Genomic DNA, 53,921 nt, shown 5'->3' on the forward strand with positions numbered 1-53,921 from the left:
TGGTACTGCAGGGGGGACCCTGTGGGAGAGTAGGACACCGCCGAACAAATATTGCAGAAAGCCCCCGCACTTCGGTGCGGGGGCTTTCTTGCGTTCAAGGGTTTTAGGACGGCTCCACCAATCTTGTGTCGTACGCCAGGATCACCGCTTGGATGCGGTCTCGGGAGCCCGTCTTCGCGAGGATGCGGCTCACGTGGGTCTTCACCGTTGATTCGGCGAGGTGGAGGCGGGTGGATATCTCTGTGTTCGTCCAGCCCTGGCCGACGACCGTCAGGATTTCGCGCTCGCGGTCCGTGAGGGAGACGAGGCGTGGGTCCTGGCCGGGGGTCGTTGCCGGGCCCGGAGTGGGGAGGTGTTCGGCGTAGGCGTCGAGGAGGCGGCGGGTGAGGCTCGGGGCGACGACCGCGTCGCCCGTGGCCACCGCGCGGATGCCGGCGAGGAGTTCCTCGGGCTGGGCGTCCTTGATGAGGAAGCCGGAGGCGCCCGCCCGCAGGCCGGCGTACGCGTACTCGTCCAGGTCGAACGTGGTGAGGATGAGGACGCGGGTGCGGTCCCCGGAGGAGACGATGCGGCGGGTCGCCTCGATGCCGTCTAGGCCGGGCATGCGGATGTCCATTAGGGCGACGTCCGGGTGGAGTTCGGCCGTCATGCGGATCGCCTCGCTGCCGTTGGAGGCCTCGCCCACGACCGTCATGTCGTCCTGGCTCTCCAGGAGCATGCGGAAGCCGAAGCGCTGCAGCGGCTGGTCGTCGACGATGAGCACGGTGGTCACTGCGGGGTTTCCTCCGGTAGGTGAAGGTGGACGCGCCAGCCGTGGTCCGGGAGCGGGCCGGACTCAAGTGTGCCGCCGTACAAGGCAGTTCGTTCGCGCATTCCGGTGAGGCCGCGGCCCCCGGCGCCGTTGCTCTGGCCTGTGCCTCCGCGGCCGGTGTCGGTCACCGTCGCGGTCACGGCGCCCCCGTTCCCGTACGACACCGAGACCGTCGAGGTCGCGTCGGGGCCGCCGTGCTTGAGGGTGTTCGTCAGGGCTTCCTGGATGACTCGGTAGACGGCGAGCTGGCGGCCCGGCGGGAGGGCGGTGGCCTGGCCGTGGATGGTGGTGCGGACGGGGAGGCCGGCGGAACGTACGCCTTCTATGAGGTGGTTCAGGTCGGTGAGGGAGGGCTGGGGGGCCATCTCCACTCCCGGGGGTCCAAGGGGTCCAAGGTGGTCAAGTCCCAGGGGTTCGGCTCCTGGCGGCCTTGTTCCTGAGGGATCCGTGCGTAGTACGTCCAGGAGGCGGCGGAGTTCGCCCAGGGCCTGGCGGCTGGTTGTGCCGATGGCGGTGAGGGCCTGGGCGGCTCGTTCGGGGTTCTTGGCGGCCGCGTACGAACCGCCGTCCGCGAGGCTCGTGATGACCGAGAGGTTGTGACCGATGATGTCGTGCATCTCGCGGGCTATGCGGGTGCGTTCGGCGGCGGTGGCGAGGCGGGCCTGCTGGTCGCGTTCGATCTCCAGTTGGGCGGCGCGTTCGACGAGGGAGGCGAGGTACTCCTGCCGGGTGCGGAAGGAGATGCCGACGATGGCCACCATGGCGAGCCGGGTCATCTGCGGGACGATGCTCTGGTCGGCACCCTGCTCGGCGGGATAGCGGAGGCCGTCGACGACGATCGGCACCAGGATCAGGGCGTAGGAGCAGAGCAGGGTGCGCAGGCGGGTGTGCACCGCGATGTTGAAGGTGACGACGAGTAGGGTCAGGCTCGCCTGGAGGTCGGCGCCGGTCCAGGCGTTGGCCAGGGCGAGCGGCAACATCACCAGGAGGACCGTGACGGGACGGGTGCGGCGCCACAGCAGGGGGACGGAGAAGCCCAGCGTCAGTGTGGTGAGCAGCCAGGTCGGTGGTACGTCCGGGTTCGCGTTGATGTTCCGCCAGCCGCCGCCCAGGAAGTCGTTGAGGGCGGCGGTCACGAAGAAGCCCGTGAGCAGGAGGTCCCACAGCAGCGGGTGGCGTCGGTCGAAGGCGCGCACCCGGTGGCTGAGGCGGTGGATCTGGCGGGTGGCGGGCTGTTGGCGGGCGCCGTCCGGTGACCAGCCCCGCCAGGACTGGTCGCGCCAGGCCTGGTCCCGGCGGGCGCGGTCGCGGTGGCTCTGGTCGCGGGCTCTGCGCAGCCAGTTCCCGTGCCAGTTCCGGTGCCAGTTCTGGGGCCGGTCCCGTGTCTCGGTCACGGTTCCATCCTCGTACGAGAGCCGGTGGTACGGGAGTTGGTCATACGTCCCGTCGTTTGAGGAGCAGGGCCGCGGCGCCCAGGATCGCCGCCGTCCACAGGGTGAGGGCGAGGAGGGCGGGGCCCGTGGCCGCGTAGTCGGAGGAGTGGTGGAGGGTCATCAGGCCCTCGGCGGCCCTGCCGGGGAAGTACTTGGAGGCGCTGTCCATGACGTCGTACGGGAACATCCTGAGGACCTCCGGGAGGACGGTGACGCCTCCGATGAAGGCGGTGATGCCGCCGGGGACCGAGCGGAGCAGGGCGCCCAGGCCCAGGCCGATGAGGGCCAGGGCGGTCAGGCCCGCCGCGCTGCCGAGGAGGGTGCCGAGGACGCCCGGGTCGGTGAGGGAGAGTTCTTGGTCCGTGCCGTCGAGGAAGAGCTGGCCCGCGGAAAAGGTGACTAGGAACGTGGCCAGGGTGGTGGTGAAGACGACCGCGGTGACCACGCCCGCCTTGGACCAGAGGACCGGGAGGCGGCGCGGTACGGCCACCATCGTGGAGCGGATCATCCCCGTGCCGTACTCGCCCGCGATGAACAGGACCGCGATGACGGCCAGGAAGATCTGCGAGAACTGCGTGCCGAAGAGCAGGAACTGGACGGGGTCGAAGCGCGCTGTGTCGTCGCCGCCTCCCTCGTACGACGCGCTCATCCCGATGCCGATGGCGAGGGTCACGGCGGTCGCGGCGGTCAGCATGATCCAGGTGGAGCGGACCGTCCACAGCTTGTGCCATTCGGAGTGCAGGATGCGGGACGGGGTGAGGGCGAGGGTGGTCATGCCGGCTCCAAGTGGGCTGCGTATTCGAGGGAGTCGCGGGTCAGGTCCATGAAGGCCTTCTCCAACGAGGCGGCGTGCGGGGTGAGTTCGAAGAGGGGGATGCCGTGGGCGGCGGCGGTGCGGCCGATGTGTTCGGCGTCCGTTCCGCTGATTTCGAGGGTTCCGGGGGTGGAGCTCGACACGTCCACGTCCGGGGCGGCGAGGAGTTGGGTGAGCAGGCCTGCTTCCGGGGTGACCACCTTGATCGTGCCCGCGCCCGATTCGCGTACGAACGTGTCGACCATCGTGTCGGCGAGCAGGCGGCCCCTGCCGATGATGATCAGGTGCTCGGCTGTCAGGGCCATCTCGCTCATCAGGTGGGAGGAGACGAAGACCGTACGGCCTTCTGCCGCAAGGGACTTGAGGAGGTTGCGGATCCACAGGACACCCTCGGGGTCGAGGCCGTTGACCGGTTCGTCGAGGATCACGGTGGCCGGGTCGCCGAGCAACGCGGCCGCGATGCCGAGGCGTTGGCCCATGCCGAGGGAGAAGCCCTTGACCCGCCGTCCGGCCACGTCGGTCAGGCCGGTGAGGCCCAGGACGTGGTCGACGCGGCTCCTGGGGATGCCGTGGGTGAGGGCGAGGGCGACCAGGTGGTGGTGGGCCGTGCGGCCCGGGTGGACCGAGCGGGCCTCCAGGAGCGCGCCGACCTCGTGGAGGGGTGCGGGGTGGCCGGCGTACGCGTGGCCGCCGACCGTCGCGGTGCCGCGGGTCGGGGCGTCCAGGCCGAGGATCATCCGCATGGTCGTGGACTTGCCGGCGCCGTTGGGGCCGAGGAAGCCGGTGACCGTGCCCGGCCGGACCGTGAAGGTGAGGTCGGAGACGACGGTCTTGTCGCCGTAGCGTTTGGTCAGTTCGGAGGCCGTAATCATGTCTTCGATGGTCGGCCGGGCGGGTGGCCGGGGGCGTCGGACGACGGCGGGATATGAGGTGAAGGGTGTAGTACCCCGGTATTACGGTGACCCTCATGAGCCCCGATGTTCGTTCTGATGACCGTGTCGATGCCTCGGCGGCGGACCATGTGGTGCGTTCGATACGTGCCGACGAGTGGCCCGCGGCGAAGGAGCTGCGGCTGGCCGCGCTCCGGGATCCGGTGGCGCACCTCGCCTTTCTGGAGACGTACGAGGCTGCCGTGGGCCGGCCTGACAGCTTCTGGCGGGAGCGGACGGCCGGGGCCGCCGAGGGTGTGCGTGAGCGGCAGCAGGTGGTGGCCGTGGCGCCCGACGGGCGGTGGGTCGGGTCGGTGGTCGTGCTCGTCGAGGAGGCGGGTGCCCAGGGTGCGCTCGGGGATGTGAGCGACGTACGCCAGGGGCATCTCGTGGCCGTCTATGTGCGGCCGGAGGTGCGGGGGCGGGGGCTCACCGAGCGGCTCTTCGCGTACGCCCTGGAGTGGGCGTGGGAGGTCGCCGGGGTGGAGCGGGTGCGGTTGTTCGTGGACGAGCGGAACGGGCGGGCCGAGGCCTTCTACCGGAGGTTCGGGTTCGTGCCCACGGGGGAGAGTGTTCCGGTGCCCGGGGATCCGGGCGCGCGGGAGCTGGAGTTCGTGTTCAAGCGGCCCTAGGGGGCGGTGAGTTACCCGGACCTACACGGGGACCTACACCGGGAGTTCGTGGTGGGGCCAGCGGGAGCGGGCCTGTTCGCGGGAGCGGAGGAGGGCCAGGACGGGGAGGCCTCGGTCCGGGCCGCCCGCGCCGGTTCCCGTGCTCGCGGACAGGAGTTCCGGGAGCTGGGGGAGCGGGGCCACCGCCGCCACGTCGTCCAGGACGAGGGTGAGTGGTGGGTCGAGGCGACCGGAGGATGACCGTTCGGCCATGCGCCGGCCGCGCTCGACCACGCTTGAGGCGAGGGCCGTCAGCAGGGGCATCGCGCCGGGATTCGCCCTGGGGTCCTCGATGGGTTCACCGACCACATAAAGCGTGCCCCCTTCGTCGACGAAGGAATCCAGGGTGAGGCTGTCGGTTCGGTTTGGTGTGCAGGCGTCTCGGACGTTGACCGTGAAGAGGGCGGAGAGTGCCCGGGCCGTCAACTCCTGGGCGATGTCCCGGCGTTCGGGGTGTGAGGTGAGGGTGGCCTCGAGTTCGCCCGCGGAGCCGGCGGCGGCCTTGGGGTTCGTACGGAGGATGCGTACGGCTTCCTGGACCTGGGTGCCCTGCGCCCAGCGGTGGACGTGGCGGATGGTGCGGCCGTCCACGGCGGCGGCGTGGAGGTAGCTGCGCAGGAGGGTCTCGGCGGTGTCGGCGACGGTCTGGTCGATCTTCGCGGTGGGGCGGACCGGGGCGAGGAGCGCTGCCGCGCGGGCCCCTGCGGTGTCCTTGTTCTCGCAGCCGGTGGAGGGGGACCAGTGGAGGCGGGCCGGGGTGTCGCAGAGGTGGGAGGGGTCGTAGAGGAGGACGGGGCCCAGTTTCGCGCGGGCGTCCTTCGTGTCCGACCAGAGGGTGGGGTTGGAGGTGATGACGAGGGCCGGGCCGTCGGCGTCCCGGATCGCCTGGACGGCGAGGGGGTGGCGGGTCTCGGGTGGGCCGAGGATGACGGGGCCGCGCGGTGCCGGTACGGGGCTTTCCCACCCACCCGCCCGTTCACCGTCAGTTGCCACAGGAACCGATTCCAGCGGCGGCTCCGCCGCCCGGACCGGGTCCGCCGAGGGATAGTCCGCCGCCGGCTGCGGCGCAGTCGCGTGCTCGACCGGCGGGTGTGCCGGGTGGTGGTGTGCGGCTGCGGGTCGTTCCACCGCCGGATGCTCTACTCCCGGTCGCTCCGCTGCCGGATGTTCCACTCCCGGCCGCTCCGCCGCCCGGCTCCGAGGAACCTCGCGAGGCTCGTCCTTGGACAGAAGGTCCGGCTCTGCCGTAGCGGCCAGCGCCTGCGCCCTCCGCCTGGCCCTCCCCGCCCGCCACCTCGCCGCCGTTCCCATGACGAATACCGTCAGGACCAGCAGCACCATCAGCTGGCCGATGAACAGGCCCCAGAAGAGGCCGTACCCGGAGAGTTGGGTGTCCGGGGTTTCCGGCCAGGCGGCGGCGATGTCGTGGGGGGTCTCGACGAGTTGGCGCATGGCCAGGGGCGTACGGCGGAAGGTGACCTCGGCGGGCCAGGAGCCGTGGGTGAAGAGGCCGGACAGGCCGGTCGCCGTCCACACCATGACGGTCATGCCGAGGACGAAGGCCAGGACACCGACCAGCAGTCCGTCGGGGATGCCGCCTTCGCCGCCGCGGTGGCGGTCGCGCTCGTCCGGTCTCATCTCGGGCCGCTCCTCTACGCCACCGTGGACTCGGACGAGTCGTCGAGATCGCTCAGGTGTTGCTCCATGAACGCCGCCGCGCGTTCCTCGGCCTCCAGCTCGGCGGCCCGCAGGGCGTCGTCCGCCAGGTGGTCGGCCGACGACTCCGTCATGGCGCGGTCGGTGAAGACGAGGGGGCGTTCGGTCTCGGTGATCAGGTGTTTGACGACCTGGACGTTGCCGTTGACGTCCCAGACGGCGATGCCGGGGGTCAGGGTGGGGATGATCTCCACGGCCCACCTGGGCAGACCCAGCACCCGTCCCGTCGACCTCGCCTCGTCCGCCTTCTGGGCGTAGATCGTCCTGGTCGAGGCCATTTTCAGGATCGCCGCCGCTTCCTTCGCCGCCGCCCCGTCGACCACGTCGCTCAGGTGGTGGACCACCGCCACGAACGACAGCCCCAGCCGTCGGCCGAACTTCAGCAGGCGCTGGAACAGCTGGGCCACGAACGGGCTGTTGATGATGTGCCAGGCCTCCTCGACGAGGAAGATGCGCTTCTTCCGGTCGGGGCGGATCCAGGTGTGCTCCAGCCACACGCCGACGATCGCCATGAGGATCGGCATGGCGATGGAGTTGCGGTCGATGTGGGACAGGTCGAAGACGATGAGCGGGGCGTCGAGGTCGATGCCGACCGTCGTCGGGCCGTCGAACATGCCGCGCAGGTCACCGTCGACGAGGCGGTCGATGACGAGGGCGACGTCCAGGCCCCAGGCCCGTACGTCGTCTATGGCGACGTTCATCGCCTCCGCCGACTCCGGTTCGGGGTGGCGGAGTTGCTCGACGATGTCCGTCAGTACGGGCTGGCGCTCGACGATCGTCTCGTTGACGTAGGCGTGCGCGACCTTGAGCGCGAAGCCCGAGCGCTCGTCCAGGCCGTGGCCCATCGCGACCTCGATGATCGTCCGGAGCAGGGCGAGCTGTCCGGTCGTGGTGATCGCGGGGTCGAGCGGGTTGAGCCGGATTCCCATGTCCAGGGCGGCGGTCGGGTCGAGCCGGATGGGGGTTATACCCAGCTGCCGGGCGATGAGGTTCCATTCGCCGTCGCCGTCCTCGCCCTGTGCGTCGAGCACGACGACCTGCCGGTCCTTGAACCTCAACTGCCGCAGGACGTACGTCTTCTCAAGGGCCGACTTGCCGTTGCCGGACTCTCCGAGGACCAGCCAGTGGGGTGCCGGGAGCTGCTGTCCGTACAGCTGGAAGGGGTCGTAGATGTAGCCCTTCCCGGAGTAGACCTCGCGGCCGATGATGACGCCGGAGTCGCCGAGGCCGGGGGCCGCGGTCGGCAGGTAGACGGCCTGGGCCTGGCCGGTGGAGGTGCGCACCGGTGGGCGGGTCGTCTCGACCTTGCCGAAGAGGAAGGACGTGAAGGCCTCGGTGAGGACGGACAGCGGATCCCGCATCAGTACTCAGCCCTACCTTCGGATGCCGGTGGCGAACGGGAGTGTGTTCACGAAGGCGCGGTGGTGCTCTCGGTCGCACCATTCCAGCTTCAGGTACGACTTGCCGGCCGAGGCCCTTATGGTCCGCTTGTCGCGGGCGAGGGCTTCGGGGTTGCGGGAGGAGACGGTGATGTAGCCGACGAGGTTGACGCCGGCCGCGCCGCTCGCGAGGTCCTCGCCGCGCTGGTCCATGCGGTTGTGCGAGGCGACGTCGCGGGGGTCGACGGTGCGGTTCATCTTGGCCTGGCGGCTGGCCTCGGCGTCGTCGTTCGTCTTCTCGGTGAGCATCCGCTCGATGGCGACCTCGGTGGGTTCGAGGTCCATCGTGACGGCGACCGTGCGGATCACGTCGGGGGTGTGGACGAGCAGCGGGGCGAGGAAGTTGACGCCCACCGGGGTCATCGGCCATTCCTTCACCCAGGCCGTGGAGTGGCACCAGGGGGCGCGAGTGGAGGACTCGCGGGTCTTGGCCTGGAGGTAGGTGGGCTCCATGGCGTCCAGCTCGGCCGGCCAGGCGTTGCGCTTGGTCATCGCCTGGATGTGGTCGATGGGGTGGTCCGGGTCGTACATCGAATGTACGAGGGAGGAGAGCCTGCCCTGTCCGAGGGGCTGGCGCACCCGGATGTCGGCCTCCTGGAGGCGTGAGCAGATGTCGGTGAGCTCGCGGGCCATGACGACGGCGAGTCCGGAGTCGCGGTCGAGCTTCTTGCCGCCCTGCGGGCGTGCGGCGCGGGCCATCGCGTGGCCCTCGGCGGCGAGTTCGCGGGAGTAGTGCATGCAGGCGACGAGGTAGGCGCGGTGCTGTTCGCTGCTCGTCGACACCATGGACTGGAGTTGGTCGTACGACTGCTGCAGCCAGGCGGGGGCCTTCTCGTCGCCGCGTACGACGACGTCCTTGGCGTGGGCGTCCGGGTCGGCGGGGAGCGTACGGGCGAGCATCTGGAGGCGGGTGACGAAGCCGTCGCCGTTCGCGACGTGCTTGAGGAGGGTGCCGAAGCGGTCGACGAGGGTTTCCTGGTCCTCGCTGTCGCGGAGACCGACGCCGGGGCCCTCGATCTCGATGGCCGCAGTGACGGTTTTCCGGTCTGCGTGCAGGAGGACGGCGATCTCGTCCGGGCCGAAGGGCGCGGCGAGCCAGGTGATCCGTCCGATGCCGGGCGGGGGGCCGACCTCGACCTCGCGGCCGTCGATGCGCGTGCCGGACTCCATGACCTTGCTGCGGTAGGCGGTGCCCTGGCGCAGGCTGCGCTTGTAACTGCGGTTGATCTCGAACCACTTGTAGAAGGTCCGCCGCTTGTACGGCACGTACACCGCGGCCAGTGCCAGCATCGGGAAGCCCACGAGGGCCACGATGCGCAGGGAGAGCACGGGGACGATCAGACCGGACATCATGCCGAGGAACGCGCCCACGATGATCAGCGCGATCTCGCCGGATTCGCGGTTGCGGCCGACGATCGCGTTCGGCCGGGCGCGGCCGATCAGATATGTCCGGCGGGGCGTGACTGGATGGGACACGTGGGCCGCATGAGAATCAGTCGTCAACGCCCTTCACCTCCCGTGCGGTTGTTGCTGTTGCTGTTGCGTGTGTTGCTTGCGTGGGGGGTGTTCACCGGGCTGCTGCGTGGTGGGGGTGCGGCGGAGGGGACAGATCCGCCGCCGCCCCCGCCCGAGCCGCCGCGTGAGCTGTGGGCGGCGACGCCGCCGGAGACGGGGTTGGAGGGGCGGCCTCCGCCGCCTCCGCCTCCGCCGCCGTTGTTGTCGGCCCGGGCGCTGTGGGTCTTGATGCCCTGGGCGACGAGGGTGGCGGGCGAGCTGATGACGGCCGCGGCCTTGCCTTCGGCGCCCTGCATGATGCGGTTGTTGCGGGAGCCGGCGATCTCGTCGCCGAAGCCCGGTACGAAGCGGTAGATCATCGCGCTCGCGAAGATGGCGAGCAGGATGATGGCGAGGCCGGAGACGACGGCGGAGAACGCGTCGGGTCCGTCCTCGGCGGAGAGGGCGCCGGCCAGGCCCAGCACGATCACGATCACCGGTTTGACGAGGATGACGGCGATCATGATGCCCGCCCAGCGGCGGACGTGGCCCCAGAGGTTCTTGTCGACCAGGCCCGCGTAGACGACGGTGCCGAGGAGCGCGCCCACGTAGAGGAGGGCGGCGCGGATCACGAGCTCCAGCCACAGGACGCCCGCGGCGAGGATCGACACGAGCGACACGACGATCAGCATGATCGGGCCGCCGCCGATGTCGGTGCCCTTGTTCAGGGCGCCGGAGAAGTTGCCGAAGAACGTGTCCGTCTGGTTGCCGGTGGTCTTGGCGAGGACCTCGGCGATGCCGTCGGTCGCGGACACGACGGTGTAGAGGATCAGCGGGGTGAAGGCCGACGCCAGCACCGTCAGCCAGAGGAACCCGATGGCCTCGCCGATGGCCGTGCTGAGGGGGACACCTCGCACGGCCCGCTTGGCCACCGCGAGCAGCCACAGGAGGAGGGTCAGGATCGTCGACGCGGCGAAGACGACCGCGTACTGCTGCAGGAACGTGGTGTTCGTGAAGTCGACGGTCGCCGTGTTCTGGACGGCGTCACTGAGCTTGTCGATGGTCCAGGAGGCGGCCTTCGCGCAGCCCTTGGCTAGGGAGGCGAGGGGGTCGAGGGTGTCGGCGACGCCGGGCGGGGTGGTGTCGCCCTTGTCGGCGCTGCCGCGTTCGCAGTATTCCTTGGCCGGGCCGGCGATCAGTGAGCAGGGATCGTCAGAGGGCGTTGGTGTTGGCGTCGGAGCCGCGTAGGCCTGTGAGGCCAGCAGCACGACGGTGGTCTGTACGGCTGCTACGACGCCGGTGAGCTTGAGCGCGCGCTGCGGGCTACCGGGCATACGTGAACCCTCCGAACTCCTCGACCGCCTTGCCGATCTCGTCCGTCCCGGAGACGGGGTTGTCTCCGTTGACGGGGGTTGGGCCGGTCTTCTGGCTGGTCTCCAGGACCTTCCAGTCGCCACTGGCCCAGTTCAGCTTCATGGTCACGGTGAACCAGCCGTTGGTCACTGGATTGGTCGACGCGTCCCCGGTGAGCCCGAAGAGGCTGTTGCACCAGACTTCGACGGTGGCCGCGTCGGCGCTGTGCGAAGTGACCTTGGTGCCCACCGGCAGCGTCCGGTTGACGAACGTGGTGCCTGAGGGCGCAGCGCCTTCCTCGTCGAGGCCGATCTTCTTCAGGAAGTCCGCCGAGTAGTCCGCGTCGAACCCGGACTGGAGCTGATCCAGTGCACCGGGATCAGCGACCGCCTGCACGATCTCGTGCCTCTTGGCGGTGTTGAACATGCCGTCGGATCCCAGCGCCACCGTGTAGTTGGCCGCCGCGCTCTGCGCACCCTGCTCGTTGTGCGCGTACCCGGACGGAATCCCGGCCGCCTTCGTGTCCACGGGCCGCTCGCCGGAGGCCGCCGTCGGTGCCGACTTCGTCTTGTCGCCCCCCGCCTCGTCCGAGCCGGAATCACCGCCACCACGGTTCGCGAAGGCGATGGCGGCAATCAGGAGCACCACGACTCCCACCACCGTGACGAGACTGCGGGACGACGAACGGCCGCCGCGTCGGGCACCGCCGTAGACGTCACCGGCACTGTCGGGGAGCCGTGTGCGGGTCTGGCCGGTGCCCCCGTATCCGCCGTCGTCGCCGCGCGCTCCGTGCTCGTCGCCGAGACTCATGCCGCGTACGCCCCCTCAACCTCTTGCTGAACCGCGTAATACGACGGTAGCCGCGCTGGCTTCAGCGCGGGCGCGGTGTGGTGACTCGACATCAGGGAAACGCAACCTCAGCCGGTGGGCACGACGGACGGGTGGGTAGGGGGAGACCGGGCGTGCCCGGCCGGGTCTGAGGACGCCGAGCCGGCGGCCGCCTAGACGGCCATGCCGTACACGATGGTGAAGACAGTGCCGAGGGAACCGATGATGAAGACTCCGGTGAGACCCGCGACGATGAGGCCCTTGCCTTGTTCGGCACTGAAGGTGTCGCGGAGGGCCGTCGCGCCGATGCGTTGCTTCGCCGCGCCCCAGATCGCGATGCCGAGGCACAGCAGGATGGCGACCGCCATCACGACCTCGATCATTACCCGCGCCTCGTTGCCCAGGCTGCCGAAGGGGCCCCAGTCCGGGGCAATCCCGCCGATGATGGTGTTGATGTCGCCCTTTTCGGCTGCGAAAAGCATGTAAGTCACCGCCCCTTGTGGGTTGTTCTGCACCCCCTGCCACTCTGCGCAGAGGTCAGGGCCATTGTCGCCGACAATGGCGCTGTCGCATGTCGACTTGGCGTCATTGATTGGCGGGTTTCGTACGGATCCCTTGTCACCGGCCCTCGCGGGGCCCTGACGGGAGCGGGGGTCGGTATACGGGGAGGCGTATCGTCACTCTGTGTATCACGGCAGGTCACGCCGGGCAATGAAGTGGAACCGGAAGTCGAACCGGAACCTGTGGTGTGGTTCCGTCGTTAGCCCCTCTTATCCGGCTCACCCCGGGCGTCGACCCACTCCGCCCGCCCATCGAGCCCGACCCCGTCCCATGTGCGCCGGTCCGTCGTGCCGATGTTCTCCGGGTCGTACGTCTCCTGGTGAGTAGACGCCGCCCGTTTTGCGCTGGGGAGAGGCTAACCCGGCGCGGGGGGTGGGGATGTGGCGGGGTGTCACCTGCGGTGCCAGAGCCGGCCCTCTATCCGCTCGCGCTTATATAAGCAAGCAGTGATACATTGATGCCGTGCACGCATTCGACGTACTCGGGGATCCCGTACGCCGCCGGATCCTTGAGCTGCTCGCCGACGGTGAGATGAGTTCCGGGGCCGTCTCGGAGGTCATCAGGGAGGAGTTCGGCATATCGCAGCCGGGCGTCTCGCAGCATCTGAAGGTGCTGCGGGAGAACGGCTTCGCCACGGTCCGGCCGGAGGGGACCCGGCGGCTCTACGCCGTGAACTCCGACCCGTTGCGCGACATCGACGCGTGGCTGGCCCGCTTCCGGCACTTCTGGACCCCCCACCTGGACGCCCTGGCCACCGAACTGGCCCGGGGCAAGCGCGAGCGCCGGCTCCGCGAACGCGACCGCGGCCGCGATGGCGACTCCGGCGGCGACGACCCCGTACAGCAGAGGAGCACCCCATGATCGACGTCACCCACCAGATCAACGCCGTGCGGCGCCGCGTCGGCAGCCGTGTCATCGAGGCCGGCGAAGGACACGTGGTGACCTTGAGTCAGACGTACGACTCGACCGTCGAGGACCTCTGGGACGCCTGCACCAACCCCGAGCGCATCCCGCGCTGGTTCCTGCCCGTCACCGGCGACCTCCGCGTCGGCGGCAAGTACCAGCTGCAGGGCAACGCCAACGGCACCGTCGAGAGCTGCGACCCGCCGCGAGGCTTCACCGCGACCTGGGAGTTCGACGGGAACGTCACCTGGATCGAGCTGCAGCTGATCCCCGAGGCGGACGGCGGCACGCGCTTCGAACTCGATCACATCGCCCCCGACGACGACGAGAAGTGGGCGCAGTTCGGCCCCGGAGCCGTCGGCGTCGGCTGGGACATGGCCCTCATCGGCCTCACCCTGCACCTGTCCACCGGCGAGGCCGTCAACCCCGAGGAGGCCATGGCCTGGTTCGCCACCGAGGAGGGCCTCCGGTTCGTCACCCTGAGCAGCGAGGCCTGGTACGCGGCGAGTGTCTCCGACGGTGAGGCGGAGGAGGTCGCACGGGCGCGGGCCGACCGGACGACTGCGGCGTACACCGGGGCCGAGTCGGAGTGAGGCCGGGTCTAGGGTGACCCGTCCTCCATGCCCCCCATACCCTCCACACCCTCCACGAAGTGGTCGAACTCGCCTGCCTGTACGCCGAGTACGAAGGCGTCCCACTTCTTCTGGGTGGTCGTGACGACGGTGTCCGGGTCGCTGGTCTCGCGGATGTAGACGAGGTCGTTGTCGCCGAAGGCCAGCTCGATCCAGGGGCCCGGGCCGGTCGCCTCCGGCGGGGCCGCGCGTTCCCAGGTGAGGTTCGTGGGGATGTCAGACATGGGCCGGGTTCTCTTTGAGTACGTGGATGAGGGCGGCGAAGGCTTTGGGGGTGGCCCCGAGTATGGAGTGGGTTGCGTCGCCGCTTTCGGTGAGATGGATGGCTTTGCCGGTGGAGGCCATGTGTATGCATGAGTCGCCCTCGGAGCAGTAGGACGACTTCTGCCAGGCGTGCGGAGTCACGGGAGTTCCTTAGAGGTCGTGGATCACGGCGTGGATGAGGTCGCGGGTCCTGTCGGGTGAGAGAGCGACGGCGTTCAACTTCTCGAAGAGGTGCCGGTACTTACGCAGTTGGGCCTCGGCGTCCAGGAACGTGAGGCCGTGAGACTGGTCCAAGTGCACTGTGTCGAGCTCGGGCACTGGGCCGTGCGCGTAGAAGATGGACTGGCCCGATCCGGGGTAGGCGCCGTCCTCGAACGTGATGGCGCGCAGGGTGATGTGCTCCCGCTCGCTCGCGTCGAGCAGATGCTTGAGCTGCTGTTGGGACCCTGCCGACCCGCCGATCTTCATCCGTAGGGCAGCCTCGTGGATGATCGCCTCGTACGGAGTGGGGTCGTCCCGGTACAACACCTCTTGGCGCTTGATGCGGAACGAGACGCGGTGCTCGATGTCCGGTGGAGAGAGTTCGCTTACTGCTTGCCGGAAGATCTCCCGGGCGTGATCGACGGTCTGGAGCAGGCCAGGGATGCGTGCCGTGACGGTGGTGCGCAGTGACTGGGCGTTGTGCTCCAGTTCGGCCAGGTCGAGCAGCGGGCCGGGCAGGATCTCGCGGTACGTCTCCCACCAGCCGTGCTTGCGGCCACCAACCAGCCCCACGATGGCTTCCACCAGGGCTTTGTCCGAGCATTCGTACTGGCAGGCCAAAGTGCGCACGCGCTCTGCACTGACACCGAGCCGGCCGGTCTCCATGTTGCTGACCTGAGCTTGCGGCATGCCGAGGAGTTGAGCAGCCGCCGTTGACGTCAGGCCTGCTTGTTCGCGCAACTTGCGCAGCTCGGCCCCCAGTCGGAGTTGACGTCCTGTCGGGTTGGTCCGCACGGCGATGCTCCTCGATCTTCCGTGCTGTAAGTCACCCACACGGATGGTTGTGCCTATTCTTCACCGCTACCCGGTGAAGAATATAACTTCTGCCGCTACCTTGATTGTCAGGCGCCCCGCTCAGAAGTACCCCGCTCGACGGAGCGGCCGTGGTCACTGGGCAACCGTCCAACTCCCCTCCGTGATCGGAGACTTCCGATGGCAACCGTATCCCCGTCCTGGGCCTACACCCTTCAACTCCCGCACGATCCCCGAGCCCCGGGCATCGCCCGCGCGACCCTGCGAACCGTCCTCGCCGCTCACGACCTCGCCCAACTCGCCCCCACGGCGGAGCTGCTCGCCGCCGAGCTGCTCGCCAACGCCCATCTCCATACCGACGGTCCGTACGCCCTGCGTCTGCGCGCCGCCGAGTCCGGGCGGTTGCGGATCGGGGTGTGGGACTCCGACCCGACCGTCCCGCGGGGGTTCGACGCCCCCGGTGTCGTACCGCCGGACATGTCGGAGAACGGGCGCGGGCTGCACCTCGTACGGGCGTGTGCGGACACGTGGGGCGCCTACGCGCTGGGCGGAGACCGGGGCGGGAAGCTGCTGTGGGCCGAGTGTCAGTCGGGGGACCTAGGGTGATGCCGGTCTCTCAGAAGGCGAACGAGGAAGTGGCGTGTCAGAGGTCGAGCAGCGAGTCATGACGGTAGCGCCCGAAGCCTGGGTGCGTCTTCGGCCTCGGCCGGGGAATCTGCGTGAGATCGCCAAGGGGATCGAGGACGCGACGGGGCTGCGCGTGCAGATCGTGGGAGGAAAGCTCGTGATGTCCCCGCCACGGCATGGGAGGCACGTGGGTGTGGTGCAGCGTCTGTGTCGGCAGCTCAACATGGTTCTGCCTGAAGCGCTGGGCGCGTACCAGGTGTCCTCGATCGCCGTGCGGGAAGATCCCGACGACTACGTCACGCCGGACCTGATCGTTCTGCCCATCGAGTGGGGGGAAGACGACGATTGGCTGGCTACTCCTGAGGATGCGGTACTCGCGGTGGAAGTCATCTCCCAGTCCGAGAAATCCAGGGAGATCAGGGACAAGGCCGACTGGTACGCGGTCGCCCGTGTCCCCGTCCTCCTCGTCGTCGACCCCCGCAAGGGCACCTGGGCCCTGCACACCCGCCCGGACAACGGCGCCTATCAGGACGTGCTGCCCGGCAAGTTCGGCGAATCCGTGCCGCTGCCTGCGCCGCTCGGCTTCGAGGTCGCCACAGACCGGTTCCCCCTGTACGGCGATTCGCCGCGTGCCGGGCGACGTACCGGCACGTAGGAGTCGGGGACCGTTTCGCTGACCCGGTTCATACAGGATTCTCAGGTGAGGCCAGGCGTTTCTCTCACCCCGCCTGGCAATGCTTCCTCCGATGAAGCGCCCCACCCGTCTCCCCTTCCTCGTCGCCGTCGCGCTGCTGGCCACCGGGTCGGTTCCCGTGGCTGCGGCGCATACGCGGGTGCGTACGCCCGAACCGCTCGGTGTTACGACGACGGCTCCTGCGAGCGCCGAGAACGCGCGGGTCGGAGTGCTTGTCAGGGGTGGGGCGCACTACTGCACCGCCTCCGTCGTGCACAGCGAGGGGCGGGATCTCATCGTCACTGCCGCTCACTGTCTGACCGGGAGTGGGAGTGGGAGTGGGGGCATTGCGTTCGTGCCTGGATATCGGGACGGGCAGGCGCCGTACGGGACGTGGGCCGTGGCGCGGACCTATGTCGGGGACGGGTGGAAGGGGCGGCAGGACCAAGACAGTGATGTGGCGTTCGCTCGTGTTGTCTCCCGGGGTGGGGAGGAGGTCGAGGACCTTGTCGGGGGTAATCGGCTTGTCGCCGGGCGGGGGTTGAGTCCGGTGGGGCGGGTCGTCACCGTCGTGGGGTATCCCAAGGCGCGCGAGACGCCCGTGTCTTGTACGAACATCTCCACCGCCTACGGCGGCAGCCAGCAGCGCATCGAGTGTCCCGGGTACAGCGGGGGTACCAGTGGGAGTCCGTGGATCGATGCGGAGGGGCGGGTTGTCGGGGTGCTGGGTGGGTTCCAGCAGGGCGGCAGCACCGATGACGTGTCGTACAGCGTGGTGTTCGGGGGCGAGGCAGCCGCGTTGTACGGGGAGGCGACGTCAGGGTGAGCTCCGGCGGCTACCAAAGCGTCGGTTGCGCCGGGTTCAGGGTGGGAAGCTCCTAGACTGACGTGGGCCAATTACGGAGCTGCGGAGGGCGGTTGACGGTGCGTAAGGCGTGGATCGTGGTGACCGTCGCCGCGGGGGCGGGGCTCAGCTTCGTCATGGTGCTGGTCGTCGGGGTCTACATGGTCGCCGGGAACCTCGCCAACGGTGTGGGGCAGGGGGCCCGTGGCCTGGCCAAGGGGGCCGTACCGGCCGCGTACCAGGCGCTCGTGCAGAAGTGGGGCAATCTGTGCACCGCCATCAATCCCGCACTTCTCGCCGCGCAGCTGTACCAGGAGAGCGGGTTCAATCCCGACGCCAAGAGCCCGGCCGCCGCGCAGGGGATAGCGCAATTCATCCCGGGAACGTGGGCGACGCACGGAATCGACGGCGACGGGGACGGCGACCGCGACGTATGGGATCCGAATGACGCGATTCCATCGGCCGCGAAGTACGACTGCACACTTGCGAAGTACGTGAAGGACGCGCCCGGAGACCCGACGCAGAACATGCTCGCCGCGTACAACGCGGGGGCGTACGCCGTCATCAAGTACGGGGGCGTACCGCCGTACAAGGAAACGCAGAACTATGTGAAGACGATCACGACACTGGAGGAGAGCTTCGCCGCTCCGGTCACCCGGGTCGACCCCTCCAAGCAGGCCGCCGGGGCCATTTACTACGCCCAGAAGAAACTGGGGACGCTGTATCTCTGGGGCGGGAACGGTACCGCTGACCAGGGCGGACGTTTTGACTGTTCGGGGCTGACCAAGGCCGCGTACGAGAGTGTGGGGATCACGCTGCCCCGGGTCGCCAACGATCAGTACAACGCCGGGCCGCACCCGAACCGGGACGAGCTGCTGCCCGGGGATCTGGTGTTCTTCTCGGACGACCTCACCAACTCCCGGGCCATCCGGCACGTCGGGATCTACGTGGGCGGCGGATACATGATCGACGCGCCTCGGCCGGGTGCCGTGATCCGGTTCGACCCGATCGACACCCCCGACTACTTCGGGGCGACCCGGGTCACCGAAGATGGCGCGAAAGCGTTGCCCACCTCTGTGTGAAACCCTCCCCTGAGCTGCGGCGATGTATCTCTCTTCGATAACGTCTGAGTGATCATTCGGTGGAGGGTGGAACGTATGGAAGGGGAGTGTGCGTTCCTGTTCTCGTAGCCGACGACGGGGGTTGATGGCGCGGCGCACCCGGTGGGTGCGTCGGGAAGAAGATGACGAAGGGGCCGTTGCACCATGGCTGGACTCGCCGAATCCGGTTCGAACCCTGACGTTGACTTGCTCTACGACATCAATGGTCTCGCCAAAGACGCGCCGCACTGGTTCGACCGCGTCATGGAGTTCGTGGGCGAGTGGGGGCTCCTGCTCGCCATGGTGATGCTGGTGCTCTGGTGCTGGCTCACCGTGCGGAAGCGGGGTGGCGAGGACGCCGCCTCGTCCGTCGCCGCGCTGATCTGGGCGCCGCTCGCCGCCGGCATCGCCGTACTCGTGAATGTGCCGATACGGGGATTTGTGGAGCGGCCCCGGCCTTTTGTCGACCATGACGGGCTGGATGTTCTTATCGGCGGCAAGAGCGACTTTTCGTTCGTGAGCGATCACGCGACTCTCATGATGGCGATGGGGGTCGGGCTGTTCGTCGCGAATCGGAGGTTCGGGCTCGTGGGGATAGTGCTGGGTCTGTTCGGCGGGTTCTGCCGGGTTTATATGGGCGTGCACTATCCGACTGATGTCATCGGTGGCTTTGCGCTTGGGACCGCGGTGGTTCTGCTGCTTTCGCCGCTTGCGATGGCTTTGCTCACGCCGGTTGTGGCTGCGGTGGAGAGGTCGCCTCGGGTGGGGTGGTTGGTTCGGGCCGGTGGCTCCGCCGGGGAGCGGGGGAAAGTGATTCCTGGGGCTCGTAGTGAGGTTGAGGCGGAGGAGAGGGATCTGGCGGCGTAGGTGGGGGGCTTCTGGCGTTCATTTCCGGGTGCGCGCCCGGTGGGGGCTGGTCGCGCAGTTCCCCGCGCCCCTAAAAGATTGCGCAGTTCCCCGCGCCCCTAGAAGCCAAGGACTGCGCCGTTGCCCGCGCCCCTGAAAGCCAAAGACTGCGCCGTTGCCCGCGCCCCTGGGTAAGTGGGCCCTGGCCCTCGCTACAGAGCTTGCGGGAACTTGAAGAAGGTCTCCGGGTCGTACTTCCTCTTCAGGGTTTTCAGGCGGGGGGCCGCCTGGCCGTAGTACGCCTGGCGCCAGTTGGTGAGGGTTGGGTCCGTGTAGTTCTGGTAGGCCGCGCCTGAGGCGTGCGGCTTCATTGCTGTGTGGGCCTGGGTCAGCCAGGAGTTGGATGTCGTGCCGGAGGTGCCCGGGCGCCAGGCGGCGATGTACTGGGCCAGCATGCGGGAGCGGCGGTGGACGAAGGCCGTTGCCGTGGGGTCGATTCTGTTGATCGCGCCGCCCAGGGCGGTCAGGGCGATGCTGCCCGTGCCGCCCCGGACCCCCGATATCTGGGCGAGGAGGGTCTGGATGCCCGCCGCCGAGATCGAGCGGTCGAAGAAGTCCGAGCGGCCCGCGTACGTTTCGCGGCCCAGGGCGCCCTGGGGGGAGCGGCCCGGTGTCGCGCCCGGGAGGTGGCACTGGGCGTCGTCCGGGAAGGTCGAGCAGCCCGCGTACACCTCCATCGACTCCTCGTAGGAGCGGCGCTTGAGGGAGACGCTGCGGGCGGAGGCGCCGATGCTGTCGGCGAGGCGGTCCACCGCGTTCTGGAGTTCGCCGTACGTGCCCAGGGAGAAGGCCGAGACGGAGACCGTGGGCGTGCCGCCGGCCGCGTTCTCGAAGTGGCACGAGGACCAGATCTCGTCGGGCTGGTCGGGGCCCCACTCCTGCCAGGCACCGAGGACGGCGGCGGCCCTGGACCACGGCCAGGACATGTACGCCGCGACACCCTGCGGCGCCGGGTGGGTCTTGAAGCGGAGTTCGGTGACAACGCCGAAGTTGCCGTTGCCCGCGCCGCGCAGGGCCCAGAAGAGGTCCTTGTTCTCGGTCGCGCTCGCGGTGAGCTGCTTTCCGGCCGCCGTCAGCAGAGTTGCCTGGGTGAGGCTGTCGCACGTCAGGCCGTAGGCACGGGACACGACGCCGTGGCCGCCGCCCAGCGTCAGGCCGGAGACGCCCACCGTCGGGCAGGAGCCGGCCGGGATCGTGACGCCCTTCGCGGCCAGCGCGCGGTAGACGTCGATCAGCTTGGCTCCCGCGCCGACCACGGCCTCGTCGCCGGAGGCCCGGACCTTGGAGAGCTTCGAGATGTCGAGGATCAGCCGGCCGTCGCCCGAGGACCAGCCCGCGTACGAGTGGCCGCCGTTGCGGATCGAGACGGGGACGGAGCGGGCCCGGGCGTACGCGAGTGTCGTACGGATGTCCTCGGCGTGGGCGACGTACGCGACTGCCGTCGGTTCGAGCGAGTCGAAGCGGGTGTTGTAGAGCTGGCGGGCCGCCGCCCAGTCGGCCTCGCCCGGGCGGACCAGGGGGCCGTCCAGATCCCGCGCCAGGGCCTTGAGGTCGGCCGCGGTGCTCGTCGACTCCAGTGGTGTGCCTGACGTACGGGCCCCCTCACCCGACCGCGGCCCGGAACCCCCGCCGGTGCCGCCCGTGCCGCTGCTGCACGCGGCCGAAACCGCCGTCGCCGCGAGCGCGGCGCCGCCACTTATGAACGTACGCCGTTGCATGCGCGCCTCCCGTTGTTCCCGTGGAACGAGACGGGTCCACGGTCCGGCGGGTTCCACGGGCGGGCTCGGGGAATCGCGGAGGTGACTGCTCGGCGCCGCCGATTTTCGGCCATGGGAGGGCCGGGTCCGCGGGGCGGGTGGAGGGGTGGGAGGAGGGGATGGGGCGGTGAGAAGCGGGCGGAAGAGGGGAGTGATGCTTCCGAAGGAGGTGGTTCCGGTAGTCGGGACCCTCACGTGTTCTACCCGTGAGCGTTCCGTGACCTCACCGCACTGACGGCAGGGGTTCACCCTCCGTTCACCCACGGCCATCGGCCGCTTCACCTGATCTGCCTAATTTCGGCCTTACCCGGTGCGTGGTGCGAGCGGAAGCCCGCTCACGTATCAATCGATATCAGTTGTCAGCGGTTAGCCAGTACGACGGCAGTCTCGTGCGGACGAGAGGCTGCACCACGACCTCGCACGCCGCCAGCTAGACGGCGGCTCCTGGAAGGAACTCCCGAAAGTGAAGCTTCAGCGCAAGAACCGGCTTCGCGCCCTTTCGCTCGGTGCTGTCGCCGTCTCCGGCGCCCTGGCGCTGACGGCGTGCGGCTCCGACGACACCGGCGGCGGCAGTGGCGACGAGAGCGCGCCCGCGGCCAACAGCGCCATCAAGTGCGACGACGCCAAGGGCGAGCTGCTCGCGGCCGGCTCCTCCGCGCAGAAGAACGCGGTCGACGCCTGGGTGAAGCAGTACACGGCCTCCTGCAAGGACGTTCGGATCAACTACAACCCGAACGGCTCCGGCGCCGGTATCACCAACTTCCTCCAGGGCCAGACCGCCTTCGCCGGTTCGGACTCCCCGCTGGACGCCGAGGAGATCACCAAGTCCGCCGAGGTCTGCGCGGACAGCCAGGCCATCGACCTGCCGATGGTCGGCGGCCCGATCGCCGTGTCGTACAACCTCCCGGGTGTGGACGGCCTCGTCCTGGACGCCTCGACCCTGGCCAAGATCTTCGACGACAAGATCAAGACCTGGAACGACGAGGCGATCGCGAAGCTGAACCCCGAGGCGAAGCTGCCGAGCACCAAGATCCAGACGTTCCACCGCTCGGACGACTCCGGCACCACGGACAACTTCACCAAGTACCTCAAGGCCGCGGCCGCCTCGGACTGGAAGTACGAGGGTGGCAAGGCGTGGCAGGCCAAGGGTGGCCAGTCCGCCTCGGGTTCCTCCGGTCTCGCCCAGCAGGTGACCCAGACGGCCGGCGCGATCTCCTACATGGAGCTCTCGTACGCCAAGGACGCCCAGACGGTCCACGTCAAGACCGGTGCGGCCACGCCCGTCGAGGCCACCGTCGACAACGCCACCAAGGCGATCGCCGAGGCCAAGGTCGTCGGTCAGGGCAAGGACCTCGCCCTTGAGCTGAACTACGAGCCCACCGCCGAGGGCGCGTACCCGATCACCCTCGTGACGTACGAGATCGCGTGCGAGAAGGGCAACAAGGCGGAGACCCTCGCCGCCACCAAGTCCTTCCTGACCTACGTCGCCAGCGAGGAGGGGCAGGCCATCCTCAAGGACGCCAGCTACGCCCCGATGCCCGAAGAGATCATCACGAAGGTCCGCACGACCGTCGCCGGCCTGAGCTGACCCAAGTGTGCGGCCCGCACCGGTTGAACCGGAGCGGGCCGCACCGTCCGGTGCACCGCCGCCTGGAGCCCGCACCCCGAGGTTCCGCAGACCGGAGAACCCCATGGACATATCTACTCAAGACGCACCAGTTCCTCCCCCCACCACCCAGGCCGCCGAGCAGAAGCGCGCCGCACGCGGTGCCACCCGCCCCGGAGACCGGATCTTCCTCGGTCTCTCGCGAGGCTCGGGCATCCTGCTCCTGGTGATCATGGCCGCGATCGCGGTCTTCCTCACCTACCGCGCCGCCCTCGCCATCTCCGAGGACGAGGCCAACTTCCTCACCGCCTTCGAGTGGGAGGCCAACGCCGACCCGCCGAAGTTCGGAATCGCGGTCCTCGCCTACGGCACGGTCGTCTCCTCGATCATCGCCATGGTGATCGCGGTCCCGATCTCCGTGGGCATCGCGCTGTTCATCACGCACTACGCCCCGCGCAGGATCGGCGGGCTGATCAGCTACGTGATCGACCTGCTGGCCGCCGTCCCGTCCATCGTGTACGGCCTCTGGGGCGCCCTCGTCCTCGTACCGCACATGGACGGTCTGTTCGGCTGGCTCGACTCGTACTTCGGCTGGACGGGCATCTTCGACTGGCAGGGCGGCCCCGCGCGCTCCCTGTTCACCGTCGGCATCCTGCTCGCGATCATGATCCTGCCGATCGTGACCAACGTGAGCCGCGAGGTCTTCCGCCAGGCGCCGCAGATGCACCAGGAAGCCGCGCTCGCCCTCGGCGCCACGCGCTGGGAGGTCATCCGGATGTCGGTGCTGCCCTTCGGCCGCTCCGGCGTCATCTCCGCCTCGATGCTGGGCCTCGGCCGTGCCCTCGGCGAGACGATGGCCGTCGCCACGGTGCTCTCGCCGAGCTTCCTGATCGAGACCAGCCTGCTCGACCCGGGCGGCGGCACCTTCGCCCAGAACATCGCCAGCAAGTTCGGTGAGGCCACCGAGACGGGCCGCAACGCCCTGATCGCCTCCGGTCTGGTCCTCTTCGTCATCACCCTGCTGGTCAACGGCGCGGCCCGTGCGATCATCGCCCGCCGCAAGGAGTACTCGGGGGCCAACGCATGAGCAACGTCGTCATGGACAAGCGCCCCGAGCGCCCCAGCAGCAACCTGCAGGGCGCGCGGCTTCCCAAGTGGACCCCGTGGGCGGTCGCCGTGGGCTCCGTGGGCGCGGGCCTCGGCATCAGCGCCGCCGCCGGGCTGGAGAGCAGCATCCAGTGGGCGCTCATCGCCGCGCTGCTGTTCGTCCTGGTCAGCTACGGTCTCGGCGTCAAGGTCGAGGGCGGCCGGCAGGCCAAGGACCGGTTCGCCACCAGCCTCGTCTGGGTCGCGTTCCTCCTCGCCGTCATCCCGCTGGCCTCCCTCATCTGGGAGACCATCAGCCGCGGTGTGAAGGTGCTCGACTTCTACTTCCTGAGCCACTCGATGGGTGTGGTCGCCGACTCGGAGGTCGGTGGTGGCATCAACCACGCCATCATCGGAACCCTGGAGCAGGTCGGCCTCGCCACGGTGATGGCCGTGCCGGTCGGTGTGCTCACGGCGGTCTACCTCGTCGAGTACGGGCGCGGAAGGCTCGCGCAGACGGTCACCTTCTTCGTCGACGTCATGACGGGTATCCCGTCGATCGTCGCGGGTCTGTTCGTTCTGGCCATCATGCTCTCTCTGAAACTGGAGCCCTTCGGGTTCGCCGGTTCGCTGGCTCTCGCCATCCTGATGATGCCGGTGGTGGTCCGCTCCACGGAGGAGATGCTCAAGCTCGTACCGAACGAGCTGCGCGAGGCCTCGCTGGCCCTGGGTATCCCGAAGTGGCGCACCATCATCAAGGTGGTTCTGCCGACGTCCATCGGTGGTATCACCACTGGTGTGATGCTCGCGGTCGCGCGCATCGCCGGTGAGACCGCGCCCGTACTGCTTCTGGTGTGGGGCAGCGCCTTCATCAACAACAACCCGTTCGAGGGCGCTCAGGCGTCGCTGCCGCTCTACATCTACCAGCAGTACGCTCAGAGCGCCGGCAACGCGGCGGCCTACGACCGTGCCTGGGCCGCGGCACTCGTGCTGATCATCATCGTCATGATCCTCAACCTCGCGGCCCGCGGCATCGCCCGCTGGAAGGCCCCGAAGACCGGTCGCTGACGCGGCCATACAGCGACCAGACTTACCCCCGCGAAAGAAGTAGATCCCATGGCCAAGCGAATCGACGTAAGCGGACTGACCGCTTACTACAGCGCCCACAAGGCAATCGAAGACATCTCGATGACCGTCGAGCCGCGTTCGGTGACGGCCTTCATCGGTCCGTCCGGCTGCGGCAAGTCGACGTTCCTGCGCACGCTGAACCGTATGCACGAGGTCACGCCCGGTGGGCGGGTCGAGGGCAAGGTGCTCCTGGACGACGAGGACCTGTACGGGAACGGGGTCGACCCCGTGGCCGTGCGCCGCACCATCGGCATGGTCTTCCAGCGGCCGAACCCGTTCCCGACCATGTCGATCTTCGACAACGTGGCGGCCGGGCTGAAGCTCAACGGCTCCTACAAGAAGTCCGAGCTGAGCGATGTCGTCGAGAAGTCGCTCAAGGGCGCGAACCTCTGGAACGAGGTCAAGGACCGGCTGAACAAGCCGGGGTCCGGGCTTTCCGGTGGTCAGCAGCAGCGGCTGTGCATCGCGAGGGCGATCGCTGTCGAGCCGCAGGTTCTGCTGATGGACGAGCCCTGCTCGGCGCTCGACCCGATCTCGACGCTGGCCATCGAGGACCTGATCGGTGAGCTGAAGGAGCGCTTCACGATTGTCATCGTGACGCACAACATGCAGCAGGCCGCCCGTGTCTCCGACCGGACGGCGTTCTTCAACCTCTCCGCGGTTGGTCAGCCTGGTCGTCTCATCGAGATCGACGACACGGAGCGGATCTTCTCCAACCCGTCCGTTCAGGCCACGGAGGACTACATCTCCGGGCGCTTCGGCTGATCGGTCGCGCTCCGCTTTTTCCCGACCCCCCGCGGTGCTGCATGGCGGTGCCACCGCGGGGCCCAATAGGGCCCGCCCCCTGGCTCCCGGGGGGCGGGCCCGTCGGTTTTCCGCCCCCGCCGCCCCTACCCGTTCCCGTCCTTCTGGGGCTCCGCCCCAGGCCCCGTGGGGTGTGTTTTCGGGTGCGGGCCGGTGGGGGCTGATCGCGCAGTTCCCCGCGCCCCTAAAGACCTCTAGGGGCGCGGGGAACTGCGCAGTCTTTTGGGGGTTCGGGGGCGGAGCCCCTGAGTAGTGACGGGAATGGGTAGGGGCGGCGGGGGCGAGGAAAGGCCCTACACGAACGCCAGGTTCACGATCCAGAAGCTGGCCGCCGCGACCAGCGCCGCCGCCGGCATGGTGATGAACCAGCCGAGGATGATGTTCTTGGCGACGCCCCACCGGACGGCGTTCACGCGCTTGGTGGCGCCGACACCCATGATGGCGGAGGTGATGACGTGGGTCGTCGAGATGGGCGCGTGGAAGAGGAACGCCGTGGTGAACATGATCGAGGCACCGGTCGTCTCCGCGGCGAACCCCTGCGGCGGATCCAGCTCGATGATCTTCCGGCCCAGCGTCCTCATGATGCGCCAGCCACCCGCGTACGTACCCAGGGACAGCATCACCGCACACGCGATCTTGACCCACACCGGGATCGGGTCGCCCGCGTCCTCGACATCCGCGATGACCAGCGCCATCACCACGATGCCCATCGTCTTCTGGGCGTCCTGGAGACCGTGGCCGAGGGCCATCCCGGCCGCCGACACGGTCTGCGCTATGCGGAAACCGCGCTTGGCCTTGTGTGGGTTGGAGCGCCGGAACATCCACATGATGGCGCACATCACCAGATAGCCGGCGATCATACCGACGACCGGCGAGATGAACATCGGGATGACGACCTTCTCCAGGACGCCGGACCAGATGACCCCGATCCCGCCAGCGAGCGCCGCCCCCACCATGCCGCCGAACAGCGCGTGCGAGGAGGAGGACGGAAGGCCGAAGTACCAGGTCACGAGGTTCCACACGATCGCGCCCACCAGGGCCGCGAACAGGATCCACATGCCCTTGTTGCCGTGCGGAGTCTCGATCAGGCCTTCACTGACGGTCTTGGCGACCCCGCTGCCGAGGAACGCGCCGGCGAGGTTCATCACCGCGGCCATCGCGAGCGCCGCCCGCGGCGTCAGAGCGCGCGTGGACACGGACGTGGCGATGGCGTTGGCCGAGTCGTGGAAGCCGTTGGTATAGGTGAATCCGAGCGCGACACCGATGGTCACGATCAAGGCGAAGGTGTCCATGAAGAGGTCAGGACTCCTTGACCGCGATGGTCTCCACCGTGTTGGCCACGTGCTCGAAGGCGTCGGCGGCCTCTTCCAGCACGTCCACGATCTGCTTGAGCTTCAGTACCTCGATGGCCTCGTACTTGCCGTTGAAGAGCATGGCCAGCAGCTTGCGGTGGATCTGGTCGGCCTGGTTCTCCAGGCGGTTGACCTCGATCCAGTACTCGGTGAGGTTGTCCATCGTGCGCAGGTTCGGCATGGCCTCGGCGGTCAGCTCGGCCGCCCGGGCCAGTACCTCGATCTGCTGCTCGACGCCCTTCGGGAGATCCTCGACGTTGTAGAGGACGACCAGGTCGACGGCCTCCTCCATGAAGTCCATGATGTCGTCGAGGGACGAGGCGAGGTTGTAGATGTCCTCGCGGTCGAACGGCGTGATGAACGAGGAGTTCAGCTGGTGGAAGATCGCGTGCGTGGCATCGTCACCCGCGTGTTCCGCGGCCCGCATACGCTCGGCGATCTCGGCCCGGCCGGAGGCGTCCGCCCCGAGCAGTTCCATCAGGAGCTTCGAGCCCGTGACGATGTTGTCCGCGGATGCGGCGAACATGTCGTAGAAGCTCGTCTCCCTGGGGGTCAGACGAAATCGCACGTGGGGTCCTCGGATTGCTTGGGTTTCGGTCAGGCTGATGCTAGGCGCATCATCCGGCCACGGCTAACCGGCCGCCCACCAGTGTCGCCCATCGGGCACAGTGATCAGCACGGGGTCCTTCGAGGACGTTCGCCAAGGGCCCTATACCCAGCAAAGTTCGTTACCATATACCCGGTAGGGGTATCAGTCAGCAGGAGGACGCGATGACGACCACCGAGGCCGGCGCCACAGTGCCCTCCGGTGAGGCGCCGGAGGCCGGGGCCCAGGAGATCGTGACCGACCACGACCGCGGGATCCACGGCTACCACAAGCAGAAGGACGAGCACCTCAAGCGGCTGCGGCGCATCGAGGGCCAGATCCGGGGCCTGCAGCGGATGGTCGACGAGGACGTCTACTGCATCGACATACTCACGCAGGTCTCCGCCTCCACCAAGGCGCTCCAGTCGTTCGCCCTGCAGCTCCTGGAGGAGCACCTTCGTCACTGCGTCGCGGACGCGGCGCTCAAGGGTGGCACGGAAATCGATGCGAAGGTGGAGGAGGCTACGAAGGCGATCGGACGGCTCCTGCGCACGTGAGCCCTCCGGGGGCGGGCGGGTGAAGGCCGGTGCGGTGTCGTTGTCGGGTGCGGGTGGGTGGGGGCTGGTCGCGCAGTTCCCCGCGCCCCTAAAAGATTGCGCAGTTCCCCGCGCCCCTAGAAGCCAAGGACTGCGCCGTTGCCCGCGCGCCTAGAAGCCAAGGACTGCGCCGTTGCCCGCGTCCCTTACGGGGCCTTCTCGCCGTGTTCTTCCAGGAAGCGTTCTTCGGCGAGCTTCAGGACCTCGTCGATGCGGTCGGGGCTGAGACGGTCCTCGCGGGCGGCCGAGGCGGCGATGATCAGGTCGCCGCACAGCTCGATCTCGGCGAGGGCCACGTGGTCCTGAACTGCCGTACCGCGCGCCGGAGCCACGTGCATCACCTCTTCCTGCCGTCACCGACTTCCTAGAGTAGGGAGGGGCCCACGGACGGCGCATGGCACCAACGGACCATTTCCGGCCCCGCACATTCCGGCCTCCCTATTCGGCGATCCGCCCGGCGTAGATGTCTTTCGCGTCCGGCAGCCGTACGTCGACGGGGGCTCCGAAGTCGTACAGCAGGGTCGTCGAGGAGACCGCGACCGTACCCTTCTGCTGCCCGTTCACGAAACTGAAGCGGTGGCGGATCTTGCGGATGCGGCCCTGGTCGTCGAGGTAGACGTCGAAGGGGACCGTCGCGGTGGCGAAGCCCTTCGCCGCCGCCCGCAGGGACGCCCGGCTCCCGGGAGAGGCGTCCCGCGCCGCCGCGCCGAGATCGGCCGTACCGCGGTAGTGCCGTACTGCGGTGCCCGCGACCGACGTACGGCCCACGTACGTCGCCTCCCGCGTGCCCCGCAGCAGTTCCGCGGCGGCGAACGGGTCGGTCGCACCGCCCGTGACCAGGTTCCCGTCGGAGAGCGTGGCCGTGTCGACGCGTACCCACTTGTCGGCCGGGACGCCGGCGCCGCGGTTCTTCATGTAGAGGGCGCCCGGCGCGAGGAGCTCGGTGATCGGGCGGCGCTCGTCGACGCCGGCCGGGTCCTGGGGGAGGAGCACCTTCAGGCGGCCCACCTGGTCCTTGTAGTCGTAGACGCCCTCGCCGCGGATCGTCACGCGGGTGCCGCCGGTGGCCATCTCCATCGACGTACGCGCCTTGGAGCTGCCCGCCCTGACCAGGTTCTCCGCGCCGCGGTGGAGGATCCCGACCGGGTCCTCGGCGGCCCGCGCGTCCTCGGCGGCGGCCCCGGGGCCCGAGCAGCCGGCGGCGCAGACCACCAGCCCCGCCGTCGCGGCGGCCAGGGCGACAGCATTGCCCCGCAGTCTCAGTTGCCGCTCCACCATCGCCTGCCAACCCCCAGCCGGGCCGTCCTCGCGCGGGCCTCCTGTCGTTCCGCTTAACGACGGGTGGGGGGTGTTGTCACGCGAGGACCCGGCTTGGGGTGGCGTTCACCCGCGGTGGGTACCGTTGTTCCCGTGGCGCATCAGGAGCAGAGCAACCCTCCGGAACATCACACGACGACGGTCGACCAGGGCCGTTTCTGCCTGGCGCGCTGCACCTGCGGCTGGAGAGGCCCGGCGAGGCGAGCCCGCAGCCTGGCCCGCACGGACGCGGAGACCCACTCGACGACTCCGGCTTGAGCGCGCCCCTTCAGGGGCGCGGGGAACTGCGCAGTCTTTTGGCTTTTGGGGGCGCGGGGAACTGCGCGACAAGCCCCCACCGGACCCGCAGCCAAAAACGTGCACGCCGCGCAGCGCTACGCGTGCCGTAGCACAGCCAGCAACTCGTCGACGAGATCCTTGTCGCGGGGCTGGGTCAGCCGATGCCGCGCTCCCGTCGGGGAGAGCCAGAGGATGCGGTCGACCTCCCGGTTGGGCGCGAAGTGCCCCTCCGTCGCCTCGGCCGCCCAGTAACTGACCTGCTTGGGGCGGTCGTTGGCCATGTAGTGGAGGGTGGTGAGCCGGGGGCCGGTGGCGCAGTGGTAGCCGGTCTCCTCCTCCACCTCGCGCACCGCGCCCGCGAGCGCTTCCTCGGCGCGTTTCAGCTTGCCCTTCGGGTGCGACCAGTCGTCGTACTTCGGCCTGTGGACCAGGCAGATCTCCAGTTCGCCGTCGAACGGCGAGCGGCGCCACAGTACGCAGCCCGCCGCGAGCACGGGGTCTCCGTTCGTCGCGTGCACTGGGCCTCCCATCGCGTGTACGGGGCCTCCGCGGGTCACGGAGTGCCGACCGTCTCCCTCAGCCAGGCCCGCTGGAACGCGAACCTGGCCGCTTCCACCTCGTGTCGCTGGTCCGCGTGCAGCACGCCGAGCGCGTACGCCGTCGCCGGGGCGATCCGCGGGGTGCGGGCCGCGGAGGCCGCCGCCGCAGCGGCCTCGGCCGCGTCGCGGTGCCGGTCCAGGGCCTGACCCGCCGTCAGCAGGCGTACGTCCACGGGGGCTTCGTCGCCGAACAGGACCTCGCGCGCATAGCGGTGCAGACGCAGCAGGAGCCGGACCTGGTGCCAGGGGGCGTCCTGGGGCTGCGGGGCCGTGTCGGCGGAGAGGCCGTGGATGAGGGCCTCCGCGTTGTAGGGGTGGCCCGCGGTGATCAGGGGCAGCCCGGCCACCGCGTCGCCGAGGCGTTCCTCCGCGGCGGCGGCCGGCGGCCCCAGGCCGGTGGCGGGCGCGGGCGCGGTCAGCGGGACCTCGCTGGCGAGGACGGCGACGTTGTCGGCGACGGCGTGGAAACGGGAGGAGCCGAGCGCTTGCAGCGCGGCGGAGTGGGCGCGCGTCCGGGCCAGGGTCAGCTGGCGCTCCAGAAGGGCGCCCGCCTTGGCCGCTCCGACGGTCAAGGCGCCTTTCTCGGAGGGGAGTTGGGCGCGGGCTCCGGGGTGTACGTCGGGATCCGAGGCCTGGGCCGGGAACGCCGACGAGCCCGACAGGCGGTGCAGGGCCGCCAACAGGCGTTCCAGCCGGGCCCCGTAGGCGTGCTCGCGGGCCAACGTGCCCGACAGCCAGGCCAGTTCGGGTCGCATGCCCTCCGACCAGCCCTCGTCGAGGAGGGGCCGGAACGTGTGCAGCGTGCCGCTGATGCGGCGGGCCGAGCGGCGCAGGGCGCGCGCCGCGTCCACGGCCTCCTCCGTCCCGTTCGTCGCCGTCGCCGTCGCACCGCCGGTCTCGCGGTGCTGGCGCAGCGCGCGGAGGAACTCCGTGGCCTGGGCCTGGAGATAGGCCGCCAGGGTGTCCCCGGCCACGGGTCCGGCCGTGGGGTCAAGGTGTTGCTGTGCCACGCCGGCGCCTCCGGGCGTCTATGAGCATCTCCTGGACGTTGCGCAGCGGCTGGCCGTCGGCGTCGGTCGCGTGCCGGGTCCATTCGCCGTCGGGGCCGAGGTGCCAGGAGGAAGTGGTGTCGGACATGCCGGTCTCGAACAGCCGGTTGAGGGCTGCCCGGTGAGCGGGGTCGGTGATCCTGACCAGGGCTTCGATACGGCGGTCGAGGTTGCGGTGCATCATGTCGGCGCTGCCGATCCACACCTCGGGCTCGCCTCCGTTGCCGAAGCCGAAGACCCGGGAGTGTTCGAGGAAGCGGCCGAGGATGGACCGTACGCGTATGTTCTCGGACAGGCCCGGGACTCCCGGCCGTACGGCGCAGATTCCGCGCACCCACACGTCCACCGGCACGCCTGCCTCGGACGCGCGGTAGAGGGAGTCGATGAGTGCCTCGTCCACCATGGAGTTGACCTTGATGCGGACGTAGGCGGGACGTCCGGCACGGTGGTGCTGGACCTCCTTGTTGATCCGGGCGATCAGGCCGTCGCGCAGGGACTTGGGTGCGACGAGCAGCCGGCGGTAGGTCTCGCGGCGGGAGTAGCCGGAGAGCCGGTTGAAGAGGTCCGAGAGGTCCGCGCCGACCTGTGGGTCCGCGGTCAGGAGCCCCAGGTCCTCGTACAGCCGGGCGGTCTTGGGGTGGTAGTTGCCCGTGCCGACGTGGCTGTAGCGGCGGAGGGTCTCGCCCTCCTGGCGCACGACGAGGGAGAGCTTGCAGTGGGTCTTGAGGCCGACGAGGCCGTAGACCACGTGGCAGCCCGCCTCCTCCAGCTTCTTCGCCCACTTGATGTTGGCCTGCTCGTCGAAGCGTGCCTTGATCTCGACCAGGACGAGCACCTGCTTGCCGGACTCGGCGGCCTCGATGAGGGCGTCGACTATCGGGGAGTCGCCGGAGGTCCGGTACAGGGTCTGCTTGATGGCGAGGACGTCCGGGTCCTCGGCCGCCTGCTCCAGGAAGGCCTGGACGGAGGTGGAGAAGGAGTCGTACGGGTGGTGGAGGAGTACGTCCCGCTCCCTGAGCGCCGCGAAGATGTCGGGCGCCGAGGCGGACTCGACCTCCGCGAGGTCGCGGTGGGTGCCCGCGATGAACTTCTGGTACTTCAGCTCGGGCCGGTCGAGCTTGCCGATGCCGAAGAGACCGGTGAGGTCCAGGGGACCCGGCAGCGGGTACACCTCGGCCTCGGTGATCTTCAACTCCCGTACCAGCAGGTCGAGTACGTACCGGTCGATGGACTCCTCGACCTCCAGCCGCACCGGCGGTCCGAAGCGGCGCCGCATGAGTTCCTTCTCCAGGGCCTGGAGAAGGTTCTCGGCGTCGTCCTCCTCGACCTCCAGGTCCTCGTTCCGGGTGACGCGGAACGCGTGGTGCTCGAGGACCTCCATGCCAGGGAAGAGTTCCTCCAGGTGGGCCCCGATGACGTCCTCGATGGGGACGTAGCGGTCCGGGGAGGCCTCCAGGAAGCGGGAGAGCAGCGGCGGGACCTTGACGCGCGCGAAGTGGCGGTGGCCGGAGACCGGGTTCCGTACGACCACGGCCAGGTTCAGCGACAGGCCCGAGATGTACGGGAAGGGGTGCGCGGGGTCGACCGCCAGCGGGGTCAGCACCGGGAAGATCTGGTGGCGGAAGAGCGTGAAGAGGCGGGCCTGCTCCTTCTCGGTCAGCTCGCTCCAGCGGACGAGGTGGATGCCCTCCTCGGCGAGCTGGGGGGCCACGTCCTCCTGGTAGCAGGCGGCGTGCCGGGCCATGAGCTCGCGGGAGCGGGCCCAGATCATCTCCAGCACCTCGCGGGGCTGCAGGCCCGAGGCGGAGCGGGTGGCGACGCCGGTGTGGATGCGGCGCTTCAGGCCGGCCACGCGGACCATGAAGAACTCGTCCAGGTTGCTGGCGAAGATCGCCAGGAAATTCGCCCGTTCGAGGAGGGGCGTGTTCGGGTCCTCGGCGAGTTCGAGGACCCGTTCGTTGAACGCGAGCCAGCTGCGCTCCCGGTCGAGGAACCTGCCCTGGGGAAGCTGGACGCCGTCCTGCACCGTGTCCTCGTACGCGTCGAGGTCGGCGTCGAGGTCGGGCTCCAGGTCGGAAGACGTCGCGGCCACCGTGTGCGGGCGGTGCGCGGCTATGGAGCCGACGGACGGCTGCGGGTGCTGGACCTGTGCGCTGGCGTTGGGCTGACTCATGAACCCATTCTTCCGCGCCGGGGCCGAAACGGGCGCGTCGGAGAGGGCGGGCGGGAGCTGTGCGGGGATGTGCGGGCTTCCGTTCTCCCTCACGGACGAGGGCTCGTGCTCCGGCGGAGGCGAGGGCTCGGGCGCGGCGGGGTTCATTGCCAGAGCGTCGCAAGCCCGTCTGAATGACCGGTTACGGCGACATGACGTGCGGGATAGCGGGGGGCGGCTCCCCGGCGTCGGGGCCGCGCCCCGTGGAAGGGGTTTCGCCCTTCAGGGGCGCGGGGAACGGCGCGACCAGCCACACACGACCGGCACGGACATCCAACCGCTCAGCCCGTACGGCGCCGAAGCACCCAGAATGCCCCTCCCGTGGCAAGAACGGCGACCCCGAGCACAATCCCGGTCTCCACGAGATGCATCGGCCAGTAGTGGGACTCGGGATGGAAACGACCCCAGGAACCCCCGGAACCCCCGGAACCGCCGGAGGCAGCCGTCGGCCACAGATCCTCGCGGTACTTCTCCAGATTGTGGTTGACCAGGTACATCACCCCGCAGGCGACCCCCAGCGCGGGCAGCGACCGCCGCAGCACGACCCCGGCAAGCGCGCCCACGCCCAGCCCGCACAACCCGTACGCCACCAGGGCGGGCCCGCGCGCGGCGAACACGTCGTTGAACGTCCAGTCGTCGCCCATCAGGTCCCGGTTGGCCGCCCAGGCCCACCGGAAGACGAACACGAACACCGTGCCGCCGGCCACCAGCAGCACCGCCGGCACGGCGAGCGTGACGGCCAGCCACCGCGTCGGCGAGACGGACTGTGTCCAGGCGAGCTGCGCGGTGCCGTTCTCCAGCTCGCGCCCGATCAGCGCGCCGGCGGCGAACGCGGCCACGGCGAAGAAGCTGTAGTAGACGAGGGTGGAGGCCCAGCCCATGGACCCGCCGTAGTCGAACACCGCCCTGATACGGCACGGGCCGGGGTCGTGGCCGCAGGCGGCGATCCGGTTCCGTACGGAGTCCGCGTTGATCCCGGCCTCCCACACCAGGGCGCCGAGGGCGGCCAGCATGAAGGTGCCCCACACCACGAGCGCCGCGCGGTGCAGCCGCAGTACGGCCCACGGCAGCCCCTTGACCGGCCCGCCCGGCGGCACCTCGGGGGTCTCGGCTGTTCCCTTCACGGCGAAGGCACTCATACGGCGACTCCTTCTGTGGCGGTACGGCGGCGGAGCAGGACGAACGTGGCGATGACCGCGAGGGCGGCGACGGCCAGCACGACGCCGGTCTCGGCGAGCTGGAGCGGCCAGAAGTGGGACTTCGGGTGGTACGTGGTCCAGAAGTCGCTGATACCGGCGTCGGTCATGCAGCGCTTGAGGTCGGCCGCGCTGTCGGAATCGGTGCAGGCCAGGTTGTTGCCGATGCGGGTGCCTTCGGTGGTGATCACGCCGTGTTCGAGGTCGAGGGCCTCCGACGGCAGGCCCGGGATCTTGGTATCGGTGGCGGTGACCGTGGGCCACAGGCTCACGCGGTACTGGTTGCCCAGGTAGAACACGGCCAGCAGGGCCCCGAAGGCGACGCCCAGGGCGGGCAGCGCGCGGCCGACGACCAGGCCCGCGAGGGCGCCGAGGGCCAGGCCGCACAGGGCGTACGCGAGCGTGACGGTTCCGCTCGCGTGGAAGGTGTTCTCGTCGTACCAGTCCGCCCAGAGCAGTTCCGCGCCGCGGTTCCACATCAGCCGGTGCAGCGGGACCAGTAGGGCCGTGCCCGCGGTGATGAGCAGCGCGGGCACGGCGAGCTTCGCGGCGAGCCAGCGGGTGGGGGAGACGGACTGGGTCCAGGCGAGGTGGGCGGTGCCGGTCTCCAGTTCGCGGCCGATGAGGGCCGCGCCCGCCCAGGCGGCGACGAGGAAGGGGAAGTACGCCACGGCGAGCGTGGTGAAGCCCACGGTCGTGTCGTACTTGTTCAGCCAGGGGCCGTTGGGGAAGTGGCAGGCCTCGACGCTTTCGCGGCACTGCTCCCGGACGTCGGCGACAGCGGCGTCGTACCCGGGGCCGTACGCCCAGAGCATCGCCGCCGCGAGGGCCGCGACGAGCAGCAGCCAGAGCCACAGGGCCGACCGGTGCAGACGCAGCACGGAGAGGGCGAGGCCGCGGCCGGTGCGTGGGGAGGTGCCGGTGGAAGCGCCGGTGGAGGTGAGGAGGGTCGTCATGCGCGCGCGTTCTCCTCGTTTTCCCGGTCTTCTCCGGTTTCTCCGGCCGCTACCGCCGCTTCCGTCTCTTCCGACTCGCTCTCGCCCTTCTCCTCGCCCGCTGCGGTGTCCTCGGTGAACAGGTCGGGGGCCTTCGGGTTGCGCAGATGGGCCAGGAGCAGCTCCTCCAGGGTGGGCGCGGCGGTCTGCCAGTCGTCGGACGGTGGGCCGCCCGGGCGGATCAGGGCGGTGAGCTGGCGGCCCGTGTCGCGCGACTCGACGACGGTGTGGCCGGTGAGGTCGCGCGCCGGGCCGGTGACCAGGGTGTGCGCGGCGAGCAGCTCTTCCGGGTCGCCGCCGAGCCGGATCCGGCCGCCGCCCATGAGGAGCAGGTGGTCGCAGACGCCCTCCAGCTCGGCGACGACGTGCGAGGACATCACGATCGTCGTGCCGTGCTCGGCGGCCTCGCCCAGCAGCGCCCCGAGGAGTTCGCGCCGGGCCAGCGGGTCGAGGTCGGCCATCGGCTCGTCCAGCAGCATCAGCTCGGGCCGCTTGCCGAAGGCCAGGGCCAGGGCGACGCGGGTGCGCTGGCCGCCGGAGAGGGAGCGGATCCTCGCGGTGGGGTCGAGGGCGCCGTCCCGGGAGCCCTGCGGAGTGGGGTGCCCGTACGCGATGCGTTCCGCGGCCGGCCGGTCCCAGCGGGCGCGGTTCAGCTCGGCGCCGAGGCGGAGCGTGGCGGCGACCGTGAGCTGGGGCGGCAGCGGCTTGCCCTGGCCGACGTACGCGAAGCGCTCGCGGGCCGCGGCGGGGCTGGTGCCGAGGACGGTCAGGGTGCCCTCGGTGGGGCGTATCAGACCGGCCGCCAGTTGCAGGAGGGTCGACTTGCCCGCGCCGTTCGGGCCGACCAGGGCGCAGATCCGCCCGGTCGGCAGCCGGAAGGAGCAGTCCCGCAGCACATGGCCGCGTCGGCGCCGATACCGCTTGCCCAGCCCGACCGCTGTCAGCGCGGTCCCTTCCCCAACCCTGTTCATCGCTCCCCCTCAGGGCATTTCTCGTCCAGTGCGGAGGCGAAGAGCGCGCTGATGTCCTCGCGCTCCAGGCCTTCCTTGCGTGCCTCGTCCAGCCAGACGGTCAGCTTCGAACGCAGGGCGGTGTGGTCGGCGGGAGTGGCGCCCAGCGAGCGCCGTACGAACGTGCCGAGGCCGCGTCTGGCCTCGACCAGGCCCTCGCGCTCCAGCTCGCGGTAGGCCTTCAGGACGGTGTTCGGATTGATCGCGGTGGCCTCCACGACCTCACGGGCCGTGGGGAGCCTGTCGCCCGGTTCGAGTACGCCAAGACGCAGGGCCTGCTTGGTCTGCTGGACGATCTGGACGTACGTGGCGACACCGCTGCGCCGGTCGATGCGGTACTCGACCACAACCGACCACCACCCTTTCACTAATTGAGTAGTGAAAGGGTGGTGGATGGCTGCGGACCTGTCAAGGTGAATGCCGGGTTCCGGAAACTTCTCGCGGAAGCGTGAACCGATCTGTGGGGCTCGTGCGATGAGGGGGTGTGAGGGAAACGAGAAGCGACGGGGATCTGCTGCGGGCCATCGCGGCGGACGGTGACCGGCGCGCCTTCGAAGAGCTGTACCGGCGGTACGCGCCGTGGCTCGGAGCACGGCTGCGCGGGCGGTGCGCGGACGCGGGGATCGTCGACGACGTCGTACAGGAGACGTTCCTCGCGGTCTGGCGCGGCAGTGCCCGCTACCGCGAGGAGGGCGACGTGGCCGGGTGGCTGTGGCGCATCGGCTCGCGGCGGCTGATCGACGCGCTGCGCGGCGACGGCGCCCGGGGCCGGCTGCGGCAGGCGCTCTCGCGGCTGCGGCACCGGGACGAGGCGTCCGCGGAGGAGCGCGTGCTCGCGGGGGTGGAGCACGGGGACCTCGCGGGCGCCCTCGTCCGGTTGTCGCCGGAGCTGCGGGCGGTCCTCCAGGCCACGGTCATCGACGGGCTGACCACCAGGGAGGCGGCCGTCCTGCTCGGCATCCCGCCGGGGACGGTCAAGACACGGGCCCTCAGGGCCCGCAAGCAGCTGCGGGAGGAGTTGGCATGAGCGGCGACACGAACGACACGAACGACCCGGACGGTATGACCTGGCACGTCGCGGAGGACGACCTCCGGGCGTACGCACGGGGCGAGTTGACGGCGCCGATGCTCTGGTCGGCCGACACCCACCTCCTCGCCTGCGCGCGCTGCCGGGCACAGCTCGCCGAGGTGGGCGACCCGGTCGCCCTGGACGCGGGATGGGAGCGCCTCGACGCCGAACTGGACGTCCCGCGGCCGGGGTTCCTGGAGTCGCTGCTCGTCCGGATGGGCGTGGCCGACCACACCGCACGGCTGCTCGCCGCGACACCGGTGCTGCGCCGGTCGTGGCTGGGCGCGGTCGTCGCCGTACTGGTCATCACGGTGATCGCCGCCAACGCCGCCCGGACGCCCGAGTCCCCGGCGCTGTTCCTCGCCCTCGCCCCGCTGCTGCCTCTGGCCGGGGTCGCGCTGTCGTACGGGCCGGTGCTCGACCCGACGTACGAGATGGCCGTGGTGTCGCCGATGCACGGGTTCCGGCTGCTGCTGATCCGCACGGTTCCCGTGCTGACCGTCGCGCTCGCCCTGAACGGCCTCGCGACCCTCGCGCTTCCCTCGTACGGACTGCGGGCCCTGGCCTGGCTGCTGCCCGCGCTCGCGCTCACCGCGACCGGGCTCGCGCTGACGCCCCGGCTCGGCCCGGTCCTCGGGCCCGGCCTCGTCGGCGGAACGTGGGTGGTCCTGCTGGTGGTCGCGCAGCGGACGACCGAGGAGACCCTCGCGCCCTACACCGCGGCGGGGCAGGGCATCGCGGCCGCCGTCGCCGCACTCGCCGCCGGGCTCTTCTACCTCGGCCGCGACCGATTCGACTCGACCCCCGCGCACACACCGTTCGCGGGCTACCCGGACGGAGGTGCCGCGTGATGTCCGACGCCACGCGCAGGAGGCTCAAGCTGCTCAAGGCCGGGCTGTTGATGACCGCTTCGGTCGTCCTCAGGGTCCTCCATTTCATCGCCGTGCTGCTCCCGAAGAACTCCGGCAAAAGGAGTTCCTCCTCTTCTTTCGACGGGGGCGACGGGTGAGGGTCACCGCTCTCCCTCCGGCGCCGGTGCCGTATCCCGGCCGCCGCCTCCCCCTGCTTCCGCTCTCTTCCACAGGAGTCACGCATGTCTGACCTCCCTACGACGCCGACGGTGTCCGCCTCCGGGCTGACCCTCCGCTACGGCGGCACGGCCGCGCTCGACGACGTGTCGGTGCGGCTCGGCGAGGGCGTCACCGGGCTGCTCGGACCCAACGGAGCCGGAAAGACCACCCTGTTGAGGGTCCTGGCCACCGCCGTGCCCCCGGACAAGGGAGCGTTCACGGTGCTCGGCAACGACCCGGGCACGGCCGCCGGACGCCAGGAGGCGCGGCGCACGCTGGGCTATCTGCCGCAGGCACCCGGCTTCCACCCGGACTTCACGGCCTTCGAGTTCGTCGACTACGTGGCGATCCTCAAGGAGCTGACGGACCGCACCGCCCGGCACGGCGAGGTACGACGGGTCCTGGACGACGTCGCGCTGTCCGACGCACGGGGCAAGCGCATCAAGAAGCTCTCCGGCGGGATGCGCCAGCGGGTCGCGCTGGCCGCCGCCCTCGTCGGCGACCCCGGTTTCCTGGTCCTCGACGAGCCGACCGTCGGCCTCGACCCCGAACAGCGCATGCGCTTCCGGGAGTTGATCGCCCGGGCGGGGGAGGGGCGGACCGTGCTGCTCTCCACCCACCAGACCGAGGACGTCGCGATGCTCTGCCATCGCGTGATCGTCATGGTCCGCGGCCGCGTCCGCTTCGACGGCACCCCGGCCGAGCTGACCGCACGGGCGGCCGGCCGGGTGTGGAGCAGCACCGAACGCGACCCGGGCGCGTGGGCCGGCTGGCGCACCGGTACGGGCTCCTTCCGCAACGTCGGTGAGCCGCCCGCGGGCGCCGACCTCGTCGAACCGACCCTGGAGGACGGGTACTTGCTCACTCTCGACGGCGAGGCCCCGGAGGTGGCGGCCGCATGAGCACCGTGCTCGAGACACCCGCCAGGGCCGTCGAACCGGCGCACCCGCCACGCTCCTGGGCGGCCGTGTTCGCCCTCGCCCGCTTCGAGGCGCGCGAGCTGCGGATGACCGTCTCCTTCGTCGGCATGGCGGCCCTGTACGCCGGCGGGATCGTGTGGCAGTCCACGCGGAGCGACGACGACTACCCGGTCCTCCAGGACGTCGACCGGGCCACCCAGACCATGCCGCTGCTGATGGGGCTCGTCGTCATGCTGGGCGTCAACCGCGCGGTCCTGCGCTCCCACCGGGACGACACGGACCGCCACTTCGACGTGCTGGTCGTCGAGCCGTGGCGGCGTACGGTCGCCCACGCGCTGTCCGTCGTCCCGGCCGTCCTGTTCACGGCGGTGTGTGTCCTCGTCCAGTTCACCTGGGCCGCGCTCAAGCCCGGCGCGGTCGGGCACGGTTCGCCCGCCGAACTCGCCGTCGGCCCGCTGACGGTCCTGCTGTTCGGCGCGGTCGGTATCCTCCTCGCCCGCCTGATCCGCTCCCTCTTCGCCGGGCCGGTCCTGCTGCTCCTCCTGCTCTTCAGCCAGTTCGTCCTGGCGAGCCCCTCCGGCGACGACTGGACGGCCTGGCTCGGCCCGGTCGTCTCCGAGAACGGCGCCACCCCGTTCCCCTCCGACCTGCTGGAGCGCCCCGCCGCCTGGCACGCCCTGTACCTCGCCGGGCTCGGCCTGACCCTGGCCGTCCTCGCCGTGCTGGTCAGCGGTGGGCGCTCGACGGTGGTCAAGGCGGCCGTCGCCGGATCGGTCGCGCTGACCGTGGTGGGCGTGGTCGGCCAGTCCGCGGGCACTCCGAGCGGGTCGACACCGGCCCGCGAGCGGGCGACCAACGCTCCGGAGAGGGTCCAGTCGTGTCTCGGGCACGGCGGGTCCACGTACTGCGCCTTCCCCGAGTGGACCGGCCGCACCGCCGACTGGGCCGAGGTCGTCGACCGGGTCCAGAACCTCGCGGGCGGCAGGGCCGGGGGCGAGCGGCTGACCGTACGGCAGCGCATCGACGCCACCTACGGGCTGACGTCCGACTCCGCGATCTCCCCGTCCGCGACGCCCGGCCAGGTGACCGTCGGCACGGAGTGGGGCGGCAACCGCGTCCCCGAGTTCGCCGCCGCCGTTGCGTCCGTGCTGGTGGCGGGGAACGAGAAGGCGGGCAGCATGGTGTGCGACGCCCGCGTGATCACGATCATGTGGCTGGCGCTGGGCGGCGAGTCCGACCCGATGACCGCGCTCCGCAACGTCCGCCTCGACGACGATGTCTCGGGATCCGCCGTCGTCCTGTCCCCCACGGAACCCTTCGTCATGAGCGCCGAACAGACCCGGATCGTGGCGGACCTGCTCCAGAAGCCCCGCTACAGCGTCGCCGGGAAGGTGAAGGCCAAGTGGACGGAACTGACCTCGCCGAAGACGTCGACGGCGCGGGTGGCGGAACTGCTGGGAGTCCCGGCCGCGGACAGGACGGCGGACGGGGCGGAAGCGGACGGTGGAGCGTGCAAGGAATGACCGTCACGACACGCGCCCTCCTGACCCCCGTACTGCGCACACTGCCCTGGCGCGCGCTCGCGGCCGGCGGCGCCACCGGGCTGCTGCTGGCCGGCATCCCGCGCATGCTGTCCGGCGCCCCCGACCCGTGGCTCGGCCTGATCGCGCTGCGGGGTGCCGCGCTCGCCTTCGCCCTCGGCCTGGCGTTCCTGCTGGACGACCCGGCCCGGCACATCACCTCGGCGGTACCGGTAAGGCGCCCGCTGCGCGTCGGCCTGCGCGTGGCACTCGCCGCCCCGTGGGCCGCGCTCTGCTGGACGGCGGCGGTGTTCCTCGTACCCGAGGAGGCCCGTCCGCCGGTCGGCGCCCTCACCCTGGAGGCGACCGCCACCGCCGTGTTCGCCCTCGCCGGGGCGGCCCTGATCATCCAGCGCTCGACCGTCACCGAGCCGGGGGTGGCGGTGTCCACCTGGCTCCTGTCCACCGCGGCCGCCGCGTTCCTCCTCCTGCCCGACGGCTGGGCCCTCCTGGTCTCCCCGGACGACCCCCGCTGGACCACGACCCACGAACGCTGGGCAATGCTGCTGACGGTGGCACTGGCGGTGGGAGCGAGGGCGTGCGTGGAACCGCTACGGGCAGGGCTAGGGCTTCGCCCCTTCAGGGGCGCGGGGCTCTGACACATGCGGCTCCGCCGCGTGGGCGCGACCAGCCCCCACCGGCCGTAACTCTCAATCGGTCCGTAGCCCCACCAGGCTCAGGACTCCGTCCGATACATCAAATCGGTCTCGAACGTGACGAAACCGAGCCGCTCATAGACAGCCACCGCAGCCGTGTTGTCCGCATCGACGTACAACATCGCCGTCGGCACCCCCCGCCCCGCCAGATACCGAAGCCCGATCGTGGTGAGGGCCTTGCCGAGCCCGCCTCCCTGAGCCCCGGGCCGTACGCCCACGACGTACACCTCGCCGAGCCCCTCCTCCGCATGGACCTTCGTCCAGTGGAACCCGACCAGTTCCTCGTCCCGGAAGGCGAGGAAGAACCCGGCCGGATCGAACCACGGCTCAGCCTTCCGGTCGTCGAGGTCCCGCTGTCCGAGCGAACCCTGCTCGGGGTGGTGCGCGAAGGCGGCGGCGTTCGCGGCGAGCCACGCCGCGTCGTCCTCACCGGGCACGAACGTCCGTACGTGCACGCCGTCGGGAAGCTTCGGCCCGGCCAGGTCGAGGTCGGTCAACGGCCGCCGCATCTGCCGCAGTTCGCGGAAGAGGGTGAGGCCGAGGACCTGGGCGAGATGGCGGGCCGCGGAGTGGCCGCCGTGGGCCCAGACCCGCACCCGCTTGCCGGACTCGGCGAGCAGCGCGTTGCCGAGCGCCCGCCCGTGCCCGTGCCCGCGGTGCGCCGGGTGGACGACCAGTTCGGCGGCCGGGGCCTCGACGGGATCGGTGTCCTCCAGCTGCGCGTACCCGACGAGCCGGTCCCGGGAGGTCAGCAGCAGATGCCGGACCCCCTCCCGGGCGCCGCCGCGCAGCTGCAGCCGGCCCTGCTCGGACACCGCCTGCTGTCCGTCGGCCCGGGTGGCCTCCGCGAGGAGGTCGAGCACGGCCTCGGTCTGCTCGGGGCTCAGCGCGGAGAGGATGTCGAGGGAGCGGGCCGGGACAGCCGGTGCGGTGTCTTCGCTGGTCATGAGTACGAGAGTACGACGTGTCCGGTTCATGGCGAAGTGGCCCGACGAGTGTGGACGCGGCCAGTGCGCCGGGAGTGCGCTGAGAGCGCGCCGTCGGCCCGCGACCTGTCCGGTTCGCGGTGAATCGCCCCGCGCGGCAACCAGTCCGTAACCCTGAACCCCCTGTCGCGCTACGCGCGTTGACTCTAGGCTGCGCCGGGACGGGGCCCACATATCAGCCGACCCACAGGGGGGCACATGTCAGCCACACCTCATCCGTACCGACGCAGACGCCGGACCACCCGCTTCCTCGCGGCGGCCGCGGGCGTCGCCACCGTCGGCGCCCTCGTCGCCGCGATGCCGGCGTCCGCGGGCGAGACGGGCAAGAAGAAGCCCGGCCACCAGAAGCCGGGCCGCTACCAGGACGTCCAGCTGCTCTCCTTCAACGACCTGCACGGCAACCTGGAGCCGCCGGCCGGCTCTTCCGGCCGGGTCACCGAGCTTCAGCCGGACGGCACCAGCAAGACGATCGACGCGGGCGGTGTCGAGTACCTGGCGACGCATTTGCGCCAGGCGCGCGAGGGCAACAAGTACTCGGTCACGGCGGCCGGCGGCGACATGGTCGGTGCCTCCCCGCTGATCTCCGGGCTCTTCCACGACGAGCCGACCATCGAGGCGCTGAACAAGCTCGACCTCGATGTGACGAGCGTCGGCAACCACGAGTTCGACGAGGGTGCCAAGGAGCTGGGCCGTCTGCAGAAGGGCGGCTGCCACCCCACGGACGGCTGTTATGTGGAGGGCGAGAAGTTCAAGGGCGCCGACTTCCCGTACCTCGCGGCGAACGTCCTCGACGAGAAGACCAAGAAGCCGATCCTCAAGCCCTACTGGGTGTGGAAGAAGAACGGCGTCAAGGTCGGCTTCATCGGCGTGACCCTGGAGGACACCCCGGGTGTCGTCTCCGCCGAGGGTGTGAAGGGCCTCAAGTTCAAGGACGAGGTCGAGACGATCAACAAGTACGCCAAGGAGCTGGAGAAGCAGGGCGTCAAGTCGGTCGTCGCGCTGATCCACGAGGGCGGACTGCCCGCCTCGGCGGCGTACAACTACGACTGCGACTCGCCCGGTGCCGGTGACGGTATATCCGGCCCCATCGTGGACATCGCCAAGAACGTCACGCCGAAGGTCGACGCACTGGTCACCGGCCACACCCATGCCGCGTACGCGTGCACGATCAACGACCCGTCGGGCAAGCCCCGCATGGTCACCTCGGCCGCGTCCTTCGGGCGGCTCTACACCGACACGACGCTGACGTACGACCGCTGGACCGGCGACATCGCCCGGACCGCCGTCGCCTCCGCGAACCACGTGGTGACGCGTACCGTGCCCAAGGCCACGGACATGACCGAGCTGATCACGAAGTGGAACACGCTCGCCGCGCCGATCGGCAACAAGCCCATCGGCTACATCTCCGGTGACATCTCCAACGTCGGCACCGAGTCCCCGATCGGCGACCTGATCGCCGACGCGCAGCTGGCGTACGGCAAGGAGCTGGACCCCGAGACCGATCTGGCGCTGATGAACCCGGGCGGTATCCGGGCGCCGCTCACCTTCGCGGCCAAGGGCACCGAGGGCGACGGCGTGGTGACCTACGCCGAGGGCTTCACGGTCCAGCCGTTCGCCAACACGGTCAACCTGCAGAGCTTCACCGGAGCCCAGCTCGTCCAGGTGCTCAAGGAGCAGGTCACCGGCGTGAACGCGGCCTCCCCGAAGGTGCTCCAGATCTCGAAGGGGCTCACCTACACGCTCGACCTGACGAAGGCCGGCGCCGACCGTGTCGTCACCGACTCGATCAAGCTGAACGGTGCCGCGATCGACCCGGCCGCCACCTACCGCGTCGCGACGAACAGCTTCCTCGCGGGCGGCGGAGACGGTTTCACGACCCTCGGTCAGGGCACGGGCGACCTGGTGGGCGACGACGACCTCGCGGCCCTGGAGAAGTACCTGCTGGCGAACTCCTCGGCCACGAACCCGATCGCGCCGCCCGCGGCCGACCGGATCACCGTCGTGAAGTAGCCACCCGGTAACGGCGATCTGTCCGTGAGGTAGATCGCAAAGGGTCTATTGGAGTTGCGGGTGGGGTTGGTACGCATGGTCGAATCAGTCGATGCGTACCCCCCATCCCATCTCGGCGCATTCCCACTCCCCTCCGAACCCGTACGAGGATCTCGCCGCCCTCGACGACGGACCCCTTGAGGACTTCCTCCAGGTGGAGGAGCCGGCCGTGATCGAGGGGGCCGGGCAGGAGGTGGAGTGGGCACCGCCCAACCACCGCCGCGGCTCCCGGGACTCCGGAGCCCGCCCCCGCCGTCGCACCCGTCGGCGCAGGCGAAGTCCCTTCACCGGACTGTCCCTCGCCGTCAAGGCCGTCATCGCGGTACTCGTCCTCGCCGCCTTCCTCGCCCTCGGCGACCGCTGGGCGCTTCTGTACGCCGAGCGCACGGCGGCCGAGAAGGTACGGGACCAGCTGAAGCTGAGCGCGTCCCCCGAGGTCGAGATCGACGGCTTCCCCTTCGTCACCCAGATCCTCGACCAGCGGCTCGACTCCGTCTCGGTCACCGTCCCGGACGTGGCGGCCGACCGGGTCTCCCTGGCGAAGGTCTCCGCCACCGCGACGGGCGTACGGGTCGACGGCGGACCCACCTCCCTGCGGGGCGTCCGGATCCCCGAGCTGCACGGCGAGGTGCTGCTCTCCTTCGACGACCTGAACCGTGAACTCGGCGCGTCCCAGATGACGTTCACCGGTCACGGCGGCGACGAGGTGCGGGCGCGCGGGGTGCTGCCCGTCGCCGGGCACGACCTGCGGATGCGGGCCGACGCGCGGATCAAGCGCGACGGCGAGCGCGGCATCTCGACCGAGGTCGGCGGGATGCGCCTGGACATCGGCGACCTGGCCACCTTCCGGCCCGGCACCCGCGAGTCCCAGGGCCTGCACCTGACCCGCAAGTCCGCCACGCGCCTGGCCAAGGAGAAGGCGAAGGCCAAGGAGCTGCTGTCGGTGCCGTCGATCGCGAAGCGGATCGGTGTGCCGGACTCCGCGGTCCAGGAGGCGCTGAGCGACGACTCCAAGTTCGAGGAGTTCACCGGCTCCCCGCGGTTCGCCGGTCAGCTGATGAAGGTCAACCTCATCGACCTGGCCGTGGAGAACCCCGAGCTCCTCAAGCGCCTCGGCTTCGACCTGGCCCTCCTCGACGGGCTCTCCCGCCTGACCCGCCCCGCCCTCGTCGACCGCCTCTCCATCGGCTTCCGCCTCCCGAAGCCCCCGAAGGGCGAACTGAGCCTGCGGGACGTGCGGGTGCAGAAGGACGGGATCAGAGTGCGGGTCACCGGGCAGGGACTGGCGATCGGCAAGTAGCCCGGCGAGATAAGTAAGTTCCGGGTGAGCGGCGTAATAAAGTCTGTGTGAATTGCGGTTCGGTTCCCGCGGGTCCCTGAAAATCCATCTCAGCCGCAATTAATCGAGGTCTCAGCGGATTTGGCGGTTTTCGCTTCCGCGGTCTCGTAGTGTTTTCCATGTCGAAGCCGAACGGGGCTTACGGCAAACGGAAATACACCGCAGAAGAAGCAGAAGAAAGAGGGACGTCTCATGAGCTTCCACAAGATCACCCCGGTCAAGAAGAACCGCAAGCCCGCCGCCCCGAAGAAGCACGCCGCGAAGCCCGCGCCGAAGCCCGGTGCCAAGAAGCCGCAGCGTCGCCCGGTCGGCAAGAAGTAGCCACTGCCACGAGGCGGGGTCTCCGGATTCGTTCCGGAGACCCCGCCTCGGCCATTTGTCGGCTGTTTTTTGCGCGAACCAGGGAACCAGAGAACCGGGTGGCCGGGAAGCGGTAACCGGGAACCAGGGATTCAGGAAAGGAAATGTGACGGCATGCGGGAAGTCCGGGAGGCATTCGCGCGGTTCTGGCCGCTGACGCGCGGCGACCGCAAGTGGCTGCTGCTGATCGTCGCGTGCGTGATCGTGTCGGCGCTGGCCGAGACGGCCTCGATCCTGCTCTTCGCGGAGCTGACCGACCACGCGCTCAAGGCCGGTTCGCTCGCCGCCTTCTGGGGGCCGGCCGGGGCCTGGCTGGGCGTCGCCGTGCTCGGCGCGATCGTCGGATACCTGGGGAACTCGCTCGCGGTCTGGACGGCCGAGAGATTCGTACTGAGGCTGCGCGCGAGCGTCTTCCGGCACGTCCAGGACCTGCCGCCGCACTTCTTCCAGAAGCACCGGCAGGGCGATCTGGTCGAACGGCTCACCGGTGACGTCGAGGCCATCGAGCAGATGGTCGTGTCGGGGGTCGTGGGAACGGTCTCCGCCGTGTTCTCGGCGCTCTTCTACTCCGCTGCCGCCCTCTGGCTCCGCTGGGACCTCGCCCTGGTCACCTTCCTCCTCGCCCCCCTCTTCCTCGTCGCCGCCCGCCGCTTCGCCGGCCGCATCAGGACCGCCGCCCAGGACGAGCGCACCGCCGACGGCGCGATCACCTCGGTGGTCGAGGAGTCACTGGGCAACGTCGTACTCACCCAGGCCTACAACCGCCGCCGCGCCGAGGAGAAGCGCCTCGACCGCGAGGCCAGGGCCTGGCTGCGCGCCAGCGTGCGGGGCGCCCGCGCGAGTGAGCTGTACGAGCAGTTCGTCGAGGTCGTCGAGACGGTGTGCGTGCTCGCGGTCATCGGGCTCGGTGCCTGGGAGATCTCCCAAGGACGCATGTCGCTGGGCCAGTTGCTCGCCTTCGCCGCCTTCCTCGGCTACCTCTACCCGCCGATCCGCGACCTCGGCCAGCTCGGCCTGACACTGACCGCCGCGACGGCCGGCGCCCAGCGGCTCCAGGAGATCCTGGACGCGGAACCCGCCGTCACCGACCCCGCCGAACCGGTCCGGCCCTGGCCCGTACGCGGCTGGGTCAGCTTCCACGGCGTCTCCTTCCGCTACCCGGGCGGCGGCGGGGAGCGCGATGCCCTCCACAACGTGACGTTCACCGCGCGACCCGGCGAGTTCGTCCTCGTCACCGGCCCGAGCGGCGCCGGAAAGTCGACGCTCTCCAAGCTCCTGACCCGCTTCTACGACCCCACCGCGGGCGTGATCTGCCTGGACGGCGTCCCGCTCACGGACGTACCCCTGGAGTTCCTGCGCGAGAACGTCGCCCTGCTGCCCCAGGAGACGCTGATCCTGCACGGCACGATCCGCGAGAACATCGGCTGCGGGCGGCCGGGCGCGAGCGACGAGGAGATCGAGCGGGCCGCGCGGGACGCCGACGCCCACGCCTTCGTCACCGCGCTGCCGGACGCGTACGACACGGAGATCGCACCTGGCACGGCCACCCTCTCCGGCGGCCAGCTCCAGCGAGTCGCGCTCGCCCGCGCGATCCTGCGGGCCGCCCCCGTCCTCGTGCTCGACGAACCGACCACCGGACTCGACGGACCCGCCGCCCGCCGGGTCGTACAGCCGCTGCGGCGCCTGGTCTCCGGCCGTACGACCGTCATGATCACCCATGATCTGACGCTCGCCCCCGACGCCGACCGGATCCTGGTCGTGGACGGCGGCCGGCTGGTGGAGGAGGGCACGCACGAGGAGTTGATGGCGCGGGGAGGGGTGTACGCGGGGCTGGCGGGCCCGATGCCGGTGCTGCCGGTGGACGCGGAGACGACGATGAGGCTGCTGCAACCGCAGCCGTGCCCGTAAGGGCGTGGCGGGGTGGGGGTGGGGGCGCCGGCTGGGGAGCGGCTCGTGGCTCGCACTCCCCAGCCGGACGGGTGTGGACCGGCATGACGAGCCGGGTGGGTGCGGATCGGTGCCGACGGGCGTGACGTCGGGGTCGGGCTGTCAGGCGGGGGTCGGGTTCCAGTCGCCCAGCCAGTCCGCGACCTCCTGGCCGGTGGCCTGGGCGTCGGTCAGGTGCGGGCGGTCGCCGCTCGCGGCGCCCGAGCCGGGGCCGGTGTTCCTGTACTCCGCGAAGCGGTCGTTCTTCCAGGAGAAGCCGCCCATGTCCGACCACGGGGTCGACTTGACCGCGGCGCTGAGCGTGGAGTTGCGGACCGTGGTCTGCGGACGAAGGGTCGCGTCGCCGCCCGCGTGCCAGTTGCGGCCGAGGAAGAAGCTCCCGGCGGACACGTCACCGTTGACGACCGAGCGGTTGATGAGGATGCCCTTGCGGTCGGCGGCGGTGCTGGGCGCGGTGATGTACCCCGCCGAACTGCCGTCCCAGCGCTTCTTGAGGGTGATGACGGACTGGTCGATCACGGCGGTCGCGCGGCCGAAGACGAAGTCGACGTTGCCGCTGACGTAGGAGTTGGTGACATAGACCCGGCCGAGCCTCTCCTTGGCCGCGGTGTCCAGGAGCAGGGTGTCCTGGTCGCCGTCGACGATGATCCCGTCGAGGAGGACCCGGTCGGCGGCCGTCCGCAGCGCCACGGCCTGGTGACCGCTCAGGCTCTGGTTCCTCGCCTCGTCGAAGTCGTTGTTGATCGTCAGGTTGCGGGCCTGGAAGTCGTCGGCCTCGACGGCGACGGTCGCGCTGCCGCTCGTTCCGTACGTTCCGCCGCCGGGCTTCGCCGTACCGGCCGCGTTGTTGAAGACGATGACGGTGTCCTTGCGGCTCGCTCCCGTGCCCTGGACGGTCACGTGCGGCTTGTTCGCCGGGACCTTGACGATCTCGCGGTACGTGCCCGGCTTGACCGAGATCACCACGCGGGAGGGGTTGTTCACGGGGACGGCGTCGACGGCGGCCTGGACGGTCGTGAACTGGCCGGAGCCGTCCTTGGCCACGGTGAGGGTGGCGGCCGCCGCCTTGGTCGCGGCGGAGGCCCTCGGCTGGGCGCCCTCGCCGAAGACGCCGAGCGCGGTGCCGTAGGCCATGACCCCGGCAGCGCCCAGGACCATCGGAACGCCGACGACCACGCTGGTCCTCCGCCTGCGGTGGCGGGCCTTGCTGCGGTTCTCGCTCACGGGCGGCATCCGTTCAACTCTGTGGAGGGAGACGTCGGTTGGTGGTCGCCGCCCGCACGGAAAAGGTTGCCGAGCCATGGAACGCGAACGCGCCTCCGCCCCGGGGGAGGGGTGGAGGCGCCTCGATCTGCGTCGACACGAACTCTGAATGCCCGCGCTCCGGGATCCGCGGTCACACTCGGTCGCGGTGGTGTTGTGGACTGATCCCGCGGGCTCGTTTGAAAGCGGCGCTGAACGCGAATGCGCTGCCGTAACCGACTTGACGGGCTATGGAGTCGATCGTGGCGTCCGACTCTTTGAGGAGGTCGGCGGCCAGGTCGATTCGCCACTCGGTGAGATATGCCATGGGTGGCATGCCGACGAGGCGGGTGAAGCGGCGGGCCAACGTCGCTCGGGACACCCCGGTCCGCTCGGCGAGCGCGGCCACCGTCCATGGATGGGCCGGGTGGCCGTGTACGAGTCGCAGGACGGGCCCGACGACGGGATCCCCGTTGGCCCGATACCAGGCCGGCGTATCGGTATCGGGCCTGATGAACCATGCGCGGAGGGTGGCGACCAGCAGGAGGTCCAGAAGCCGTTCGAGCACGAGATCCTGGCCCGGCTCGTTTCGCACGGTCTCCTCGGCGAGCAGCGACACCACCGCGGATTCGCCGTGGGCGGCCCTGGGGATGACCAGAAGGGGCGGCAAGGCGCTGAGCAGTCGCATGGCGATCTCGCCCGGTCGCCAGTACTTGCCGATGAGCAGCACCGACGAGCCGTCCGCGCCGTCGTCGCGGGCCCGCGTGCTGTTGGCCCAGGTGCGCACACCCGTGTCCGGGTCCTCGGCCAGTTCCATGCCGGCCGGTGTCGTCCGTCGGGGGCCGGGCCGAACGACCACCTGGACCGGAGTGCGGGGATCATCGGCGAAGGTGAACGCGTCCGGGCCGCGCATCATCGCGATATCACCCGCGTCGAGTCGTAGCGCGTCGCCGGCACTGGGCACGACCCAGGGCGTCCCGCGCAGGACGGCCACCACGCTGAGCGGCGCCCTGTCCCGCACCTGCACCGACCACGGCGGACTCTGGGCGGTCCGCAGTACGGACGCCCCCCTGGCCCTGGCTCCGTCGAGCAAGATCGACAAGGGGTCCATCGGCCCAGTGTAAGACGCGGGATTATGGACCTGCGAGCCGCGAACATGGCCCATCGTCGGCCATTCCTGTGGACTGTGGATCATGACTACGACAACACCGACCACAACACCGACAACGACAGCGCCGACAACTCTGGTCCTTGCGGGGACAGGCAAGACCGGACGCCGGGTCGTGTCCGGGCTCGTAGCCCGTGACGTGGCGGTACGCGTTGGTTCACGGCGTGCTGACCCGCCCTTCGACTGGCAGGACGACACCACGTGGGAACCCGCGCTGCGAGGCATGGACGCGGCTTATGTGGCCTTCTATCCTGATGCGGCGTTCCCCGGCGCGGCCAGGACCGTGGGTTCCTTCGCGGACCTGGCGGTGGCCTGCGGCGTCCGTCGCCTCGTCCTGCTCGCCGACCGCGGTTCCGCCGAGGCCGAGCGGTGCGAACAGGCGGTGCGGGACTCGGGTGCGGAGTGGACCGTCGTGCGGGCGGGGTTCATCACGCAGAACTTCAGCGAGGCGTTCCTCGGAGAACTGGTCCGGGCCGGTGTGGTCGCCCTTCCGGCCGGCGATGTCGCGGAGCCGTTCACCGACGCGGAGGACATCGCGGATGTCGCTGTCGCGGCGCTGACCGAAGACGGCCATGCCGGCCGGATCCACGACGTGACCGGACCACGACTGCTCACCTTCGCCGATGCCGTCGGCGAGATAGCGAAGGCGACCGGCAGGGAGGTTCGTTATCTGCCGGTCACGCCCGAGCAGTTCGTCTCATCGCTGACTGGGCGAGGCGTGCCGGCCGAGTACGCGACGCAACTGGCCGACCTGATGGTCGAGGTCTTCGACGGCCACAGGGCCAAGGTGACCGACACCGTCGAGCGCGTTCTCGGTCGGCCGCCCCGCGACTTCGCGGAATACGCTCGCGAAACCGCCGCAACCGGTGCCTGGGACACCGGCAATGCGTCCTCCGAAGGAGCCTGACGGCGAAGTCGGTTCGGTCGGCGTCGGCGCACCTACACCGGCACCGTGAGCGTGGCCGTGTAGCCCTTCTCGACGCTGCCCTTGGTCGTCGCCAGCTGCTGGTCGTAGCCGTCGCTGAAGATGCCGTCGGTCTCCAGGGAGAGCTGGCTCATGTTCTGGACACTGCGGTCGTAGCCGTCCGACGCGTACACGGTGTCGCATACGTCCTTGGCGAAGGCGAGCTGCGAAGTGGCCGTGATGGACGTGGCGTTGGTGGCGTCCTCCAGGCTGTCGTACACCTCGAAGTGGATGTGGGGCCAGCGGCCGGTGTAGCAGGCGGGGAAGATGCTGGTGAACGTGACCTGCCCCTTGGCGTCGGTCTCCTGGACGCCGCGCAGGTAGTTCTCCTCGGTGACGCCCTCCGAGTAGAGGGAGTAGTTGCCGTCCCGGTCGCAGTGCCAGAGGTAGACGGCGGCGCCCTCCTTGGGCGTATCGCAGCCCGAGGCGGCATCGACGACGGTGAGGGTGACGGTCAGCGGCACGCCTTCCGCCTTGCCGCTCGCCGACCCGAAGCTGGAGGTGATGTCCTTGCGGACGACACCGCTCTCCTTCAGGACGTTCACCCCGTTGGAGCCGTCACCGGGGTACGGGCCGGCGGTCTCGTTGGGGATGGTCTCGCACTCGGCGCTACCGGAGGAGGCGGCGGAGGAGGACGAACCGGCCGAGGAGGAGGACGAGGACGAGGAGGACGGGGAGGCCGAGTCGTCGCTGCTGCATCCCACCAGCGGCACCAGGCCGACACCGGCCAGTAGCCGGATCATCTTCCTTCGCTGAAGCGTCGGCAGGTCGAAGGAGAGACCTCTGTCGTGGTCGTGCAGTTCTTCGCTCATGGCTGCTCTCCCTGTACCTGTGCCTGTACTTGTGCCTGCGCCCGTGCTTGTCCACGGCGGCTTCCACGGCCGCTTCCGCGCCCGTGCCGCACGCTGCTTGAAAGTGACAGTAGGCGCATTGCCTGTGGGGCATCCATGGGGCGGCTGTTCGTCGGCTGAGGGGCGGGCCGGGCGTCGGGTCGGGAAGGCTGATCTCTCGTGACTCCCCGGACGGGTGTTCGGGGGTGTTCCGTGAGGGTGATGACCCCTGCTGTCTGGGTGTGGCCGCGCTATGGTGAATCCATGGCACAGCACACCACCATTCAGGTGTCCAAAGAAGCGCGTGATCATTTGGCCCAGGTGGCCAAGGATCGTGGTCTCACGCTGGGGCAGCTTGTCGAGCAGTTGGCGGCCGAGCAGCCGACCGCTGAGCAGATCGCCGAGCGTGTGGCGGCCACGCGCAAGGCCCTGCGTGAGCGGATGGGCTGCACTCTGACCGACGAGGAGTTCGACAACGGGCCAGACGTCCTGGCCAATGTCTACGCGATGGCGGCGGAGAAGGCCCACGCTCGACGAGGGCATGCGGCGTGATCATTCTCGATACCAGCGCGGCGACAGCACTCACGCAGGGCCACGTCGCCCTGCACCGCTTGGCGGACAACGTCGCGCACACGCCGGGTGACTGGCTCCATGTCCCGGCGCTCTGCCTCATGAGTACGGAAGTGGGCGACGAAGGAGCCGCGAGCCGGCTGCTCGCGCTGCCGGGGATCCAGATCGACCCGCTCGGCCAGGCGGCGGCGGCCACGGTCGGCGCGATGGTCCGTGACGGATGGGGCGGCCCGGACGCATGCCACGCGATCTACGTCGCAACGCCGCATCTGGAGACCGGTGGAATGTCCATCATCCTGACGGGGCGCGAGGACGACTATCCGCCGGGTTTCCTCACCGTCGACATCGACTCCCCCGGAATGCTCGGCTACTACTGAGCCCCGCACCGTCCGGCAGCCGTGTCACCACTCGTCGCCCTCGTCCTTGCCGACCCCGATACGCGCACCCCGGCTGACCGCGACGCGGAGTACGTCTCCCAGGCACTCCACCGCCCTGGTGAGCGCGAACCGCACGGCACGTTCGCCCGCCTCGGTGTCGGCGAGCACGGCTCTGGCTCCCGTGAGGACCTGTTCGCCGGAGTCCAGTTG

General features: G+C 69.8%; 57 protein-coding genes (1 of these 57 running past the window's edge). 27 read left to right on the plus strand and 30 right to left on the minus strand.

What is annotated here, in order from left to right; all coding sequences use genetic code 11:
- Positions 1-103: 103 nt before the first annotated feature.
- The 4 genes from ACIBEI_RS47065 to ACIBEI_RS47080 form a co-directional block, all read right to left on the minus strand.
- Positions 104-772, minus strand: a complete 669-nt coding sequence (locus tag ACIBEI_RS47065) for a response regulator (RefSeq protein ID WP_398897418.1) — start codon at positions 770-772, stop codon at positions 104-106.
- A complete protein-coding gene (locus ACIBEI_RS47070) occupies positions 769-2,028 on the minus strand; it encodes a sensor histidine kinase (RefSeq protein ID WP_398897533.1) in 1,260 nt (419 codons plus the stop codon). The genes ACIBEI_RS47065 and ACIBEI_RS47070 overlap by 4 nt, the downstream gene beginning before the upstream one ends.
- 217 nt (positions 2,029-2,245) lie before the next feature.
- On the minus strand, positions 2,246-3,019 hold the full coding sequence (locus ACIBEI_RS47075) for an ABC transporter permease (RefSeq protein ID WP_398897419.1): 774 nt from the start codon (positions 3,017-3,019) through the stop codon (positions 2,246-2,248).
- Positions 3,016-3,930, minus strand: coding sequence for an ATP-binding cassette domain-containing protein (locus tag ACIBEI_RS47080; RefSeq protein WP_398897420.1), 915 nt, complete (start codon positions 3,928-3,930; stop codon positions 3,016-3,018). Before ACIBEI_RS47080 ends, ACIBEI_RS47075 begins: the two co-directional genes overlap by 4 nt.
- Positions 3,931-4,025: 95 nt before the next feature.
- Here ACIBEI_RS47080 and ACIBEI_RS47085 point away from each other — a divergent pair, with 95 nt between their 5' ends.
- On the plus strand, positions 4,026-4,619 hold the full coding sequence (locus ACIBEI_RS47085) for a GNAT family N-acetyltransferase (RefSeq protein ID WP_398897421.1): 594 nt from the start codon (positions 4,026-4,028) through the stop codon (positions 4,617-4,619).
- A gap of 33 nt (positions 4,620-4,652) precedes the next feature.
- On the opposite strand, the gene ACIBEI_RS47090 is transcribed toward ACIBEI_RS47085, so the two are convergent.
- From ACIBEI_RS47090 to ACIBEI_RS47115, 6 genes are all read right to left on the minus strand, one after another.
- Positions 4,653-6,296, minus strand: a complete 1,644-nt coding sequence (locus tag ACIBEI_RS47090; protein WP_398897422.1) for a type IV secretory system conjugative DNA transfer family protein — start codon at positions 6,294-6,296, stop codon at positions 4,653-4,655.
- Between the two features lie 14 nt (positions 6,297-6,310).
- Positions 6,311-7,735: an ATP-binding protein gene (locus ACIBEI_RS47095; RefSeq protein ID WP_200396816.1), complete on the minus strand. Its 1,425-nt coding sequence runs from the start codon at positions 7,733-7,735 to the stop codon at positions 6,311-6,313.
- Positions 7,736-7,747: 12 nt separating this feature from the next.
- Positions 7,748-9,289 (minus strand): SCO6880 family protein, encoded by a 1,542-nt coding sequence (locus ACIBEI_RS47100; protein ID WP_398897424.1) that lies wholly within the window; start codon positions 9,287-9,289, stop codon positions 7,748-7,750.
- 23 nt (positions 9,290-9,312) lie between these two features.
- Positions 9,313-10,641 (minus strand): hypothetical protein, encoded by a 1,329-nt coding sequence (locus tag ACIBEI_RS47105; protein ID WP_398897426.1) that lies wholly within the window; start codon positions 10,639-10,641, stop codon positions 9,313-9,315.
- Complete coding sequence (locus ACIBEI_RS47110; RefSeq protein ID WP_398897428.1) at positions 10,631-11,470, minus strand: hypothetical protein; 840 nt, start codon at positions 11,468-11,470, stop codon at positions 10,631-10,633. The genes ACIBEI_RS47105 and ACIBEI_RS47110 overlap by 11 nt, the downstream gene beginning before the upstream one ends.
- Before the next feature lie 191 nt (positions 11,471-11,661).
- Complete coding sequence (locus ACIBEI_RS47115; RefSeq protein WP_055613376.1) at positions 11,662-11,970, minus strand: hypothetical protein; 309 nt, start codon at positions 11,968-11,970, stop codon at positions 11,662-11,664.
- 541 nt (positions 11,971-12,511) lie between these two features.
- On the opposite strand from ACIBEI_RS47115, the gene ACIBEI_RS47120 reads away from it, so the two are divergent.
- Positions 12,512-12,910: an ArsR/SmtB family transcription factor gene (locus ACIBEI_RS47120; RefSeq protein ID WP_398897430.1), complete on the plus strand. Its 399-nt coding sequence runs from the start codon at positions 12,512-12,514 to the stop codon at positions 12,908-12,910.
- Positions 12,907-13,545 (plus strand): SRPBCC domain-containing protein, encoded by a 639-nt coding sequence (locus tag ACIBEI_RS47125; protein ID WP_398897432.1) that lies wholly within the window; start codon positions 12,907-12,909, stop codon positions 13,543-13,545. The genes ACIBEI_RS47120 and ACIBEI_RS47125 overlap by 4 nt, the downstream gene beginning before the upstream one ends.
- An 8-nt stretch (positions 13,546-13,553) precedes the next feature.
- On the opposite strand, the gene ACIBEI_RS47130 is transcribed toward ACIBEI_RS47125, so the two are convergent.
- From ACIBEI_RS47130 to ACIBEI_RS47140, 3 genes are all read right to left on the minus strand, one after another.
- Positions 13,554-13,808 (minus strand): DUF397 domain-containing protein, encoded by a 255-nt coding sequence (locus ACIBEI_RS47130; RefSeq protein ID WP_398897434.1) that lies wholly within the window; start codon positions 13,806-13,808, stop codon positions 13,554-13,556.
- The gene (locus ACIBEI_RS47135; RefSeq protein ID WP_398897536.1) at positions 13,801-13,929 is read right to left on the minus strand and encodes a hypothetical protein; all 129 of its coding nucleotides are present in this window, start codon (positions 13,927-13,929) and stop codon (positions 13,801-13,803) included. The genes ACIBEI_RS47130 and ACIBEI_RS47135 overlap by 8 nt, the downstream gene beginning before the upstream one ends.
- A 69-nt stretch (positions 13,930-13,998) precedes the next feature.
- A complete protein-coding gene (locus tag ACIBEI_RS47140; RefSeq protein ID WP_398897436.1) occupies positions 13,999-14,844 on the minus strand; it encodes a helix-turn-helix domain-containing protein in 846 nt (281 codons plus the stop codon).
- 198 nt (positions 14,845-15,042) lie between these two features.
- Here ACIBEI_RS47140 and ACIBEI_RS47145 point away from each other — a divergent pair, with 198 nt between their 5' ends.
- From ACIBEI_RS47145 to ACIBEI_RS47165, 5 genes are all read left to right on the plus strand, one after another.
- A complete protein-coding gene (locus tag ACIBEI_RS47145) occupies positions 15,043-15,468 on the plus strand; it encodes an ATP-binding protein (RefSeq protein WP_398897438.1) in 426 nt (141 codons plus the stop codon).
- A gap of 58 nt (positions 15,469-15,526) precedes the next feature.
- Positions 15,527-16,144, plus strand: a complete 618-nt coding sequence (locus tag ACIBEI_RS47150) for a Uma2 family endonuclease (protein WP_398897440.1) — start codon at positions 15,527-15,529, stop codon at positions 16,142-16,144.
- Positions 16,145-16,235: 91 nt separating this feature from the next.
- The gene (locus tag ACIBEI_RS47155) at positions 16,236-16,988 is read left to right on the plus strand and encodes a trypsin-like serine peptidase (RefSeq protein ID WP_398897442.1); all 753 of its coding nucleotides are present in this window, start codon (positions 16,236-16,238) and stop codon (positions 16,986-16,988) included.
- Positions 16,989-17,080: 92 nt separating this feature from the next.
- A complete protein-coding gene (locus tag ACIBEI_RS47160) occupies positions 17,081-18,088 on the plus strand; it encodes an NlpC/P60 family protein (RefSeq protein WP_398897444.1) in 1,008 nt (335 codons plus the stop codon).
- A 183-nt stretch (positions 18,089-18,271) separates the two neighbouring features.
- Positions 18,272-18,973 carry a phosphatase PAP2 family protein gene (locus tag ACIBEI_RS47165; RefSeq protein ID WP_398897446.1) on the plus strand — a complete coding sequence of 234 codons (702 nt, stop codon included), beginning with the start codon at positions 18,272-18,274 and terminating at the stop codon, positions 18,971-18,973.
- A gap of 191 nt (positions 18,974-19,164) precedes the next feature.
- Here the strand turns inward: ACIBEI_RS47165 and ACIBEI_RS47170 are convergent, their stop codons facing one another.
- Positions 19,165-20,730 carry an FAD-binding oxidoreductase gene (locus ACIBEI_RS47170; RefSeq protein WP_398897448.1) on the minus strand — a complete coding sequence of 522 codons (1,566 nt, stop codon included), beginning with the start codon at positions 20,728-20,730 and terminating at the stop codon, positions 19,165-19,167.
- Positions 20,731-21,232: 502 nt separating this feature from the next.
- Here ACIBEI_RS47170 and pstS point away from each other — a divergent pair.
- The 4 genes from pstS (at position 21,233) to pstB (ending at position 25,354) form a co-directional block, all read left to right on the plus strand.
- Positions 21,233-22,357, plus strand: a complete 1,125-nt coding sequence (gene pstS / locus ACIBEI_RS47175; protein WP_398897450.1) for a phosphate ABC transporter substrate-binding protein PstS — start codon at positions 21,233-21,235, stop codon at positions 22,355-22,357.
- Between the two features lie 103 nt (positions 22,358-22,460).
- Positions 22,461-23,462, plus strand: coding sequence for a phosphate ABC transporter permease subunit PstC (gene pstC / locus ACIBEI_RS47180; protein ID WP_398897453.1), 1,002 nt, complete (start codon positions 22,461-22,463; stop codon positions 23,460-23,462).
- The gene (gene pstA / locus ACIBEI_RS47185; RefSeq protein ID WP_398897455.1) at positions 23,459-24,529 is read left to right on the plus strand and encodes a phosphate ABC transporter permease PstA; all 1,071 of its coding nucleotides are present in this window, start codon (positions 23,459-23,461) and stop codon (positions 24,527-24,529) included. Before pstC ends, pstA begins: the two co-directional genes overlap by 4 nt.
- Positions 24,530-24,577: 48 nt before the next feature.
- Positions 24,578-25,354 (plus strand): phosphate ABC transporter ATP-binding protein PstB, encoded by a 777-nt coding sequence (gene pstB / locus ACIBEI_RS47190; RefSeq protein WP_383949455.1) that lies wholly within the window; start codon positions 24,578-24,580, stop codon positions 25,352-25,354.
- Between the two features lie 332 nt (positions 25,355-25,686).
- Here the strand turns inward: pstB and ACIBEI_RS47195 are convergent, their stop codons facing one another.
- Positions 25,687-26,685: an anion permease gene (locus tag ACIBEI_RS47195; RefSeq protein ID WP_398897457.1), complete on the minus strand. Its 999-nt coding sequence runs from the start codon at positions 26,683-26,685 to the stop codon at positions 25,687-25,689.
- Between the two features lie 7 nt (positions 26,686-26,692).
- The gene (locus ACIBEI_RS47200) at positions 26,693-27,313 is read right to left on the minus strand and encodes a DUF47 domain-containing protein (RefSeq protein WP_055614694.1); all 621 of its coding nucleotides are present in this window, start codon (positions 27,311-27,313) and stop codon (positions 26,693-26,695) included.
- Between the two features lie 203 nt (positions 27,314-27,516).
- Between ACIBEI_RS47200 and ACIBEI_RS47205 the strand changes: the two genes are divergently transcribed.
- Positions 27,517-27,888 (plus strand): metal-sensitive transcriptional regulator, encoded by a 372-nt coding sequence (locus ACIBEI_RS47205; RefSeq protein ID WP_307522814.1) that lies wholly within the window; start codon positions 27,517-27,519, stop codon positions 27,886-27,888.
- A gap of 185 nt (positions 27,889-28,073) precedes the next feature.
- Here the strand turns inward: ACIBEI_RS47205 and ACIBEI_RS47210 are convergent, their stop codons facing one another.
- Both ACIBEI_RS47210 and ACIBEI_RS47215 read right to left on the minus strand, forming a co-directional pair.
- The gene (locus ACIBEI_RS47210; RefSeq protein WP_398897460.1) at positions 28,074-28,265 is read right to left on the minus strand and encodes a hypothetical protein; all 192 of its coding nucleotides are present in this window, start codon (positions 28,263-28,265) and stop codon (positions 28,074-28,076) included.
- Between the two features lie 100 nt (positions 28,266-28,365).
- On the minus strand, positions 28,366-29,205 hold the full coding sequence (locus tag ACIBEI_RS47215; RefSeq protein WP_398897462.1) for a hypothetical protein: 840 nt from the start codon (positions 29,203-29,205) through the stop codon (positions 28,366-28,368).
- Between the two features lie 132 nt (positions 29,206-29,337).
- Here ACIBEI_RS47215 and ACIBEI_RS47220 point away from each other — a divergent pair, with 132 nt between their 5' ends.
- On the plus strand, positions 29,338-29,502 hold the full coding sequence (locus tag ACIBEI_RS47220; RefSeq protein ID WP_398897464.1) for a hypothetical protein: 165 nt from the start codon (positions 29,338-29,340) through the stop codon (positions 29,500-29,502).
- 116 nt (positions 29,503-29,618) lie between these two features.
- Here ACIBEI_RS47220 and ACIBEI_RS47225 read toward each other — a convergent pair whose 3' ends face one another.
- The 7 genes from ACIBEI_RS47225 to ACIBEI_RS47255 all read right to left on the minus strand — a co-directional run bounded on the left by ACIBEI_RS47225 (position 29,619) and on the right by ACIBEI_RS47255 (position 36,931).
- Complete coding sequence (locus tag ACIBEI_RS47225; RefSeq protein WP_398897466.1) at positions 29,619-30,053, minus strand: NUDIX hydrolase; 435 nt, start codon at positions 30,051-30,053, stop codon at positions 29,619-29,621.
- Positions 30,054-30,076: 23 nt separating this feature from the next.
- The gene (locus ACIBEI_RS47230) at positions 30,077-31,132 is read right to left on the minus strand and encodes a CHAD domain-containing protein (protein ID WP_398897468.1); all 1,056 of its coding nucleotides are present in this window, start codon (positions 31,130-31,132) and stop codon (positions 30,077-30,079) included.
- Positions 31,113-33,344 (minus strand): RNA degradosome polyphosphate kinase, encoded by a 2,232-nt coding sequence (locus tag ACIBEI_RS47235; RefSeq protein WP_398897470.1) that lies wholly within the window; start codon positions 33,342-33,344, stop codon positions 31,113-31,115. Before ACIBEI_RS47235 ends, ACIBEI_RS47230 begins: the two co-directional genes overlap by 20 nt.
- Before the next feature lie 320 nt (positions 33,345-33,664).
- Entirely contained in the window at positions 33,665-34,522 is an 858-nt protein-coding gene (locus ACIBEI_RS47240; RefSeq protein ID WP_398897473.1) for a hypothetical protein, read from the minus strand.
- Positions 34,519-35,535 (minus strand): hypothetical protein, encoded by a 1,017-nt coding sequence (locus tag ACIBEI_RS47245; RefSeq protein WP_398897475.1) that lies wholly within the window; start codon positions 35,533-35,535, stop codon positions 34,519-34,521. The genes ACIBEI_RS47240 and ACIBEI_RS47245 overlap by 4 nt, the downstream gene beginning before the upstream one ends.
- Positions 35,532-36,545 carry an ABC transporter ATP-binding protein gene (locus tag ACIBEI_RS47250; RefSeq protein WP_398897477.1) on the minus strand — a complete coding sequence of 338 codons (1,014 nt, stop codon included), beginning with the start codon at positions 36,543-36,545 and terminating at the stop codon, positions 35,532-35,534. The genes ACIBEI_RS47245 and ACIBEI_RS47250 overlap by 4 nt, the downstream gene beginning before the upstream one ends.
- The gene (locus ACIBEI_RS47255) at positions 36,542-36,931 is read right to left on the minus strand and encodes a GntR family transcriptional regulator (protein WP_398897479.1); all 390 of its coding nucleotides are present in this window, start codon (positions 36,929-36,931) and stop codon (positions 36,542-36,544) included. The genes ACIBEI_RS47250 and ACIBEI_RS47255 overlap by 4 nt, the downstream gene beginning before the upstream one ends.
- Positions 36,932-37,068: 137 nt before the next feature.
- Between ACIBEI_RS47255 and ACIBEI_RS47260 the strand changes: the two genes are divergently transcribed.
- From ACIBEI_RS47260 to ACIBEI_RS47285, 6 genes are all read left to right on the plus strand, one after another.
- Positions 37,069-37,611: an RNA polymerase sigma factor gene (locus ACIBEI_RS47260; protein WP_398897481.1), complete on the plus strand. Its 543-nt coding sequence runs from the start codon at positions 37,069-37,071 to the stop codon at positions 37,609-37,611.
- A gap of 35 nt (positions 37,612-37,646) precedes the next feature.
- Entirely contained in the window at positions 37,647-38,504 is an 858-nt protein-coding gene (locus tag ACIBEI_RS47265) for a zf-HC2 domain-containing protein (protein ID WP_398897537.1), read from the plus strand.
- A complete protein-coding gene (locus ACIBEI_RS47270) occupies positions 38,504-38,662 on the plus strand; it encodes a hypothetical protein (protein ID WP_398897483.1) in 159 nt (52 codons plus the stop codon). Before ACIBEI_RS47265 ends, ACIBEI_RS47270 begins: the two co-directional genes overlap by 1 nt.
- Before the next feature lie 84 nt (positions 38,663-38,746).
- Positions 38,747-39,625, plus strand: coding sequence for an ABC transporter ATP-binding protein (locus tag ACIBEI_RS47275; protein ID WP_398897485.1), 879 nt, complete (start codon positions 38,747-38,749; stop codon positions 39,623-39,625).
- The gene (locus ACIBEI_RS47280; RefSeq protein WP_398897487.1) at positions 39,622-41,166 is read left to right on the plus strand and encodes an ABC transporter permease; all 1,545 of its coding nucleotides are present in this window, start codon (positions 39,622-39,624) and stop codon (positions 41,164-41,166) included. The genes ACIBEI_RS47275 and ACIBEI_RS47280 overlap by 4 nt, the downstream gene beginning before the upstream one ends.
- Complete coding sequence (locus tag ACIBEI_RS47285; RefSeq protein ID WP_398897489.1) at positions 41,163-41,822, plus strand: ABC transporter; 660 nt, start codon at positions 41,163-41,165, stop codon at positions 41,820-41,822. The genes ACIBEI_RS47280 and ACIBEI_RS47285 overlap by 4 nt, the downstream gene beginning before the upstream one ends.
- 77 nt (positions 41,823-41,899) lie before the next feature.
- Here the strand turns inward: ACIBEI_RS47285 and mshD are convergent, their stop codons facing one another.
- A complete protein-coding gene (gene mshD / locus ACIBEI_RS47290) occupies positions 41,900-42,826 on the minus strand; it encodes a mycothiol synthase (RefSeq protein ID WP_398897491.1) in 927 nt (308 codons plus the stop codon).
- Between the two features lie 237 nt (positions 42,827-43,063).
- On the opposite strand from mshD, the gene ACIBEI_RS47295 reads away from it, so the two are divergent.
- From ACIBEI_RS47295 to ACIBEI_RS47310, 4 genes are all read left to right on the plus strand, one after another.
- Positions 43,064-44,875, plus strand: a complete 1,812-nt coding sequence (locus ACIBEI_RS47295; RefSeq protein ID WP_398897493.1) for a bifunctional metallophosphatase/5'-nucleotidase — start codon at positions 43,064-43,066, stop codon at positions 44,873-44,875.
- A 91-nt stretch (positions 44,876-44,966) separates the two neighbouring features.
- Positions 44,967-46,214, plus strand: coding sequence for a DUF2993 domain-containing protein (locus ACIBEI_RS47300; protein ID WP_398897495.1), 1,248 nt, complete (start codon positions 44,967-44,969; stop codon positions 46,212-46,214).
- Positions 46,215-46,445: 231 nt separating this feature from the next.
- Positions 46,446-46,574, plus strand: coding sequence for a hypothetical protein (locus ACIBEI_RS47305; RefSeq protein WP_257678082.1), 129 nt, complete (start codon positions 46,446-46,448; stop codon positions 46,572-46,574).
- A 153-nt stretch (positions 46,575-46,727) separates the two neighbouring features.
- A complete protein-coding gene (locus ACIBEI_RS47310; protein WP_398897498.1) occupies positions 46,728-48,521 on the plus strand; it encodes an ABC transporter ATP-binding protein in 1,794 nt (597 codons plus the stop codon).
- A 141-nt stretch (positions 48,522-48,662) separates the two neighbouring features.
- Here the strand turns inward: ACIBEI_RS47310 and ACIBEI_RS47315 are convergent, their stop codons facing one another.
- Positions 48,663-49,718, minus strand: a complete 1,056-nt coding sequence (locus ACIBEI_RS47315) for a pectinesterase family protein (RefSeq protein WP_398897539.1) — start codon at positions 49,716-49,718, stop codon at positions 48,663-48,665.
- 238 nt (positions 49,719-49,956) lie between these two features.
- On the minus strand, positions 49,957-50,913 hold the full coding sequence (locus ACIBEI_RS47320; protein WP_398897500.1) for an AraC family transcriptional regulator: 957 nt from the start codon (positions 50,911-50,913) through the stop codon (positions 49,957-49,959).
- 82 nt (positions 50,914-50,995) lie between these two features.
- On the opposite strand from ACIBEI_RS47320, the gene ACIBEI_RS47325 reads away from it, so the two are divergent.
- Positions 50,996-51,877, plus strand: a complete 882-nt coding sequence (locus ACIBEI_RS47325; RefSeq protein ID WP_398897502.1) for an NAD(P)H-binding protein — start codon at positions 50,996-50,998, stop codon at positions 51,875-51,877.
- Between the two features lie 32 nt (positions 51,878-51,909).
- Here ACIBEI_RS47325 and ACIBEI_RS47330 read toward each other — a convergent pair whose 3' ends face one another.
- Positions 51,910-52,746: an intradiol ring-cleavage dioxygenase gene (locus tag ACIBEI_RS47330; RefSeq protein WP_398897504.1), complete on the minus strand. Its 837-nt coding sequence runs from the start codon at positions 52,744-52,746 to the stop codon at positions 51,910-51,912.
- A gap of 282 nt (positions 52,747-53,028) precedes the next feature.
- On the opposite strand from ACIBEI_RS47330, the gene ACIBEI_RS47335 reads away from it, so the two are divergent.
- Positions 53,029-53,316 (plus strand): hypothetical protein, encoded by a 288-nt coding sequence (locus ACIBEI_RS47335; RefSeq protein ID WP_398897506.1) that lies wholly within the window; start codon positions 53,029-53,031, stop codon positions 53,314-53,316.
- Entirely contained in the window at positions 53,313-53,711 is a 399-nt protein-coding gene (locus ACIBEI_RS47340; RefSeq protein WP_398897508.1) for a hypothetical protein, read from the plus strand. The genes ACIBEI_RS47335 and ACIBEI_RS47340 overlap by 4 nt, the downstream gene beginning before the upstream one ends.
- A gap of 24 nt (positions 53,712-53,735) precedes the next feature.
- On the opposite strand, the gene ACIBEI_RS47345 is transcribed toward ACIBEI_RS47340, so the two are convergent.
- Positions 53,736-53,921, minus strand: partial view of a hypothetical protein gene (locus ACIBEI_RS47345; protein WP_359726695.1) — the 3' portion only. It continues 117 nt past the right edge of the window; the window shows 186 of its 303 coding nt (coding positions 118-303); the start codon falls outside the window, past its right edge; it ends in the stop codon at positions 53,736-53,738.

Source organism: Streptomyces sp. NPDC050988 (assembly GCF_044456225.1).
Taxonomy (GTDB): domain Bacteria; phylum Actinomycetota; class Actinomycetes; order Streptomycetales; family Streptomycetaceae; genus Streptomyces.

Bases quoted from the DNA above. Each gene is read 5' to 3' on its own strand.
- ACIBEI_RS47075 (WP_398897419.1), bottom strand. From the start codon at position 3,019: ATGACCACCCTCGCCCTCACCCCGTCCCGCATCCTGCACTCCGAATGG.
- ACIBEI_RS47080 (WP_398897420.1), bottom strand. From the start codon at position 3,930: ATGATTACGGCCTCCGAACTGACCAAACGCTACGGCGACAAGACCGTC.
- ACIBEI_RS47085 (WP_398897421.1), top strand. From the start codon at position 4,026: ATGAGCCCCGATGTTCGTTCTGATGACCGTGTCGATGCCTCGGCGGCG.
- ACIBEI_RS47090 (WP_398897422.1), bottom strand. From the start codon at position 6,296: ATGAGACCGGACGAGCGCGACCGCCACCGCGGCGGCGAAGGCGGCATC.
- ACIBEI_RS47095 (WP_200396816.1), bottom strand. From the start codon at position 7,735: ATGCGGGATCCGCTGTCCGTCCTCACCGAGGCCTTCACGTCCTTCCTC.
- ACIBEI_RS47105 (WP_398897426.1), bottom strand. From the start codon at position 10,641: ATGCCCGGTAGCCCGCAGCGCGCGCTCAAGCTCACCGGCGTCGTAGCA.
- ACIBEI_RS47110 (WP_398897428.1), bottom strand. From the start codon at position 11,470: ATGAGTCTCGGCGACGAGCACGGAGCGCGCGGCGACGACGGCGGATAC.
- ACIBEI_RS47115 (WP_055613376.1), bottom strand. From the start codon at position 11,970: ATGCTTTTCGCAGCCGAAAAGGGCGACATCAACACCATCATCGGCGGG.
- ACIBEI_RS47125 (WP_398897432.1), top strand. From the start codon at position 12,907: ATGATCGACGTCACCCACCAGATCAACGCCGTGCGGCGCCGCGTCGGC.
- ACIBEI_RS47130 (WP_398897434.1), bottom strand. From the start codon at position 13,808: ATGTCTGACATCCCCACGAACCTCACCTGGGAACGCGCGGCCCCGCCG.
- ACIBEI_RS47135 (WP_398897536.1), bottom strand. From the start codon at position 13,929: ATGGCCTCCACCGGCAAAGCCATCCATCTCACCGAAAGCGGCGACGCA.
- ACIBEI_RS47145 (WP_398897438.1), top strand. From the start codon at position 15,043: ATGGCAACCGTATCCCCGTCCTGGGCCTACACCCTTCAACTCCCGCAC.
- ACIBEI_RS47150 (WP_398897440.1), top strand. From the start codon at position 15,527: ATGACGGTAGCGCCCGAAGCCTGGGTGCGTCTTCGGCCTCGGCCGGGG.
- ACIBEI_RS47155 (WP_398897442.1), top strand. From the start codon at position 16,236: ATGAAGCGCCCCACCCGTCTCCCCTTCCTCGTCGCCGTCGCGCTGCTG.
- ACIBEI_RS47165 (WP_398897446.1), top strand. From the start codon at position 18,272: ATGGCTGGACTCGCCGAATCCGGTTCGAACCCTGACGTTGACTTGCTC.
- ACIBEI_RS47170 (WP_398897448.1), bottom strand. From the start codon at position 20,730: ATGCAACGGCGTACGTTCATAAGTGGCGGCGCCGCGCTCGCGGCGACG.
- pstC (WP_398897453.1), top strand. From the start codon at position 22,461: ATGGACATATCTACTCAAGACGCACCAGTTCCTCCCCCCACCACCCAG.
- pstA (WP_398897455.1), top strand. From the start codon at position 23,459: ATGAGCAACGTCGTCATGGACAAGCGCCCCGAGCGCCCCAGCAGCAAC.
- pstB (WP_383949455.1), top strand. From the start codon at position 24,578: ATGGCCAAGCGAATCGACGTAAGCGGACTGACCGCTTACTACAGCGCC.
- ACIBEI_RS47195 (WP_398897457.1), bottom strand. From the start codon at position 26,685: ATGGACACCTTCGCCTTGATCGTGACCATCGGTGTCGCGCTCGGATTC.
- ACIBEI_RS47205 (WP_307522814.1), top strand. From the start codon at position 27,517: ATGACGACCACCGAGGCCGGCGCCACAGTGCCCTCCGGTGAGGCGCCG.
- ACIBEI_RS47210 (WP_398897460.1), bottom strand. From the start codon at position 28,265: ATGCACGTGGCTCCGGCGCGCGGTACGGCAGTTCAGGACCACGTGGCC.
- ACIBEI_RS47215 (WP_398897462.1), bottom strand. From the start codon at position 29,205: ATGGTGGAGCGGCAACTGAGACTGCGGGGCAATGCTGTCGCCCTGGCC.
- ACIBEI_RS47225 (WP_398897466.1), bottom strand. From the start codon at position 30,053: ATGGGAGGCCCAGTGCACGCGACGAACGGAGACCCCGTGCTCGCGGCG.
- ACIBEI_RS47235 (WP_398897470.1), bottom strand. From the start codon at position 33,344: ATGAGTCAGCCCAACGCCAGCGCACAGGTCCAGCACCCGCAGCCGTCC.
- ACIBEI_RS47240 (WP_398897473.1), bottom strand. From the start codon at position 34,522: ATGAGTGCCTTCGCCGTGAAGGGAACAGCCGAGACCCCCGAGGTGCCG.
- ACIBEI_RS47245 (WP_398897475.1), bottom strand. From the start codon at position 35,535: ATGACGACCCTCCTCACCTCCACCGGCGCTTCCACCGGCACCTCCCCA.
- ACIBEI_RS47250 (WP_398897477.1), bottom strand. From the start codon at position 36,545: ATGAACAGGGTTGGGGAAGGGACCGCGCTGACAGCGGTCGGGCTGGGC.
- ACIBEI_RS47265 (WP_398897537.1), top strand. From the start codon at position 37,647: ATGACCTGGCACGTCGCGGAGGACGACCTCCGGGCGTACGCACGGGGC.
- ACIBEI_RS47270 (WP_398897483.1), top strand. From the start codon at position 38,504: ATGTCCGACGCCACGCGCAGGAGGCTCAAGCTGCTCAAGGCCGGGCTG.
- ACIBEI_RS47275 (WP_398897485.1), top strand. From the start codon at position 38,747: ATGTCTGACCTCCCTACGACGCCGACGGTGTCCGCCTCCGGGCTGACC.
- ACIBEI_RS47280 (WP_398897487.1), top strand. From the start codon at position 39,622: ATGAGCACCGTGCTCGAGACACCCGCCAGGGCCGTCGAACCGGCGCAC.
- ACIBEI_RS47285 (WP_398897489.1), top strand. From the start codon at position 41,163: ATGACCGTCACGACACGCGCCCTCCTGACCCCCGTACTGCGCACACTG.
- mshD (WP_398897491.1), bottom strand. From the start codon at position 42,826: ATGACCAGCGAAGACACCGCACCGGCTGTCCCGGCCCGCTCCCTCGAC.
- ACIBEI_RS47295 (WP_398897493.1), top strand. From the start codon at position 43,064: ATGTCAGCCACACCTCATCCGTACCGACGCAGACGCCGGACCACCCGC.
- ACIBEI_RS47300 (WP_398897495.1), top strand. From the start codon at position 44,967: ATGCGTACCCCCCATCCCATCTCGGCGCATTCCCACTCCCCTCCGAAC.
- ACIBEI_RS47305 (WP_257678082.1), top strand. From the start codon at position 46,446: ATGAGCTTCCACAAGATCACCCCGGTCAAGAAGAACCGCAAGCCCGCC.
- ACIBEI_RS47310 (WP_398897498.1), top strand. From the start codon at position 46,728: ATGCGGGAAGTCCGGGAGGCATTCGCGCGGTTCTGGCCGCTGACGCGC.
- ACIBEI_RS47315 (WP_398897539.1), bottom strand. From the start codon at position 49,718: ATGGTCCTGGGCGCTGCCGGGGTCATGGCCTACGGCACCGCGCTCGGC.
- ACIBEI_RS47320 (WP_398897500.1), bottom strand. From the start codon at position 50,913: ATGGACCCCTTGTCGATCTTGCTCGACGGAGCCAGGGCCAGGGGGGCG.
- ACIBEI_RS47325 (WP_398897502.1), top strand. From the start codon at position 50,996: ATGACTACGACAACACCGACCACAACACCGACAACGACAGCGCCGACA.
- ACIBEI_RS47330 (WP_398897504.1), bottom strand. From the start codon at position 52,746: ATGAGCGAAGAACTGCACGACCACGACAGAGGTCTCTCCTTCGACCTG.
- ACIBEI_RS47335 (WP_398897506.1), top strand. From the start codon at position 53,029: ATGGCACAGCACACCACCATTCAGGTGTCCAAAGAAGCGCGTGATCAT.